The organism is Mycobacterium colombiense, from assembly GCF_001665835.1.
Lineage (GTDB): Bacteria > Actinomycetota > Actinomycetes > Mycobacteriales > Mycobacteriaceae > Mycobacterium > Mycobacterium colombiense_A.
This window is the reverse complement of record NZ_LZSX01000014.1, coordinates 57,672-115,342: the sequence shown is the minus strand read 5'-3', so window position 1 is coordinate 115,342 and position 57,671 is coordinate 57,672. Positions and strand designations below refer to the sequence as shown.

General features: G+C 68.5%; 49 protein-coding genes (2 of these 49 cut by a window edge). 23 read left to right on the top strand and 26 right to left on the bottom strand.

The features are described from left to right. A protein-coding gene (locus A5760_RS03400; protein WP_064877698.1) for a glycoside hydrolase family 3 N-terminal domain-containing protein crosses the window boundary here: on the bottom strand, positions 1-232 show its 5' end (the start). 926 nt of this gene lie to the left of the window's left edge; the window shows 232 of its 1,158 coding nt (coding positions 1-232); it begins with the start codon at positions 230-232; its stop codon lies beyond the left edge, outside the window. A gap of 120 nt (positions 233-352) precedes the next feature. Between A5760_RS03400 and A5760_RS03395 the strand changes: the two genes are divergently transcribed. The 4 genes from A5760_RS03395 (at position 353) to A5760_RS03380 (ending at position 6,599) form a co-directional block, all read left to right on the top strand. Further along, entirely contained in the window at positions 353-556 is a 204-nt protein-coding gene (locus A5760_RS03395; RefSeq protein WP_064877780.1) for a DUF2613 family protein, read from the top strand. A gap of 86 nt (positions 557-642) precedes the next feature. Beyond that, positions 643-816: a DUF2613 domain-containing protein gene (locus A5760_RS03390; protein WP_007769006.1), complete on the top strand. Its 174-nt coding sequence runs from the start codon at positions 643-645 to the stop codon at positions 814-816. Between the two features lie 52 nt (positions 817-868). After that, a complete protein-coding gene (locus A5760_RS03385) occupies positions 869-5,059 on the top strand; it encodes a DUF3367 domain-containing protein (protein ID WP_064877697.1) in 4,191 nt (1,396 codons plus the stop codon). A gap of 88 nt (positions 5,060-5,147) precedes the next feature. Beyond that, positions 5,148-6,599 (top strand): lipase maturation factor family protein, encoded by a 1,452-nt coding sequence (locus tag A5760_RS03380; protein WP_064877696.1) that lies wholly within the window; start codon positions 5,148-5,150, stop codon positions 6,597-6,599. 15 nt (positions 6,600-6,614) lie between these two features. Here A5760_RS03380 and A5760_RS03375 read toward each other — a convergent pair whose 3' ends face one another. From A5760_RS03375 to A5760_RS03365, 3 genes are all read right to left on the bottom strand, one after another. Next, complete coding sequence (locus tag A5760_RS03375) at positions 6,615-7,769, bottom strand: NAD-dependent formate dehydrogenase (RefSeq protein WP_064877695.1); 1,155 nt, start codon at positions 7,767-7,769, stop codon at positions 6,615-6,617. Between the two features lie 104 nt (positions 7,770-7,873). Further along, complete coding sequence (locus A5760_RS03370) at positions 7,874-8,785, bottom strand: LysR family transcriptional regulator (protein ID WP_064877778.1); 912 nt, start codon at positions 8,783-8,785, stop codon at positions 7,874-7,876. Between the two features lie 75 nt (positions 8,786-8,860). Then, positions 8,861-9,334, bottom strand: coding sequence for a DUF309 domain-containing protein (locus A5760_RS03365; RefSeq protein ID WP_064877694.1), 474 nt, complete (start codon positions 9,332-9,334; stop codon positions 8,861-8,863). A gap of 222 nt (positions 9,335-9,556) precedes the next feature. Here A5760_RS03365 and A5760_RS03360 point away from each other — a divergent pair, with 222 nt between their 5' ends. Next, positions 9,557-9,784, top strand: a complete 228-nt coding sequence (locus A5760_RS03360; RefSeq protein WP_064877693.1) for a hypothetical protein — start codon at positions 9,557-9,559, stop codon at positions 9,782-9,784. Positions 9,785-9,793: 9 nt separating this feature from the next. Here A5760_RS03360 and A5760_RS03355 read toward each other — a convergent pair whose 3' ends face one another. Then, on the bottom strand, positions 9,794-11,440 hold the full coding sequence (locus tag A5760_RS03355; protein WP_064877692.1) for an acetolactate synthase large subunit: 1,647 nt from the start codon (positions 11,438-11,440) through the stop codon (positions 9,794-9,796). A gap of 91 nt (positions 11,441-11,531) precedes the next feature. Here A5760_RS03355 and A5760_RS03350 point away from each other — a divergent pair, with 91 nt between their 5' ends. After that, positions 11,532-12,950, top strand: a complete 1,419-nt coding sequence (locus tag A5760_RS03350; protein WP_064877691.1) for an NADP-dependent succinic semialdehyde dehydrogenase — start codon at positions 11,532-11,534, stop codon at positions 12,948-12,950. A 7-nt stretch (positions 12,951-12,957) separates the two neighbouring features. Here the strand turns inward: A5760_RS03350 and A5760_RS03345 are convergent, their stop codons facing one another. Continuing rightward, a complete protein-coding gene (locus tag A5760_RS03345; protein WP_064877690.1) occupies positions 12,958-13,899 on the bottom strand; it encodes a R2-like ligand-binding oxidase in 942 nt (313 codons plus the stop codon). Beyond that, a complete protein-coding gene (locus tag A5760_RS03340) occupies positions 13,896-14,591 on the bottom strand; it encodes a TetR/AcrR family transcriptional regulator (protein ID WP_064877689.1) in 696 nt (231 codons plus the stop codon). The genes A5760_RS03345 and A5760_RS03340 overlap by 4 nt, the downstream gene beginning before the upstream one ends. Positions 14,592-14,766: 175 nt before the next feature. On the opposite strand from A5760_RS03340, the gene A5760_RS03335 reads away from it, so the two are divergent. The 4 genes from A5760_RS03335 (at position 14,767) to A5760_RS27525 (ending at position 21,202) form a co-directional block, all read left to right on the top strand. Further along, a complete protein-coding gene (locus A5760_RS03335) occupies positions 14,767-15,717 on the top strand; it encodes a DUF5996 family protein (RefSeq protein WP_082279320.1) in 951 nt (316 codons plus the stop codon). Positions 15,718-15,778: 61 nt separating this feature from the next. Further along, the gene (locus tag A5760_RS27530) at positions 15,779-18,382 is read left to right on the top strand and encodes a helix-turn-helix transcriptional regulator (RefSeq protein ID WP_064877687.1); all 2,604 of its coding nucleotides are present in this window, start codon (positions 15,779-15,781) and stop codon (positions 18,380-18,382) included. 152 nt (positions 18,383-18,534) lie between these two features. After that, on the top strand, positions 18,535-19,740 hold the full coding sequence (locus tag A5760_RS27640; protein ID WP_064877686.1) for a PPE family protein: 1,206 nt from the start codon (positions 18,535-18,537) through the stop codon (positions 19,738-19,740). Between the two features lie 265 nt (positions 19,741-20,005). Then, positions 20,006-21,202, top strand: a complete 1,197-nt coding sequence (locus A5760_RS27525; RefSeq protein WP_064877685.1) for a PPE family protein — start codon at positions 20,006-20,008, stop codon at positions 21,200-21,202. Positions 21,203-21,227: 25 nt separating this feature from the next. On the opposite strand, the gene A5760_RS03315 is transcribed toward A5760_RS27525, so the two are convergent. Continuing rightward, positions 21,228-22,925: an acyl-CoA dehydrogenase family protein gene (locus A5760_RS03315; protein ID WP_064877684.1), complete on the bottom strand. Its 1,698-nt coding sequence runs from the start codon at positions 22,923-22,925 to the stop codon at positions 21,228-21,230. Between the two features lie 124 nt (positions 22,926-23,049). Between A5760_RS03315 and A5760_RS03310 the strand changes: the two genes are divergently transcribed. From A5760_RS03310 to A5760_RS03300, 3 genes are all read left to right on the top strand, one after another. Continuing rightward, positions 23,050-24,030, top strand: a complete 981-nt coding sequence (locus A5760_RS03310; protein WP_064877683.1) for a phosphotriesterase — start codon at positions 23,050-23,052, stop codon at positions 24,028-24,030. Next, positions 24,023-25,495, top strand: a complete 1,473-nt coding sequence (locus A5760_RS03305; protein ID WP_064877682.1) for an AMP-binding protein — start codon at positions 24,023-24,025, stop codon at positions 25,493-25,495. Before A5760_RS03310 ends, A5760_RS03305 begins: the two co-directional genes overlap by 8 nt. A gap of 88 nt (positions 25,496-25,583) precedes the next feature. After that, a complete protein-coding gene (locus tag A5760_RS03300) occupies positions 25,584-26,060 on the top strand; it encodes a YbjN domain-containing protein (RefSeq protein ID WP_064877681.1) in 477 nt (158 codons plus the stop codon). On the opposite strand, the gene A5760_RS03295 is transcribed toward A5760_RS03300, so the two are convergent. Further along, positions 26,057-27,229, bottom strand: a complete 1,173-nt coding sequence (locus tag A5760_RS03295) for an acyltransferase family protein (RefSeq protein WP_064877680.1) — start codon at positions 27,227-27,229, stop codon at positions 26,057-26,059. The two genes, A5760_RS03300 and A5760_RS03295, sit on opposite strands and share 4 nt — an antisense overlap. 181 nt (positions 27,230-27,410) lie before the next feature. On the opposite strand from A5760_RS03295, the gene A5760_RS03290 reads away from it, so the two are divergent. Both A5760_RS03290 and A5760_RS03285 read left to right on the top strand, forming a co-directional pair. Next, positions 27,411-28,703, top strand: a complete 1,293-nt coding sequence (locus A5760_RS03290; protein WP_196771970.1) for a DUF3068 domain-containing protein — start codon at positions 27,411-27,413, stop codon at positions 28,701-28,703. A 21-nt stretch (positions 28,704-28,724) separates the two neighbouring features. Further along, entirely contained in the window at positions 28,725-30,443 is a 1,719-nt protein-coding gene (locus A5760_RS03285; protein ID WP_064877678.1) for a hypothetical protein, read from the top strand. Here A5760_RS03285 and A5760_RS03280 read toward each other — a convergent pair. After that, positions 30,423-31,589 carry a glycosyltransferase family 4 protein gene (locus tag A5760_RS03280; protein WP_064877677.1) on the bottom strand — a complete coding sequence of 389 codons (1,167 nt, stop codon included), beginning with the start codon at positions 31,587-31,589 and terminating at the stop codon, positions 30,423-30,425. The genes A5760_RS03285 and A5760_RS03280 overlap by 21 nt on opposite strands. A gap of 65 nt (positions 31,590-31,654) precedes the next feature. Between A5760_RS03280 and A5760_RS03275 the strand changes: the two genes are divergently transcribed. Beyond that, positions 31,655-32,422, top strand: coding sequence for a class I SAM-dependent methyltransferase (locus A5760_RS03275; RefSeq protein ID WP_064877776.1), 768 nt, complete (start codon positions 31,655-31,657; stop codon positions 32,420-32,422). Positions 32,423-32,517: 95 nt separating this feature from the next. Beyond that, complete coding sequence (locus A5760_RS03270; RefSeq protein ID WP_064877676.1) at positions 32,518-33,987, top strand: aldehyde dehydrogenase; 1,470 nt, start codon at positions 32,518-32,520, stop codon at positions 33,985-33,987. A gap of 47 nt (positions 33,988-34,034) precedes the next feature. Here the strand turns inward: A5760_RS03270 and A5760_RS03265 are convergent, their stop codons facing one another. Next, on the bottom strand, positions 34,035-34,856 hold the full coding sequence (locus A5760_RS03265) for a crotonase/enoyl-CoA hydratase family protein (RefSeq protein ID WP_064877675.1): 822 nt from the start codon (positions 34,854-34,856) through the stop codon (positions 34,035-34,037). A gap of 343 nt (positions 34,857-35,199) precedes the next feature. On the opposite strand from A5760_RS03265, the gene A5760_RS03260 reads away from it, so the two are divergent. After that, positions 35,200-35,868 carry a TetR/AcrR family transcriptional regulator gene (locus A5760_RS03260; protein ID WP_196771969.1) on the top strand — a complete coding sequence of 223 codons (669 nt, stop codon included), beginning with the start codon at positions 35,200-35,202 and terminating at the stop codon, positions 35,866-35,868. Positions 35,869-35,873: 5 nt separating this feature from the next. Here A5760_RS03260 and A5760_RS03255 read toward each other — a convergent pair whose 3' ends face one another. Beyond that, complete coding sequence (locus A5760_RS03255) at positions 35,874-36,170, bottom strand: hypothetical protein (protein ID WP_064877673.1); 297 nt, start codon at positions 36,168-36,170, stop codon at positions 35,874-35,876. 20 nt (positions 36,171-36,190) lie between these two features. Further along, positions 36,191-37,717 carry a class I adenylate-forming enzyme family protein gene (locus A5760_RS03250; RefSeq protein WP_064877672.1) on the bottom strand — a complete coding sequence of 509 codons (1,527 nt, stop codon included), beginning with the start codon at positions 37,715-37,717 and terminating at the stop codon, positions 36,191-36,193. 289 nt (positions 37,718-38,006) lie between these two features. Here A5760_RS03250 and A5760_RS03245 point away from each other — a divergent pair, with 289 nt between their 5' ends. Next, positions 38,007-38,972 carry an MIP/aquaporin family protein gene (locus tag A5760_RS03245; protein WP_082279319.1) on the top strand — a complete coding sequence of 322 codons (966 nt, stop codon included), beginning with the start codon at positions 38,007-38,009 and terminating at the stop codon, positions 38,970-38,972. A 41-nt stretch (positions 38,973-39,013) separates the two neighbouring features. Here A5760_RS03245 and A5760_RS03240 read toward each other — a convergent pair whose 3' ends face one another. Beyond that, on the bottom strand, positions 39,014-39,514 hold the full coding sequence (locus tag A5760_RS03240; protein WP_231122530.1) for a methyltransferase family protein: 501 nt from the start codon (positions 39,512-39,514) through the stop codon (positions 39,014-39,016). Between the two features lie 141 nt (positions 39,515-39,655). On the opposite strand from A5760_RS03240, the gene A5760_RS03235 reads away from it, so the two are divergent. Continuing rightward, complete coding sequence (locus A5760_RS03235; RefSeq protein ID WP_064877669.1) at positions 39,656-40,246, top strand: TetR family transcriptional regulator; 591 nt, start codon at positions 39,656-39,658, stop codon at positions 40,244-40,246. Here A5760_RS03235 and A5760_RS03230 read toward each other — a convergent pair. The 8 genes from A5760_RS03230 to A5760_RS03195 form a co-directional block, all read right to left on the bottom strand. Next, entirely contained in the window at positions 40,243-41,037 is a 795-nt protein-coding gene (locus A5760_RS03230; RefSeq protein WP_419538213.1) for a crotonase/enoyl-CoA hydratase family protein, read from the bottom strand. The genes A5760_RS03235 and A5760_RS03230 overlap by 4 nt on opposite strands. Before the next feature lie 130 nt (positions 41,038-41,167). Then, entirely contained in the window at positions 41,168-42,577 is a 1,410-nt protein-coding gene (locus A5760_RS03225; RefSeq protein ID WP_064877667.1) for a WS/DGAT/MGAT family O-acyltransferase, read from the bottom strand. Between the two features lie 44 nt (positions 42,578-42,621). Next, positions 42,622-43,827, bottom strand: coding sequence for an alpha/beta hydrolase (locus tag A5760_RS03220; RefSeq protein WP_064877666.1), 1,206 nt, complete (start codon positions 43,825-43,827; stop codon positions 42,622-42,624). 168 nt (positions 43,828-43,995) lie between these two features. Next, the gene (locus tag A5760_RS03215; protein WP_064877665.1) at positions 43,996-44,655 is read right to left on the bottom strand and encodes a hypothetical protein; all 660 of its coding nucleotides are present in this window, start codon (positions 44,653-44,655) and stop codon (positions 43,996-43,998) included. Between the two features lie 173 nt (positions 44,656-44,828). Further along, entirely contained in the window at positions 44,829-45,155 is a 327-nt protein-coding gene (locus A5760_RS03210) for a Rieske (2Fe-2S) protein (RefSeq protein ID WP_064877664.1), read from the bottom strand. Further along, positions 45,152-47,671 (bottom strand): nitrite reductase large subunit NirB, encoded by a 2,520-nt coding sequence (nirB, locus tag A5760_RS03205; protein WP_064877663.1) that lies wholly within the window; start codon positions 47,669-47,671, stop codon positions 45,152-45,154. Before nirB ends, A5760_RS03210 begins: the two co-directional genes overlap by 4 nt. A 17-nt stretch (positions 47,672-47,688) precedes the next feature. Then, positions 47,689-48,042, bottom strand: a complete 354-nt coding sequence (locus tag A5760_RS26905; RefSeq protein WP_064877662.1) for a hypothetical protein — start codon at positions 48,040-48,042, stop codon at positions 47,689-47,691. Continuing rightward, positions 48,035-50,158, bottom strand: coding sequence for a molybdopterin oxidoreductase family protein (locus A5760_RS03195; RefSeq protein ID WP_064877661.1), 2,124 nt, complete (start codon positions 50,156-50,158; stop codon positions 48,035-48,037). The genes A5760_RS26905 and A5760_RS03195 overlap by 8 nt, the downstream gene beginning before the upstream one ends. Positions 50,159-50,398: 240 nt before the next feature. Here A5760_RS03195 and A5760_RS03190 point away from each other — a divergent pair, with 240 nt between their 5' ends. Beyond that, positions 50,399-51,298, top strand: coding sequence for an alpha/beta hydrolase (locus A5760_RS03190; RefSeq protein ID WP_064877660.1), 900 nt, complete (start codon positions 50,399-50,401; stop codon positions 51,296-51,298). Between the two features lie 6 nt (positions 51,299-51,304). Here the strand turns inward: A5760_RS03190 and A5760_RS03185 are convergent, their stop codons facing one another. The 3 genes from A5760_RS03185 to A5760_RS03175 are packed head-to-tail and all read right to left on the bottom strand — an operon-like array spanning position 51,305 to position 54,887. Then, positions 51,305-52,618, bottom strand: coding sequence for an amidohydrolase family protein (locus A5760_RS03185; RefSeq protein ID WP_064877659.1), 1,314 nt, complete (start codon positions 52,616-52,618; stop codon positions 51,305-51,307). Next, the gene (locus A5760_RS03180; protein WP_064877658.1) at positions 52,612-53,817 is read right to left on the bottom strand and encodes a CoA transferase; all 1,206 of its coding nucleotides are present in this window, start codon (positions 53,815-53,817) and stop codon (positions 52,612-52,614) included. The genes A5760_RS03185 and A5760_RS03180 overlap by 7 nt, the downstream gene beginning before the upstream one ends. Positions 53,818-53,870: 53 nt before the next feature. Next, entirely contained in the window at positions 53,871-54,887 is a 1,017-nt protein-coding gene (locus tag A5760_RS03175) for a MaoC family dehydratase (RefSeq protein WP_064877657.1), read from the bottom strand. A 179-nt stretch (positions 54,888-55,066) separates the two neighbouring features. On the opposite strand from A5760_RS03175, the gene A5760_RS03170 reads away from it, so the two are divergent. Both A5760_RS03170 and A5760_RS03165 read left to right on the top strand, forming a co-directional pair. Further along, positions 55,067-56,218, top strand: a complete 1,152-nt coding sequence (locus tag A5760_RS03170) for an acyl-CoA dehydrogenase family protein (RefSeq protein WP_196771968.1) — start codon at positions 55,067-55,069, stop codon at positions 56,216-56,218. 128 nt (positions 56,219-56,346) lie between these two features. Then, positions 56,347-56,817 carry a CD225/dispanin family protein gene (locus A5760_RS03165; protein WP_064877656.1) on the top strand — a complete coding sequence of 157 codons (471 nt, stop codon included), beginning with the start codon at positions 56,347-56,349 and terminating at the stop codon, positions 56,815-56,817. On the opposite strand, the gene A5760_RS03160 is transcribed toward A5760_RS03165, so the two are convergent. Next, on the bottom strand, positions 56,802-57,671 hold the 3' portion of the coding sequence (locus A5760_RS03160; protein ID WP_064877655.1) for an enoyl-CoA hydratase/isomerase family protein. It continues 90 nt past the right edge of the window; the window shows 870 of its 960 coding nt (coding positions 91-960); the start codon falls outside the window, past its right edge; the stop codon is at positions 56,802-56,804. The genes A5760_RS03165 and A5760_RS03160 overlap by 16 nt on opposite strands.

Below are 57,671 nucleotides of genomic sequence, written 5' to 3'. Positions count from 1 at the left end.
GGGCGTCGTCGGCGTTCTTCACGCCCACCATCAGCAGTTGCGCGAGCTTGTCGCGGATTCCCAACGTCGCCGGAACCGCCGACGGGTCGGCACACACCGGCGGCGCCGGAGCGGCCACCGGCTTGCTCGACGTCTTCGTCGACGTGCCGGGTGGGTGCGCGGCGTGGTGGCCGCAACCGGCCACCAGCGCCGAGGCGGCTGCAAGCACGGCCAAGGTGCGCGAAAATGCCATCGGGCCATGCTTTCACGGCGGGCGTTTCGTGCCTGGCTCCAGGGGGCATCAACGGTACGTTGCTGATCAGGGGGCTGGGGCTTCTCGGGGCGCCCATTGACTGGCAGGGAGGAGCCAGCGATTAACGGTTTCTCGTTGGCCGCCGCGGTCAGCGTCGCGGTCGGGTTGTCCGTCGGGGTGGCGACGACCGTCGGGATCACGCTCGCCGTGGCCGACCACAGCCTGATGCAGGTGCCGAGCATGCAGCGCCCTGCGCTGCCGGCCGGTCCCTATCAGGTGGAATACGGTGACCGCTGTTTTCACGGGCACTGTCTGCACTGGTGACGAGCGCTCCCGGTGGCCGGGCGCCCTTCTGCTAGGTTGGCGCTAGGTCGAAAGTCACGACCGCAAGCCGACACTCAGGAGCTTCGATGAACCGGATCGTTGCGCCCGCCGCAGCGAGCGTTGTGGTTGGCCTGTTGCTCGGCGCGGCCGCGATCTTCGGGATCACCCTGATGGTCCAGCAAGACACGAAGCCGCCACTCCCCGGGGGCGATCCGCAGTCGTCAGTGCTCAACCGGGTCGAGTACGGCAACCGTAGCTAGCCAGTCGCGGACGGGGACCGGAGCGTCGGTCTCGTGCTCGACGGCTGGGCCGGTGTCGCGCCGATGGTTGTGGTTGGTCGGCGCGATCGCGCTGGCCCTCACGTTCGCCCAGTCCCCCGGACGGATCTCCCCGGACACCAAGCTTGACCTGACCGCGAACCCGCTGCGCTTCCTGGCCCGGGCGACCAATCTGTGGAACAGCGAGCTGCCGTTCGGGCAGGCGCAGAACCAGGCCTACGGATACCTGTTTCCGCACGGCACCTTCTTTCTGATCGGCCACGCGCTGGGCGTGCCCGGCTGGATCACCCAGCGGCTGTGGTGGGCGCTGCTGCTCACGGTCGGCTTCTGGGGCCTGTTGCGCGTCGCCGAGGCGCTGCGGATCGGCAGCCCCGCGTCGCGGGTGATCGCCGCGGCCGCGTTCGCGCTGTCGCCGCGGGTGCTGACCACCCTCGGCTCGATCTCGTCGGAAACATTGCCAATGATGTTGGCGCCGTGGGTGTTGCTGCCCACGATCCTCGCCCTGCGGGCCAGCGGCGGCCGATCCGTGCGAGCGCTGGCCGGGCAGGCGGGCCTGGCCATCGCGCTGATGGGCGCGGTGAACGCCATCGCGACCGCGGCCGGCTGCCTGCCGGCGGTGATCTGGTGGGCGTGCCACCGGCCGAACCGGTTGTGGTGGCGCTACGCCGGGTGGTGGCTGGTGGCGCTGGTGCTGGCCACGCTGTGGTGGGTGGTCGCGCTGGTGATGCTGCGTGCCATCAGCCCCCCGTTCCTGGATTTCATCGAATCGTCCGGCGTGACGACACAATGGTCGTCACTGGTCGAGATGTTGCGCGGCACCGACAGCTGGACCCCGTACGTGGCGCCGACCGCCACCGCGGGCGCTCCGCTGGTGACCGGGCCGGCGGCCGTGCTGGGCACCTGCCTGGTCGCGGCGGCCGGGCTCGCGGGGCTGGCCGGCCCGGCCATGCCGGCGCGCGGGCGGCTGGTGACGATGCTGTTGGTCGGGGTGGTGCTGATGGCCGCCGGATACAGCGGCGGGCTGGGGTCGCCGGTGGCGCACGCGGTACAGGCCTACCTGGACGCCGGCGGCGCCCCGCTGCGCAACGTGCACAAGCTGGGATCGGTGATCAGGATCCCGGTGGTGCTGGGCATCGCGCAGCTGCTGGGCCGGATACCGCTGCCGGGCAGCGCGCCAATGTTGGCGTGGCTGCGTGCCTTCGCGCACCCCGAGCGTGACAAACGGATCGCCACGGCGATCGTGGTCGTGACGGCGCTGATGGTCAGCACGTCACTGGCGTGGACCGGTCGGCTGGCCCCACCGGGAACCTTCACCGCGATCCCGCCCTACTGGCACGAGGCCGCCGACTGGCTCACCGAGCACAACACCGGGACACCGGCCGCCGGGCGGGTGCTCGTGGTCCCGGGGGCGCCGTTCGCCACCCAGGTGTGGGGCACCAGCCACGACGAGCCGCTGCAGGTGCTGGGCGCCAGCCCGTGGGGGGTGCGCGATTCCATCCCGCTGACCCCGCCGCAGACCATCCGGGCGCTCGATTCGGTGCAGCGTTTGTTCGCCGCCGGCCGCCCCTCGACCGGATTAGCCGATACCCTTGCCCGCCAAGGCATTTCCTATGTGGCGCTACGCAACGACCTGGACCCCGACACGTCGCGGTCGGCGCGCCCGATCCTGGTGCACCGCGCCATCGACGGGTCACCCGGACTGCGCAAGGTCGCACAGTTCGGCGCGCCGGTGGGGCCCGGCACGCTCGCGGGTTTCGTCGCGGACAGCGGACTGCGGCCGCGATATCCGGCGGTCGAGATTTATCGGGTCGGCGACGACAGTGACCCCGCCACACCGTATTTCGTCGACACCGACCGACTGACCCGGGTCGACGGCGGGCCCGAGGCGCTGCTGCGTCTTGACGAGCGGCGTCGGCTGCTGGGCCAGCCGCCGCTGGGCCCGGCGCTGCTGACCGCCGACGCGCACCGCGCCGGGCTGCCGGTGGGCGCCGGGGTGACCATCACCGATACCCCGGTGGCCCGTGAGACGGATTACGGCCGGGTGGACCAACATTCGTCGGCAATCCGGGCGCCCGGCGACGCGCGGCACACTTACAACCGGGTGCCCGACTACCCTGTCCCCGGCGCCGACCCGGTGACCGGCGCCTGGACCGGCGGCCGGATCACGGTATCGAGCTCGTCGTCGGATTCCACCGCGATGCCCGACGTCGCACCGGCGAACTCGCCGGCCGCCGCGATCGACGGCGACTCCGCGACCGCCTGGGTGTCCAACTCACTGCAGGCCGCCGTCGGTCAATGGATGCGGATCGATTTCGACCATCCGGTGACCAACGCGGCGATCACGTTGACGCCCAGTGCCACCGCCGTCGGCGCCCAGGTGCGCCGCATCCTGATCGAAACCGCCACCGGCAGCACCACTTTGCGATTCGACGAGCCGGGCAAGCCGCTTGCCGCGGCGCTCCCCTACGGCGAGACCCCGTGGGTGCGGATCACCGCCGCGGGCACCGACGACGGATCCGCCGGCGTGCAGTTCGGCATCACCGACCTGTCGATCACCCAGTACGACGCCTCCGGATTCGCCCACCAGGTCGACCTGCGGCACACCGTGCGGGTGCCGGGGCCGCCGCCGGGCACGCCGATCGCGGGGTGGGACCTGGGATCTGAGCTGCTGGGCAGGCCGGGTTGCGCCGCGGCGCCCGACGGCATGCGCTGCGCGCCGTCGATGGCACTGGCCCCGGAAGAACCGGTCAATTTCAGCCGGACCCTGACCGTGCCTGCTCCGATGTCGGTGACCCCGACCGTGTGGGTGCGCCCGCGCCAGGGCCCCAAGCTGGCCGACCTGATCACCGAGCCGAATACTACTGTCGCCCATGGTGATTCGGACGCTGTCGACGTGTTGGGCTCCGCGTTCGCGGTCGCCGACGGCGACCCGGCCACGGCGTGGACGGCGCCGCAACGGGTGGTGCAGCACAAGACCCCGCCGACCCTGACGCTCACGCTGCCCCACCCCACCGAGGTCACCGGGGTGCGGCTGGCTCCGAGCCGGTCGACGCTGCCCGCGCACCCGACGATGGTGGCCGTCAACCTGGGCGATGGCCCGCAAACCGCCGCGATGAAACCCGACGGCGCGCAGACCGTGCCGCTGAGACCCCGGGTGACCGACACCGTGACCATCAGCCTGCTGAATTGGCAGGACATCATCGACCGCAACGCTTTGGGTTTCGACCAACTCAAGCCGCCCGGGCTGGCCGAGGTCGTGGCGCTGGGCGCCGACGGCAACCCGATCGCCCCCGCCGACGCGGCCCGCAACCGCACCCGGGAGATCAGCGTCGGCTGCGACCGCGGACCCGTCGTCGCGGTCGCGGGCCGGTTCGTGCACACCGCGATCCGCACCACCGTGGGGGCGATCCTGGATGGCGCCCCGGTCGCCGCGGTGCCCTGCGAACGCGACCCGATCGCGATGCCCGCCGGCCAACAGGAGCTGTTGATCAGCCCCGGCGCACAATTCGTCGTGGACGGAGCCGAACTGGCCGCCCCGACCGCCACCGAAGTCGCACGGCCGCTGCGTGTTTCGACTTGGCGGACCTGGGGTCCGGATCGTCGCGAAGTGCAGGCGCCCGCCTCGTCGACCTCCCGGGTGCTGGTCATCCCGGAAAGCATCAACCCGGGCTGGGTGGCGCACACCAGCACCGGCGCCCGCTTGACGCCGATCGCCGTCAACGGATGGCAGCAGGGCTGGCTGGTGCCCGCGGGCGACCCCGGCACCATCACGCTGACGTTCGCCTCCAACTCGCTCTACCGCGCCGGCCTGGCGGTGGGCCTGGCGCTGCTGCCGCTGCTGGCGATGCTCGCGCTCTGGCGCACCCGAAGAAAGGACGACGGCGACGCGCCCGCGCGGCCATGGCAGCCCGGCGCGTGGGCGGCCGTCCCGGCGCTGGCCGCCGCTGGGGTGATCGCCGGCCTGGGCGGCGTCGCGGTGATGGGGACCGCGCTGGGTCTGCGGTATGCGCTGCGCCGGGAGCGTTGGGAGCGCCTCAGCGTGGTGGGCGGCGCCGGCGGTCTGATCCTGGCCGGCGCGGTGCTGTCACGGCAGCCGTGGCGGTCGGCCGACGGATACGCCGGCCATTCCGCCGGTGTCCAACTGCTGGCGCTGATTTCGCTTGCGGCGCTTGCGGCTTCGGTGATTGCGGTCCCCGAACGAGCGCAGGGACCGCGCGACGAATAGTTGGCCGGGCTATTGGCTACCCGTTTACCGGCTGATTGACTGGATATGCGGGTTGGCGTAACCGTTCACCAACCGAGGAGTTAGCGCCATGGACTGGTTTTCCGCACCCCAATACTGGGTGGGCAGACTGGTGCTCGAGCGCGGCGCCGCGGCGATTTACCTGCTCGGCTTCGTCGCCGCCGCGGTACAGTTCCGCGCGCTCATCGGCGAGCGCGGCATCCTGCCCATCCCGCAGTTCTTGGCGAGACAATCCTTTTGGCGGACGCCGAGCCTTTTTCACCTGCGTTTTTCCGATCGGCTGTTTGCGGCCGTCTCCTGGTTCGGTGCCGCGCTGTCGGCGGCGATCGTCGCCGGGGCCGCCGACGCGGTGCCGTTGTGGGCCGCGATGGCGATGTGGCTGGTGCTGTGGGTGCTCTACCTGTCGATCGTCAACGTCGGGCAGACGTGGTACTCGTTCGGCTGGGAGTCGCTGCTGCTCGAGACCGGGTTCCTGATGATCTTCCTCGGCAATCACGACGTAGCCCCGCCGGTGCTGACGCTGTGGATGCTCCGCCTGCTGTTGTTCCGGGTCGAGTTCGGTGCGGGACTGATCAAGATGCGCGGCGACCCGTGCTGGCGCGACCTGACGTGTTTGTACTACCACCATGAGACGCAACCCATGCCGGGCCCGTTGAGCTGGTTCTTCCACCATCTGCCGAAACCCCTGCACCGGGTTGAGGTGGCCGGCAACCATTTCGCGCAGCTGATCGTGCCGTTCGGATTGTTCGCGCCGCAGCCGGTGGCCAGCGTGGCCGCCGCGATCATCGTCATCACCCAGTTGTGGTTGGTCGCCTCGGGCAATTTCGCGTGGCTGAATTGGGTGACAATCGTGTTGGCGTTCAGCGCCATCGACGACGCGTCGTTCGCGGCGCTGCTGCCCAACGGCCTCGTCCCGGCACATGCGGGTCTGGCGGCGACACCGCTGTGGTACGTCGGCCTGGTGGCCGCCGTCACGGCCGCGGTGCTGTTCATGAGTTACTGGCCGATACGCAACATGTTGTCGTCGCGGCAACGAATGAACATGTCGTTCAACTCATTTCATTTAGTGAACACCTACGGCGCCTTCGGCAGCATCGGACGCATTCGCCGGGAGGTGGTGATCGAGGGCACCGACGAGGCCGTCATCAACACCCAAACCGTCTGGAAGGAATACGAATTCAAGGGCAAGCCGGGGACACCGCGTCGGCTGCCGCGACAGTGGGCGCCCTATCATCTGCGCCTGGACTGGCTGATGTGGTTCGCCGCGATCTCGCCGGGCTACGCGCAGCCGTGGCTGAGGCCGTTCTTGCAACGGCTGCTGGAGAATGATCGATCAACCCTGCGGTTGTTGCGCCACAACCCGTTTCCCGACTCGCCACCCCGCTTCGTGCGGGCACAGCTCTACCAGTACCGCTTCACCACACCGACCGAGCTGCGCCGCGATCGGGCGTGGTGGCATCGCGCACTGATCGGCGGTTACGTGCCACCGATGGCCCTGTCGACGGCGACCAGCGCCAACTGAGTGTCGGGCGGGCGGCTACCTCTGGTAGGACAGCGCCCCGGTGCCCGCGAGCTTGCCGCCCTCGACGATCAGGTACTCGGGGCGGATGGGCTTGCCGGCGAACCAGCTCTCCAGGATTTCCCGGGTGCCGGCCGCATAACGCGCCTGGGCGGACAGCGTCGTGCCCGAAACATGCGGCGTCATAGCGTTATTCGGCATCGTCCGCCACGGATGGTCGGGCGGCGGCGGCTGCGGATACCAGACGTCCCCGGCGTAGCCCGCCAGCTGACCGGACTTCAGGGCGGCCGCGATGGCCTCCGGCACGGTCTCCTCGGCGCGGGCCGTGTTGACAATGTAGGAGCCCCGGCGCATGGTCGCGATCAGCCGCTCGTTGAACATCCGGCGGGTGTCGTCGTACAGCGGCGAGTGGATGGACACCACGTCGACCGCTTGCACCAGCGACTCGACCGTGGGGTGAAACGTGACGTTGAGTTGTTTCTCGGCTTCCGGCGCCAGCCGGCGGGTGTCGGTGTAGTGCAGGTTGACGTCGAATGGCGCCAGCCGGCGCAGCACGGCACGTCCGATCCGGCCGGCCGCGATCAACCCGACGTCCATCCCCTCCAGGTCGTAGGCGCGTTCGACGCAGTCGGCGATGTTCCAGCCACCTTCGGCCGCCCACCGGTGTGACGGCACGAAATTGCGTACCAGCGCCAGGATCTGCATCACCGTGTGCTCGGCGACGCTGATGCTGTTGCTGTATGTCACCTCGGCCACGGTGATCCCGCGCTCTTGAGCCGCGTCCAGATCCACGTGATCCGAGCCGATGCCGGCGGTCAGCGCCAGCTTGAGCCTGGGCGCTCGAGCGATCCGTTCCGCGGTCAGGTAGGCCGGCCAAAACGGCTGCGAGATCACGATTTCCGCGTCAGCCAGCTCACGCTCGAACTCCGAGTCGGGGCCGTCCTTGTCCGACGTCACCACCAATTCGTGGCCGGCCTCTTCGAAGAACCGGCGCAGCCCCAGGGCGCCCGAGACACAGCCGAGCAGCTCGCCGGGGGTGAAGTCGATTCTCGACGGGGTCGGCACGGTGCTGCCGTCGGGGTATCCCCGGATGGTCGGGATGCTGTCGCGCGCGTAGTTCGGCGGGTACCCGTTGACGGGATCGGGGTAGAGCACCATCACACACTTGGCCATCGAATTCTCCTTAAACCGGCGATCACGCCCAGTCTCGGGGCGCGCCCGCCGCGGTGTCCAAGACACGATTCCGACCGGGTGATAGGCGGCGCCGATCAGCCCGGCTAGGACAGCTCGCTGAGCGTCGCGCCGATGCGGGCCTCGCGTGCGGTCCGTCGCAGCGCCCGCGCCAACAGCGAGCCCGGCTCGGCCCGGTTGGTCACCAGCGCTATCAACGCGGTGACCGACGGGCGCCGCAGCCGCAGCACGCTCACCCCGGCCGGCACGCCCAGGGTGTGGATCCACGGTTGCGGCACGATGCTCGCCCACCGGCCGGTGCGAACATGCGCGAACAGCGCGGCCACGGAATCGGATTCCAGCTGCGGGGTGACCTGCAGACCGTGGGTGGCCAACGCGTCGTCGATGACCCGGCGGCCCCGCATGCCCTGCGTCAGCAGGCACAGCGGCAACTGCACGGCGTCCGACCACGCCATCGTTTTCGCCTCGCCGCCAAGCAGCTCCGCGGCGGCGATGAGCACCGGCTGCTCGTGATACAGCGGGGTGACCAGGAGATCGGCCGTGTCCTGTTGGTCCGGATACAGGATCCCCGCGTCCAATTCGAACTTGCGGACCCGCTCGACGATCCCGGCCGAGCGCAGGTTGACCTCGAGCTGGACACGCACCAAGGGATGTGCCGCGCAGAACGGATCCGTAAGCAGCGCAACGGTGGTCGAGGCGGCCGGCACCACGCCGAGCCGCAGTTCGCCGGTCAGGCCGGCGCGCAGCGCGGTGACCTCCTGTTTGAGGGCGTCGCGGTCGGCCAGAATGCGCCGCGCCCACGGCACCAGCCGCTCGCCCTCCGGGGTGAGGCCCTCGAACTTCTGACCGCGCCGCACCAGCGGGACGTTGAGTTCGGATTCGAGCTTGCGGATGGCTTCCGATAGCGCGGGCTGCGACACGTAACAGGCCCTCGCGGCGCGCGCGAAGTGGCGCTCTTGAGCGAGCGCGACGAAGTACTCCAGCTGACGGAACAGCATGTGCCATTCGATCATGTCGCCGTGATCGACGAGCGCAGGCACGTAACCTGTCCGGCCGAGGCCGGCAAGGACACATCAGACCACGAGACGGGGCAGTAGCCGCGACGCGGTGACATGAACCCCGGCAGCAAGATCGTCGATCAGCGCGTTGACGTACTCCACCAACCCTGCGACGTCGACAGCATGCGGTGCGGGTAACTCGGCGTGGGCAAGATGGTCGGAGGCGCGGCGAAGCAACGTGGTTGCGCCCTTGGGGTTGCCCCGCTGGATGTGGGTGATCCCCACCGCGAGCTGCGTCAGGCCTTGCCACAGCGCCTGCTCGTTGGCTGGACCGTTCTTCCACGCCGACTCCAAAACCTCATGAGCGTTGAATGCGAGGCCTCGGTTCAGCAGATCCTGGGCATACGCGAGGGTTTCGGCCGGTTCCAGCACCAGGTCATCCGGAACGCGTGGCACGCCCGCGCTGCCGGGCGGAAGTGGTCGGCCCAGAGCGTCGCGCGGTCGGGCATTTCGCGGCCGACCCGATTCGTCGCGATCACGCTTCGCCATCTATCCATCATCACCCGTCACGCGGTCGCGATCACAACCTCGACGAATACCGCACTGTGGCGCCCTCATTCACTCGCCGGCACGACACCCGGTCGCAGGTCTCTACCACTGTGGGGCCGCGGTGCTGACCCGCTTGGCGCGACAACGCCGTCGGGCCAGACCTTCAACACCTCCTGGACGGTCAACTCCTGCGGCGACGGATGCGTCTACATCGAGGCCGGGGTGGGTGGCAGCCAGGCGCGGCTGGTCGACGATCAATGGGTCCTGGACACGATGAACAACGTCACCTGCTCCGACGGCGCCTACATCCTCTACGCCACCAGCTCGCACCTGACGTGGGACCCGAATACCCTTGCGGGCACGGCACAACACACCTATCTCATCCCGGTCTGCGGGCACCCGGCGGGCTATTCCTACACCGACCAGATTCAGATCAAGCAGTCGTCCTGAGCACGGCCGCTACAGCGTTTCGTCCAGCTCGCCGAGGCGGTCGGTCAACCGCAGATTCTCGGAATAGTCGACCGGGCAACTGATCAGGGAGACGCCGTCGTCGTCGAGCGCGGTCCGCAGCGTCGGCAGCAGCTCGTCGGCGCTGTTGATCCGATATCCCTTGGCGCCGAAGCTTTCCGCGTACTTCACCACGTCGGGGTTGTTGAATTTCACGTAGTAGTGCGCCCCCAGCTCGAGGTCCATCTTCCATTCGATGAGGCCGTAACCGCCGTCCTCCCAGATCAGCACCACCAGCGGGATGCGCTCACGCACGGCGGTCTCGATCTCCTGCGAGTTCATCAGGAATGCACCGTCGCCGACGAGCGCCAGCACCTTGGCCTCTGGTTGCGCGAGCTTGACGCCCAGCGCCCCAGGCAGCGCAAAACTCATGGTGGACAACCCGTTTGAGATCAGGCAGGTGTTCCGCTCGTACGTCGGGTAGAGCCGGGCCATCCACATCTTGGTGGCGCCGGTGTCGACCAGGACGATGTCGCTGCGGCCCAGGGCCGCGCGGGTGTCGGCGACCACCCGCGCCGGCGCCAGCGGGTAGCGCGAATCCTGTTGACCCCGCGCGAATTCCTCGGCCAACAGGCCGGAGCCGGGCACCTCGGCGGCGTGGGCGAAGGTGTGTCCGGACAGCGCGTCGGTCAGGGCGTTCAGCGAATCGCTGATGTCGCCGATGATCCCCACGTCCACCGAGTAATGCGCGTCGACCTCGGCCGGGAACCGGTGGATGTGGATGATCTTCTTGTCGGCCTGCGGGTTGATCCGCACCGGGTCGAATTCCTGCAACTCGTAGCCGACGGCGATGACGGCGTCGGCGTTGTCGAACCCGAAGTTGACGTAGTCGTGCCGCATGAAGCCCAGCGTGCCGATGCTGTTGGGGTGGTCGTCGGGCATGACGCCCTTCCCGTGGAACGTGTTGGCCACCTGGATGCCGAATGCCTCGGAGAAGCGCACCAAGGCTTTGGTGGCGTCGGCGCGCGCGGCGCCGTGCCCGGCCAGCACCACCGGGCACTTGGCGTTGCGCAGCACGTCGACGGCGCGGGCCACCTGACGGGGCGCCGGGGCGTCGGCGCGGACGACGTTGCGGGGCAACGGTCCCAGGTCGTAGTCGGTCTCGTCGGCGTCGATGTGCTCGGGCACCGCAAGGTAGACCGCGGCCGGGCGTTCGGCCTCGGAGACTTTGAACGCCTTGCGGACCATCTCGGGGATGGCGCGCGCGGTCGGGATGTCCGCCGCCCACCGGGTGATCGGGGCGAACATCGACACCAGGTCGACGTACTGGTGTGACTCCTTGAACTCCCGGTCGTGACCCACCTGCGCGGAGATGGCGACCAGTGGCGTGCTGTTGGTGGTGGCGTCGGCCACCCCGAGCTGCATGTTGATCGCGCCGGGCCCCAGCGTGGCCGACACCACCGCGGCCCGCCCGGTGACCCTGCCGTACATCTCGGCCATGAACGCGGCGGCCTGCTCGTGCCTGGTCAGCACGTAGCGGATGCTCGAGGACGCCAGCGCCTGCACGAACCGGATGTTCTCCTCGCCGGGCACCCCGAACACCACGGAAACACCCTCGTTTTCCAGGCACTTGACGATCAGCTCAGCCGCTTTGCTCATCCGACACCTCCCTTAGGGGAACGATAGTGGCAGGCTAGGTGTTGGACTTTTCAGCCGCTGAGCAACACCAACCCGATGAAGGAGGGCCGACGTGCCCATCGCCACCATTAACCCGGCTACCGGCGAGACAGTGAAGACCTTCACCCCGGCCACCGACCAAGAAGTCGACGCTGCGATTGCCCGTGCCTACGAACGATTCCTCGACTACCGCCACAACACCACGTTTGCCCAGCGCGCCCAGTGGGCAAACGCGACCGCCGACCTGCTGGAGGCGGAGGCCGACGACGTCGCCGCCATGATGACGCTGGAGATGGGCAAGACGCTGAAGTCGGCCAAGGCGGAAGCGCTCAAGTGCGCCAAGGGTTTTCGTTACTACGCCGAAAACGCCGAGCAGCTGCTGGCCGACGAGCCGGCTGACGCCGAGGCGGTGGGCGCGAAGAAGGCCTACACCCGGTATCAACCGCTCGGGGTGGTGCTGGCCGTGATGCCGTGGAACTTCCCGCTCTGGCAGGCCGTGCGGTTCGCCGCGCCGGCGCTGATGGCCGGCAACGTCGGCATCCTCAAGCACGCGTCCAACGTTCCCCAGAGCGCGCTCTACCTGGCCGACGTCATCGCCCGCGGCGGCTTCCCCGAGGGGTGTTTCCAAACCCTGCTCGTCTCGTCCAGCGCGGTCGAGCGCATCCTGCGCGATCCCCGCGTCGCGGCGGCCACCCTGACCGGCAGCGAACCGGCCGGCCAATCGGTGGCGGCCATCGCCGGTGACGAGATCAAGCCGACTGTGCTCGAGCTCGGCGGCAGCGACCCGTTCATCGTGATGCCCTCGGCGAACCTGGACGAGGCCGCCAAGACCGCGGTCACCGCCCGGGTGCAGAACAACGGCCAGTCCTGCATCGCCGCAAAGCGGTTCATCGTGCACACCGACATCTACGACGCGTTCGTCGACAAGTTCACCAAGCAGATGGAGGCGCTGACCGTCGGCGACCCGACCGACCCGGACACCGACGTGGGCCCGCTGGCCACCGAGTCGGGCCGCGACGAGATCGCCAAGCAGGTCGACGACGCCGCTGCGGCGGGCGCCACGATCCGGCTCGGCGGCAAGCCCATCGACCGGCCGGGGTGGTACTACCCGCCGACGGTGGTCACCGACATCACCAGGGACATGGCCCTCTACACCGAGGAGGTGTTCGGGCCGGTCGCGTCGATGTACCGGGCGGCCGACATCGACGAGGCCATCGACATCGCCAACGCCACCACGTTCGGCCTGGGCTCCAACGCCTGGACCAACGACGAGGCCGAGCAGCAGCGCTTCATCGACGACATCGAGGCCGGCCAGGTCTTCATCAACGGGATGACGGTGTCCTATCCCGAACTCGGGTTCGGCGGCGTCAAGCGGTCCGGGTACGGACGCGAGCTCGCGGGCCTGGGCATCCGCGCGTTCGTCAACGCCAAGACCGTGTGGGTCGGGGAAACCGAGACCGGCTCCTCGGCCGGCGACGACAAGGTCGAGTGACCGCCCGCTAGGCGGAGGCCCCGGCCAGTACCTTCTCGTCCTCCTCGGCGAAGGTGTCCTCGAGTTGCACCGGCGAGTAGTCGAGATCGATCTCGGCGACGGGTCGGCCCCGCGCGCTGGAGATGGTGCCGAACCGTCGCATGCCCTTGTCGGAGGCGTACTGCATGAACTCGTCCGCCGACAGGCCGAACGGCATCGGATCGTAGAGGGCGAAGCCTTCCTCGATCAGGCGCAGGCCCAGCGGCATCAGCTCGTTCATCCGGGTTTCGAACACGCCCCAGTTGGCGTCGTCGGCGGCGACGTGGCGCCGGCAGGTGAAGGTGCCCCACGCCATGTGCCGTCGCTCGTCGTCGCCGATGCGACGTACCAGCTCCTGCATGCCGGGCAGGATGCCGCGTTCCACGCAGATCTTGTGCCAGCCGAAGTAACCGGTCAGCGCGAGCATGCCCTCGACCATGTGGTTGTAGGTCACCGACGCCCGCACCTGGGCGGCCGGCGACGGATCGACCGTCAGCGCGTTCAGGCAGTCCGGCAGCTCCTCGTAGAAGATCGTGCGATAGGTCGGGACATCGTCGAGGAAGTTGTGCAGGTCCTCGGTGATGCCGACGGCGTCGAGCCACATGCGGAACACCTGGACGTGCTTGGCCTCCTCGAACGCGAACTGCGTCAGATACATCTCGTCGCCGAGCCGACCTTCGGCCCGCATCGCGGCCATGAACGGCTGGATGTCCTGGGTCACCGACTCCTCGCCGGCGATGAACTCGGCGCACAGCCGGGTGGCGTAGCTGCGTTCGTCGTCGGTGAGCCTTTCCCAGTCCTCGCGGTCGCGGGAGAAGTCGATGTCGGCCGGATTCCAGAACTTCGCGTTGCCGCCGGCAAACAGCTTGAGCGGCAAGCTGTCCCAATTGAGGCCGCCTTCGGCCATCGAAGCTGTACGGGTACGATTCATGTGACCTCCTCAGATCGTTTGGGGGCTGAGCCGATTGGCGGGGTTTTCGGCGCAGCCGCGAACGCGGCCGCCAGCACCGCCACGAGCCTGCGCACGGCCAGCGCCGGCTGCTCCGGGGTGGGCTCGTCGAGCCCGAGGACCGGATCCAGGCCGCGCATGTAGGGCGCCAGCGCCAGGTGCGGAAAGATCAACAGCAGCAACGACAGCAGCGCGTCGGTATCGGAATCCGCGCGCAGGTCGCCGCGCAGGTGTGCGTCGCGCACGAGGGGACGCATCACTTCCAGGTAGTGGCGGTGGATGACGTTCTGCACGCTGACGCGGGCCTCGGTGTCGACTTCCAGGGTCGCCGCGGCGTGCAGCGCGCGTTCATGCGGATGGTCGGCGAAGTAGGCCACCCACGCGTCGAGCCAGTCGGTGAGGAAGTCGAAGAAGGGCCGGCTCGGGTCGAGTTCGCGGATGCGGTCCTCCATGTAGGCGCGCACCCGCTGGCTGCCGATGTCGGCGATGAACGCGTACAGGTCACGCTTGTCCGCGAAGTACTGGAACAGGCTGCCCTTGGCGACCCCGGCGCGGCGGGCGATGACGTTCAGGCTGCCACGGGAGAACCCGTGGGCCCCGAACTCCGACTCCGCGGCCTCGATGATCGCGGCGCGACGAGCGGGATCGACGCGTGCCCAGGTGACCGTTGGCAATGCCCCTCCTATGGTGAATGACCAGTGGTCATTCTACTGTGAGGCAGCTCACAGTCAAGGGGTTCGGCAGATCGCCTCCTCGCCGGGCCACCGCAGCGAGAAACTCGGCTGGCGAGCACTATCGGTGATACCGACCCGGTGAAAGCCGGACGCCGACCAGAGCCGAGGAGTGATCGTGACGACGTACCACGACGACAGCATTGCGTGGCCGAGCCTACGGGTAGACGACTGGGCTCCGACGAGGCAGACACTGCACATGTGGGCTCAGATTGTCGGCAAGGTCCGGCTGGCCCATTCGCCGTTGGTCAACCACTGGTGGCAGGTCACCTCGTATGTGACCCCGCGCGGTTTGACGACGTCGGCGATCCCGTACGGGGCAGCGGTCTTCGATATGGAGTTCGATTTCATCGACCACGTGCTGGTGATCCGCAGCAGCACCGGCGCGACCCGCAGTGTGCGCCTGGAACCGAAATCGGTGGCCGAGTTCTACTCGCAGACGATGCGGGCACTCGACGAGCTGGGTTTCTCCACGCGCATCCAAGCGCACCCCAACGAGGTAGATCCGGCGCTGCCGTTCGCCGAAGATGTCGAACATGCGTCATACGACCCCGATGCGGCAAACCTGTTCTGGCGCCAGCTGCTTGCGGCGAACCGCGTGCTCGGCCAGTTTCGGTCCCGGTTCATGGGTAAGGTGAGTCCCGTCCATTTCTTCTGGGGCGCAATGGATCTCGCATGCACCAGATTTTCCGGGCGCGGCGCGCCCCGCCACCCGGGCGGCGCACCCAATTGCGGAGACTGGGTGATGATCGAGGGCTACTCGCGAGAACTGAGCAGCTGCGGATTCTTTCCCGGCGGGGGTGACGAGGGCGCTTTCTACGCCTACGCCTATCCCGAACCCGACGGCTTCGCCGACTACCCGGTCGGTCCCGAGGAGGCGGGCTACGACAAGGATCTCGGTGAATACCTGTTGTCATACGAGGCGGTGCGGCGGGCAGCCGACCCCGACCAGACGCTCCTCGGGTTCTTGCAGGACACCTACGAAGCGGCCGCGGTGCATGCCGGCTGGGACCGCGCCGCGCTCGAAGACGACCCCGATCGCTGGAAGGCCCATCAAACTCGCGCATGAGCGCGGGCGCATCCACGCCGAATGCCAGGCGAAGATCGCAGTTGCTGGCTAATATCTGCTGGTGCTCGAGCACTGGCCCATTGTCGGCAGAACCAGAGAGATCGACGAGGTCAGCCGCCTGTTCGTCACCACCGATGGGCCGCGAGGTGTCGCGCTGGCGGGCAAAGCCGGGGTGGGCAAGTCGCGGTTGGCCCGCGAGACCGTGCTGGCGGCCGCCGATGCCGGGTGGGCCGTCCGCAGCACCGCCGCCACCGTGACCAGCCGCCCGATTCCGCTGGGCGCCTTCGCAGCATGGACCGACGATGTGGAGAGCGCGCCCTACGCATTGGCGCGCAGGGTGGTTGATGCACTGACCGCCGGTACGCAGCCGGACCGCCTCGTGGTCTTCGTCGACGACGCGCATCTGCTCGATGATCTGTCGGCCCTGGTCCTGCATCAACTCGCGCAGTCGCGGGCCGCGACCGTGATCGTCACGATTCGGACGGGCGAGCCGGCGCCGGCCGCGGTGACCGCGCTATGGAAAGACGGGCTGCTGCCGCGGCGCGAGGTCGACCCGTTGACCCGCGGCCAGACCGACGACCTGTTGTCGGCGGTGACGGGGTGCGCGCCGGATCAACCGTGCGGGGACGAGCTGTGGCGTCTGACGCGCGGAAATGTGTTGTTCCTGCGGCAGTTGCTCGAACAGGAGTTCCGGGCGGGACGCATGGTGAGCGACGGTGGCGTGCTGCGCTGGCAGGGAAACCTCAGCCCGTCGGGGTCGCTGGCTGAGCTGGTGGACGCACAGATCGGCGCCATCCCGGACGACGTGCGCGACGTCGTCGATCTCGTGGCCGTCTCCGAACCCGTCGACTGGAAGTGCTTGACACTGATCGCCGGGCAGGACGCCATCGAGGATGCCGAGCAGCGCGAATTGATCCGGTTGTCCGCCGACGAGGTGTACATCGGCCATCCCATGTTCGCGGAGGTGCGCCTGAATCGCTGTGGCTCCTCGCGGTTGCGACGCCTTCGTGGCCAGGTCGCGACCGCGATGAAGGACGGCGGGGCCGCCGCGAAGGTGATGAAGCGCGGACTGCTCTGGTTGGAGTCGGACCTGCCGCCTGAGCCGGACGTGCTGCTGTCGGCTGCCACGGCGGCGAGTTCATTGCTGGACTTTGAAACCGCGGAGCGGCTCTTTCGCGCCGCCGCCGACACCGGCATCGGCGCGCAGGCGCGAATCCCTCTCGCCTACTCCCTGTTCATGATGGAAAAGGGCGAGCTCGCCTTGGAGGTCCTCGACGGCGTCGAAGTTGACGAAGAGAGACAGAACGCATTCATCAACGACGTGGTGATGCGTGCGTCAAACCTGTTGTGGGGCATGCGATCACCGGAACGGTCCTGGCGTCTCATCGACGATGCGCTCAAGGCCTCGCACGGACCGAGGCGGCAACAACTGCTGGTGTTTCGCGCCAATCAGCAAGCGCTGGCGGCGCAGCCGATTGAGGTCCTCGCGACTATGGCCGAGGTCGAATATCAGGACCTCGACCAGTACGGTGCGACGATGGCTTACAGCGCCGAGAGCATGGCCTATGGCGAACTCGGACAACCCACTCAGGCGGCGGCCAAGGCGCGCGCGGCCGACGACGCCCTCATGTTGAGCGAGCAGGGCAAATTCCTTCGCCAGACGTTTACCGAATTTCACACGTTCGCCCTGGCGGCGGCGGGGCATATCACTGAGGCGCTCGACGTGGCTGAACGCAACCGCCGCAGCCAGCGCACGGAACCGGCTGCCGCACAAGCGATGGCGTCGGAGATCCTCGGCATGGTGGCATTGGCCGCTGGTGATCTCGGCACAGCGCTGCGCGATCTGCCGGAAGAGGTAGATGCCGAGATGACGAGCAGCTTCCATGTGGTGAACAGCTTCCACAGGTTCCACTTGCTGCGGGCGCAGGCGCTGGCCCGGTGCGGGGACGCGGATGCGGCAGATCGTGCGCTGCAAACCGCACGAGCACATCGGCATCCGGCGTACGTGTACGCCACGTCCACCGAACTGCTGGCCGAAGCCTGGCTGGCGGCGGCGCATTCGCGGTCCTCCGAGGCGCGTCGATTGGCCCGCGGGGCAGCTGATTTCGCGTGCGAACACGATCAACTCGCCCGCGAGGTGTTGTGTTTACAGACCGCGGTGCAATTCGACGACACCGATGCGGCCGGGCGACTCGCGGATCTTGCGACGCGCGTCGAAGGTCCGCGTGTTGCGATCGCGGCGCGCTACGCGGCGGCGGTGCAAGCCGACGACGCCGGCGAACTCGACCGGGTATCAGCCGAATTCGAGGCGATAGGCGATCTGCTGGCCGCCGCCGACGCCGCGGGGCAAGCCGCCACCTCGCACCGGCGCGCGGGCCGCTCAGGGAGCGCGATGACCGCGGCGGAACGCGCGCGCCGCCTGGCGAGAACGTGTAACGGCGCGACCAGCCCGGCTATCGAGGCAGCTTCTTTCGCACCGCCCTTCACCAACCGAGAACGCGAAATCGCGGTGTTGGTCGCCCAGGGCCTGTCGAACCGTGAGATCGCCGAGGCGGCGTCGCTGTCCGTGCGCACCGTCGAGAGCCACATCTATCGCGCGTGCGGCAAGGCCGGCGTGGCCGGACGCGCCGGCCTTGCCGGCGTCATTGGCGGTGCAACCGGATGACGCCGCATCTCGGCCCGATCGGTGAATGCAGTAGTCCCTCGCCGATGCGCGCGAAAAATGCAGTAGTCCCTCCCGGTTTGAACCGTCGTCGCTTCGGCACACGATGGTCGGCGAAACACGCTGGCTGCCTGTCGTGACGAAAGCAAGATGCCATGGATTTCGGGGTGCTGCCCCCAGAGGTCAACTCGGGGTTGATGTATGCCGGCCCGGGATCGGGGCCGCTGCTGGCCTCCGCGGCGGCCTGGGATGAGGTGGCCGCGGAGCTGGAATCCGCTGCCGCGGGCTACTCCTCGCAAATCTCCGGCCTGACCGGACTGGCCTGGTTCGGGCCGTCGTCGATCGCGATGTCCGGCGCGGCCGCACCGTACGTGGCGTGGTTGCAGGAGGCGGCGGCCCAGGCCGGGCAGACCGGCGCCCAGGCCTACGCGGCGGCCGCGGCCTACGAGGCGGCTTTCATGATGACGGTGCCACCGCCGGTGATCGCGGCCAACCGAGCACAGCTGCTGGCGTTGATCGCCACCAATTTCTTCGGGCAGAACGGCCCAGCGATCGCCGCCACCGAAGCCCAGTACATGCAGATGTGGGCCCAAGACGCCGCCGCCATGTACGCCTACGCCGCCGATTCGGCGACCGCGAGCACCATGACCCCGTTTGACGGACCGCCGCAGACCACCAACCAGTCAGGCCAGGACGCCCAAGCGCGCTCGGTGGCCCAAACCGCCGCCGACACCACCAGCGCCCGCACCCAATCCCTGACGCAGATGACCCAAAGCCTCACCACGCAGCAGGCCAACCTCGTCGACCCGCCCCTGCCCGCCGGCAGCACCACCAACATCGCACCCGGTGGCGCCACTATCGACGTCGGCGTGACCGTTACGGCCGGCAACGGCTACCCAATCAACGGCGGTCTCGGACAGGTCACCATTCACGCCGTCACCCAGACCACCTTTGCGTTCGCGGACGGCATCTCCCCCGACAAAATCATTCCTGCTGGATCTAGCTACTCCACTATCGCGTTCGGCAGCTTCACAAGCGGCACATTCCAACTCACCGGAAACCCTATCGGCGTCGTCGGCCTCAATATCCCGAGCGGCGCCATCACCGGCGGCGCCGGCGGGGCCGAGGTCACCATCAACACCAACACCGGCCTCGTCACCGCCATCAACAGCGGCGCCATCATCACCGGCCCCACTATCACCCCCGTCGCCCCCGTCGTCTCCAGCTCGTCCGGCGCTTTGGGCGCGGCGCCCGCAGCGGGCGTCGTCGGCAGCGCACCGGGGCTGGCGGGAACCGCCGCAATCCAACCCCAGCTCAACGTCGACGCACTCATGGACGCACTCTCAGCCGCCGGCGAATAGCAGTCCCGCTGCCCAGCGCCGCCGGGTTTCACGCTGACCGTCAATGACGGCATCACGGTCGACAGGTCCGCCGAGATCGCGCGTCGCAGCGTGTCGGTCCCGTGGTGATCGCGACGCCGCATCTCCGCCCGAACGGTGCAATGCAGTAGTCCGTGGCTGACGCCTACAAAAATGCAGTAGTCGGTCCCGGATTAGACCGTCGTCGTTTCGGCACACGATGGTCGGCGAACACGCTGGCTGCCTGTCGTGACGAAAGCAAATCGCAATGGATTTCGGGGTGCTGCCCCCAGAGGTCAACTCGGGGTTGATGTATGCCGGCCCGGGATCGGGGCCGCTGCTGGCCTCCGCAGCGGCCTGGGATGAGGTGGCCGCGGAGCTGGAATCCGCTGCCGCGGGCTACTCCTCGCAAATCTCCGGCCTGACCGGACTGACCTGGTTCGGGCCGTCGTCGATCGCGATGTCCGGCGCGGCCGCACCGTACGTGGCGTGGTTGCAGGAGGCGGCGGCCCAGGCCGGGCAGACCGGCGCCCAGGCCTACGCGGCGGCCGCAGCCTACGAGGCGGCTTTCATGATGACGGTGCCACCGCCGGTGATCGCGGCCAACCGAGCACAGCTGCTGGCGTTGATCGCCACCAATTTCTTCGGGCAGAACGGCCCAGCGATCGCCGCCACCGAAGCCCAGTACATGCAGATGTGGGCCCAAGACGCCGCCGCCATGTACGCCTACGCCGCCGATTCGGCGACCGCGAGCACCATGACCCCGTTTGACGGACCGCCGCAGACCACCAACCAGTCAGGCCAGGACGCCCAAGCGCGCTCGGTGGCCCAAACCGCCGCCGACACCACCAGCGCCCGCACCCAATCCCTGACGCAGATGACCCAAAGCCTCACCACCCAGCAGGCCAATCTCGTCGACCCGCCCCTGCCCCAAGGCAGCAGCGCCAACATCGCACCCGGCGGCGCCACTATCGACGTCGGCGTGACCTTCACCGTCACCCCCGGCAACCCCGTCACCGCCAGTTTTGGTGCCGGGTACACAGCCGACACCAACGTCACATGGTTGTTGCCCAACGGACAACTCGGCGGCGCCCTAGCTGGGTACAGCGCCTACTTCACTGGCGTCACGGTCCAGAGCGGCACCCTTACCGTGAACGCTCCCTTCTCAGGAACCGGTGGCGCGTTCACCATCCCAAGCGGCGCCATCACCGGCGGCGCCGGCGGGGCCGAGGTCACCATCAACGCCAACACCGGCCTCGTCACCGCCATCAACAGCGGCGCCATCATCACCGGCCCCACTATCACCCCCGCCGCCCCCGTCGTCGCCAGCTCGTCTAGCGCGTTGGGCGCGGCACCCGCGGCAGGCGTCGTAGGCAGCGCGCCGGGCCTGGCGGGAACCGCCGGAATCCAACCCCAGCTCAACGTCGACGCACTTATGGATGCGTTATCGGCCGCTGCCAAATAGCGGTCCACGCTGACCGACTGCCCGGCTACGGCCGCATCTGATAGGCGCCGCTGAGCGGCAGCACTTGGTCCTTCCAAATCTGGTCATAGCGCGCGGGATCGTGGGCGGGCCGGCGGATCATCCGCAGCGCGAAGCGGGCCTGTTCGTCCGCCGTCGCCGGCTTGTCGGACAGCTCCACGGCGTAGGCGTTGAAGTCGCGGACCAGCACGGCGAAGATCTCGTCGAGCAATCCCTCGTCGACGCCCGAGAGCCCGGCCTCCTCCAGGATGAGTTGGGCGTAGGGCACGGTGGCGAACAACTGCCCGACGGCGAAGGCGAAGTCGATGTCCTTCTGCTGCGCGGCATCCGGGGTGGCGCCGGCCAGCATGTCGGCGAGCACGTCGATCTGCGAGCGCAGCAGGGCGACGTTGGCCAGGTGCCCGAAGCTGTCGAACGGCGCGCGCCAGTCTCCGAAGCGCACCTTGCCCAGGCCGCCGGTCGGCCCCTGTGCGAACAGGAAGATGTCGTCGGCCGCGTCGTCGCGGCGGCCGATCAACGGCAGGGCGCTGTTGGGCGCGAACAGGAAGTTGGGCATGAACTTGCCCAGCAGCCCGATGTTGATGTGGACGGTGCCCTCCAGCCTTGGCAGCAGGCCGATTTCGCGGGTCATCGCCTCGAAGATGGTGTCCTTCTCCACGCCCTTGGCGGCGATGACGTCCCACAGCGCGGTGATGACGCGTTCGCCTTCGCTGGTGATCTTCGCCTTGGTGAGCGGGCTGTACAGCAGGTAGCGGCGGTCCTCGGCCGACGCGCTGCGCATGTAGTCGCACGCCCGGGTGGCGACCAGCCGCATCGCGACCAACCGCGCGTAGGCGTCGGTGAGCAGCCGCCGCACGTGGGTGAAGTCGGTGACGACGGTCCCGTACAGGATGCGGTTGGACGCGTGGGTGACCGCCTCGTACATCGCGTGGGTACACATGCCGACCGCACCCCAGCCCAGGTTGTATTTGCAGACGTTGACGGTGTTGAGCGCGGCGTGGAAGGCCTCGGGGCCGCGGTGCAGGATGTCGGCCTCGGTGACCGGGTAGTCGCGCAGCGCGTAGTTGGCGACGAAGTTCTGCGAGTTCACCACGTTCTTGATCAGGTGGTAGCGCTCATGCTGCGAGTCGGCGGCGAAGAACACGTATTCGTCGGTGCCGTCGAACTTGCCGAAGGTGGAGACCATCCGGGCGACGTTGGCGTTGCCGATGTAGTACTTCTCCCCGGTGGCGGTCCAGCCCCCGTCGTTCGGCGTCAGGTTCATGTCGGTCTGGTAGACGTCCGCGCCGTGCGTCTGCTCCGACAGGCCGAAGGCGAACACCTCGCCGGCCTCGAGCAGCGCGGCGGCCTTGCGCTTGGCGTCCTCGTTGGCGCTCATCCAGATCGGGCCCAGGCCCAGGGCGGTGACCTGGAAGGGATACCAGTAGTTCAGCCCGTAGAAGCCGACGATCTCCGCGAACGCACTGATCCGGTAGGTGTCCCAGCGGCAATCGTCGGCGCCGTAGGCGCTCGGTGTCAGCAACGAGGCGAAGATGCGCTCCCGGCCGATGTGGTCCAAAAACTCCGAATACCACACCCGTTCGTGGTCGTCGGCCTTCAGCCGAGCCTTGCCCCGGGACTCGAAGAAGTCGACCGTCGAGGCCATGATTTCCCCCGAGCGGCGGTCTGGGTACTGGCGTTGCAAGTGGTTGGGATTGAGCAACATGACGTGACTCCCAGCGGGTTCTCGACGAAGACGAGGGTGACGGTACTGCAATAGCGCGGCCGTCGGGGCGACCGGAACAAAACGACCCTGTTGGTCAGGTGCCCGTCGCCCTAGCATCAGTCACGTGTCAGAACTCAATACCGCGCGCGGCCCCATCGATACCGCCGATCTCGGCGTGACGCTCATGCACGAGCACGTGTTCATCATGACCACCGAGATCGCCCAGAACTATCCGGAAGCCTGGGGCGACGAAGAGAAACGGGTGGCCGATGCCATCGCCCGGCTCAACGAACTGAAGGCCCGCGGCGTGGACACCATCGTCGACCTCACCGTGATCGGCCTGGGCCGCTACATCCCGCGGATCGCCCGGGTCGCTGCCGAGACCGAGTTGAATATCGTTGTGGCGACTGGGCTTTACACCTACAACGACGTGCCGATGTACTTCCACTACCTCGGCCCGGGCGGCGAGCTCGGCGGCCCGGAGATCATGACCGACATGTTCGTCCGCGACATCGAGCAGGGCATCGCCGACACCGGCATCAAGGCCGGGATCCTCAAATGCGCGACCGACACACCGGGCGTCACCCCCGGCGTCGAGCGGGTGCTGCGCGCGGTGGCCCAGGCGCACAAGCGCACCGGGGTGCCGATCTCCACGCACACCCACGCGGGGCTGCGGCGCGGCCTCGAACAGCAAAAGATTTTCGAGCAGGAGGGCGTCGACCTGAGCCGGGTGATCATCGGGCATTCGGGCGACAGCACCGACATCGGCTACCTCGAGGAGCTCATCGCCGCCGGCTCCTACCTCGGGATGGACCGCTTCGGCATCGACGCGTTCCTGCCCTTCGAGGACCGGGTGAACATCGTGGCGCAGATGTGCGAGCGCGGGCACGCCGACAAGATGGTGCTCTCGCACGACGCCAACTGTTACTTCGACGCGCTGCCCGACGAGCTGGTGTCGCAGGTGATGCCGAACTGGCACTACCTGCACATCCACAACGACGTGATCCCGGCGCTCAAGGAACGCGGCGTGACCGACGAACAGCTGCACACCATGCTGGTGGACAACCCGCGCCGCATCTTCGAGCGACAGGGCGCGTATGAGTGAGCCGATCCCGCCGATCGGCACGCAGATTTCGGCGCTGGCCGAACTCGCCCCCGACGAGCCGGCGGTCACCTGCGACGGCATTACCCTCACCCGCGCCCAACTCGACCGCTCGACGAACCGGCTGGCCCGCGCCTACGCCGAGCGCGGCGTGGGTGTCGGCGACTACGTGACCATGGTGCTGCCCAACTCGGTCGAGTGGATCCAGGCCGCGGTGGCGTGCTGGAAGCTGGGTGCGGTGCCGCAGCCGTTGTCCGCACGGTTGCCGGACGCCGAGCTGCAGGGCTTGCTGGGCCTGCGGCCACCCGCCCTGTTGGTGGGTCGGGAGCATCCTGAACTTCCCAGTGTGCCAATGTGTTTCACGCCCGACCCAGGTCTTTCGGACGGCACGCTGCCGGAGGCGGTATCACCGGTGTGGAAGGCAATGGGATCCGGCGGCAGCACCGGCAGGCCCAAGCTGATCGACTCCGGCGGCGACAGCCGGATACCGTCGGCGATCGGTTATCCACTGGGCGCCCAGGAGGGCGACACCACCTTGGTGCCGATTCCGCTCTCCCACAACACCGGCTTCACGACGGCGACGATCGCCTTGCTGATGCGTCACCACCTGGTGCTGATGAGCCGGTTCGACCCCGAGCGCTTTCTCCGGCTGATCGCCGACCATCGCGTCCAGTTCCTGACGACAGTGCCGACGATCATGCAGCGGGTGTTGCCGGTCTACCACGCAGACCCGGGCTCCTACGACCTCTCGTCGGTTCGGCGGTTCTGGCACATGGGGGCGCCGTGTCCGCCCGCCGTCAAGCAGGCCTGGATCGACCTGCTCGGCCCCGAGAAAGTCTGGGAACTCTACGGCGGCACCGAATTACAGGCGCTGACGTTCATCTCCGGGGACCAGTGGCTGACGCACCGGGGGTCGGTCGGCGTGGTGGTCGCCGGGGAGATGAAGGTGCTCGACGACGACGGCAACCCCTGCCCGCCCGGCGTGGTCGGCGAGATCTACCTGCGGCCCGGCCCGGACAGCGCGCCCACCTACCGCTACGTCGGCGCCACCGCGAAGAGCCGCGACGGCTGGGACTCGCTGGGCGATCTCGGTTTTTTCGACGCCGACGGGTTCCTCTACCTCTCGGACCGGCGGGTCGACATGTTCACCGTCGGCGGCCGCAACGTCTACCCCGCCGAGATCGAGAACGCGCTCTCGGCGCACCCCGACGTGTTGTCCTGTCTGGTCGTCGGCGTCCCGCACGAGGATCTGGGTCAGGTGCCCTACGCCCTCGTGCACCCGATCGACGGTTCGGTGCTGGATTCGGTTGGCGTGCAAGCGTTTCTGCGCGACCACGTGGCGGGATACAAGGTGCCGCACACCGTGGAGTTCGTCGACACCCCGCTGCGCGACGACGCCGGCAAGGCCCGCCGCTCGGCGGTCCGCGCCCAGATCATGGAGCGCCTGGCGACCGCGGAAGCCGGCTGACCCGCGGGCCGTCGCAGCCCGCCAAGGATCCTCCAAGGACGCGACCCCAATATGGGCCGGTCGATGACCGGTGACCGAAAGAGGGGCCATGCAGATCGAGCCGTTGAGTACCGAGCTGATCGAACGTTGCCTGCAATCGCGACAGCTGCGGTTCTTCCGCAGCGACGACGGCGAGGAATTCCTGGTGCTGTCCAACTACGAGCGCGGCAAGCTGCACCTCACCGTGCGGGTCGACGGGCTACGGCGCGACCTGCTGGAGATCTCCATCAGCCCGGCCGTCTACTACCCGGCCGGCGAACGCCCACGCCTGATGGAACTGGTGAACGACTGGAATCGCGACACCCATTGGCCTAAGGCGTTCGTGCGCGAAACCGCCCGACCAAGCCATGTCAGCGTCGTCGGTGAGAACGCCTACCTACTCAGCGAGGGCATCCACATCGAGGCGCTGGGCAGCCTGATCAAATCGGCGGTCGAGTACGGCGGAGACCTGTTCTCCAAGATCGAGCGGACCGTCTGCCTGCCGTCCGCGGACGCGCTGGAAGAGTGGATGGACCGCACCGGCTAAGGCGCGATCGCGTCAGCCTCGGCGTCGACGGCCTGAGCCGTTTCGCCGGTCTTCTCGCGTTTCTCCCAGCGGCGCAACGCTTCTCGGCACGGCGACTCGACCAGCGCATAGCTGACCGCGGCGATCGCGAAACCGAAGACCAACGTCAACACCAGCACCGTGGGCATGCGGCCGGTGAACGGGAACGTCCCGAGCACCGGGAACACCATGGCCAGCGCCGCCAGGTGCCACACGAACAGCCCGTAGGACCAGCGCCCCAGGGTCACCATCGCGGTGGTCCCCAAGATGCGGTGCGGCGTGTCCACCCGGTCCAGCACCAGCGGGGCAACCAGCGCGAAGGCCACCAGCGAGCCCATCGCGGTCTTCACCGCGAACTGGGCCGGGCTGCCGGGCACCAGGCCCTCGGGACCGGCCAGCGGGGACGCCGCGATCAGGTAGGCGACCACCGCGACGGCGGCCATCACCACTCGCCGGCGAGCGATGCGCGCCGGCCACCCGATCCCGCTGTGCACCCACTCGGCCAGCAGCATGCCCGCGGCGAACCAGGAGAAGAACGCCGGCGGCCAGTTCAGCGGGTTGATGCCGGACTCGCCGCCTAGCGGCACCCAGCCCCACGCCCAGCTGAGGGCGCCCAGGGCGGCGATCGCGGGCACGCGGGCCCGCACCGGCAGGCGGCGGGCCAGCAGCGCGAGGATCGGCAGCGCCAGGTAGAAGCTGACCTCGACGGACAGGCTCCACATCTGGGTCAGCCCGCCGGTCAGTGTCAGCGGCACGTAAATCTGGGTGAGCGTCAGGTTGGCCAGCCACACCGTCAGGCTGGCGTGGTCGGCGTCGGGCAACAGGGTCAGGATCACGACGACGGCCACCACATAAGCGGGCATGATGCGGACCACCCGCGACCGCAGGTAGTGGCCGGTGCGCGGGCGCGGTCCCAGATCCCTTGCCGCCGCGGCATGTCCGCGCCACAGCAGGAAACCCGACAGCGTGAAGAACACCGCGACCGCGAGATCGAAGCGGCCGAACAGCCTGCCGGTGGCGCCGCTGGAGTGCCCGGTCTGGAACGCGACGTGCGTGACCACCACGCCCATGGCCGCGCAGGCGCGCATGCCCTCCACGGCCGGCAGGAAGCTGCGGATCCCGCCCACCCGCTGGTCATCGCTCACCACCACAGTTTGCCTGTGATGCGTGGCCCGGCGAACGGGTACACCCGGTGGACCCGTCCGCGCGACCAACAGGTTCGTAAGTCGCTACCTTACTTTGTGCTGTTAGGGTCAAACGAGTTTGCCCCGGGCTGCTTGCTCGGGTCGGGTCACGGCTGATGAAGCAAGGAATTGAGGAGGGCACAGCGACGTGAACCGAGCAGTCATGTTGAGGTTCGCCGCATGCGGGATCATCGGACTCGGAGCTGCCCTGCTTATCGCCGCGCTGCTATTGACGACGTACACGACGTCCAGGATCACCAAGGTCCCCTTGGACGTGGACGCCACGCTGATCAGTGACGGCACCGGCACCACACTCGACTCCGCGTCGTTGTCCACCGACCACGTCGTCGTCAACCAGAACGTGCCGCTGGTCTCCCAGCAGCAGATCAGCGTCGAGTCGCCCGCCAACGCCGACGTGGTCACGCTTCAGGTCGGAAGTTCGTTGCGGCGCACCGACAAGCAGAAGGACAGCGGGCTGCTGCTGGCGATCGTGGACACCGTCACGCTCAACCGCAAGACCGCACTGGCCGTCTCCGACGACACCCACGCCGGCGGCTCGGTCCAGAAGCCGCGCGCGGTCAACGACGAGAACCCGCCCACCGCGATGCCGCTGCGGCACGACGGGCTGTCCTACCGGTTCCCGTTCCACACCGAGAAGAAGACCTATCCCTACTTCGATCCGATCGCGCAGAAGGCTTTCGACGTCAACTACGACACCCAGGAAGACGTCAACGGGCTGACCACGTACAAGTTCACCCAGAACGTCGGCTTCAACGCCGACGGCAAGCTGGTGGCGCCGGTGGCCTACCAGTCGCTGCTGGCCGGCAACGAAGACGCCAAGCAGACCACGTCGGCGTCGATGTGGGGCATCCAGGGCGGCGATCCGAACGAGCAGATCACCATGACCCGCTACTACGCGGCGCAGCGCACGTTCTGGGTGGACCCGGTGTCGGGCACCATCGTCAAGCAGACCGAGCACGCCGACCACTACTTCGCCCGTGACCCGCTCAAGCCGGAGCTCACGCTGGCCGACTACAAGGTCACCTCGAACGAAGACACCGTCGAATCCCAGATCAACGCGGCCCGCGACGAGCGCGACCGGCTGGCGCTGTGGTCGCGGGTACTGCCGATCACCTTCACCGCGGTCGGCCTGATCGCGCTGATCGGCGGCGGGCTGCTCGCCTCGTTCAGCCTGCGCAGCGAGAGCGCGCTGACCGACCCTGGCCTGGACCGGAGCGACCAGGACTTCTTCGGCCGCAGCGGCCTCGAGGAACCGGTGCCCGGCGCCGAAGCCGAGACCGAGAAGCTGCCCACGCAACGGCCCGAGGAGCGCCAGGAGGCCGGTCCGCCCGGCTCCGGCTCCGCCCCGCCGGGCCCGGATGAGCCCACGGAGGCGGGCCCGACCGAGTCGAATCCGCCCGGCACGCACGACCGGGAATAGCCCGGTCCGGATGCGTTAACCGTGCGCTGGGCCCGACCCGGGTACGCACTGGTCTTGGCGCTGCTGGTGGTCGGGCCGCTCCTGGCGCCCGGATACTTGCTGCTGCGCGACGCGGTGTCGACGCCGCGGTCCTATCTGTCCGACACCGCGCTGGGGCTGACGTCGGCGCCGCGCGCCACCCCCCAAGACTTCGCGGTGGCGCTGGCCTCCCGGCTGATCGACGGCGGGGTGGTGGTGAAGACCCTGCTGGTCCTCGGGTTGTGGCTGGCGGGATGGGGCGCGGCCCGGCTGGTCGCCGTCGCGCTGCCGTGCGCGGGCGCCCCCGGCCAGTTCGTCGCCACCACCGTGGCGATCTGGAATCCCTATGTCGCGGAACGGCTTTTGCAGGGTCATTGGAGCCTGCTGGTCGGCTATGGTTGCCTGCCCTGGGTGGCCGCGGCCATGTTGACACTGCGGACGACGGCGGCGAGCCGGTTCGCGTTTTTCGGGCTGGCGTTCTGGATCGCGCTGGCCGGGCTCACCCCGACCGGGCTGCTGCTGGCCGCGATGGTAGCGCTGGTCTGCGTGGCGGTGCCGGGCACCGGCACCGCGCGCCGGTGGTGCGCCGCGGCCGCGTTGGGGGCCGCGGTGGTGGCGGCGCTGCCGTGGCTGACGGCGTCGGCGATGGGTTCGTCGCTGACCGCCCACACGGCGGCCAACCGGTTGGGGGTCGAGGCGTTCGCGCCCCGCGCCGAGCCCGGGCTGGGCACGCTGGCCAGCCTGGCCAGCCTCGGCGGCATCTGGAACGGCGACGCGGTACCCGGTTCGCGCACCACGCTATTCGCGGTGTGCTCGGCCCTGGTGCTGCTGGGTGTGGTGGCGGTGGGCCTGCCGACGGTCGCCCGGCGGCCGGGGGCGGTGCCACTGCTGGTGCTGGCGGCGGTGTCGGTGCTGGTCCCGGCGACGCTGGCGACCGGCCCGGGCCTGCAGCTGCTGAGCAGGGTGGTCGACACCGTGCCCGGCTTCGGGGTGTTGCGCGACGGGCAGAAGTGGGTGGCGCTGGCGATGCCGGGCTACGCGCTGGCGGGGGCCGGTGCGGCGGTGACGCTGCGCCGGTGGCTACGACTTTCCGGGACCGCGGTCCCGGCGCTGGTCTGCTGCCTGGCGCTGCTGCTGGCGCTACCCGACCTGGCCTGGGGCGTATTCGGCAAGGTGGCGCCGGTGCGCTATCCGCGCGGCTGGACCGCCGTCGCCGCGGCGATCAACGCCCGGCCGGCAGCCGTTGCAGTCTTGCCCGCCGGCACCATGCGGCTGTTCTCCTGGTCAGGCCCCACACCGGTACTGGACCCGCTGCCCCGCTGGGTGCACGCCGACGTTCTGAGCACCGGTGACCTGGTGATCTCGGGGACCACCATCGCCGGCGAGGGCTCGCACGCCCGGGCGGTACAGGAGCTCCTGCTGTCCGGGCCCGATCCGGCGACGCTGGCCGCGGCCGGAGTGGGCTGGCTGGTGGTCGAATCCGACAGCGCCGGCGCCCAGGGTGCGGCCGCGCGCACCCTGGGCGCGCTGGCCCCTGCCTATCGGGACCGCGAGATCGCGCTGTATCGGATCGGCGGGCAGACCGCCGGGGTGGCCGCCGAGCGGCGGACGGCGACGACGGTCGCGCATCTGGCGTGGCTGGCGATGCTGATCGGCGGCGGCGCAGGCACGGTGATCGGCGCATGGCGGCGCCGCGCCCGCTCAGCCCCGCCCGGTGACTAGCCCGCTGACCGTGCGGCCGGCTTGCACCGCTTCCAGCACACCGCACATCGCGTCGGCGCTCTGCGCCCAGGAGAATTCCCCGCTGCGGGTGTGCGCCTTGGCGCCGAGTTGCTCGCGCAGCACCGGATCACCGAGCAGTTCTTCGAGCCGATCCACCAGCTCGGCGTGGCTGTCCACCAGGATCCCGGTCACCTCGTCGACGATCGAGTCCGACAGGCCACCCGAGGACCGGTAGCCGATGGTCGGCACCCGGTGCTGGGCGGCCTCGACGACGGCCAGGCCCCAGCCCTCCTTACGCGACGGCAGCAGATGCACCCAGGCCCCTTGCAGGACATGGTGTTTGGTCACGTCGTCGACGTGACCGTGAAACGTCACCGCCGAACCGATGCCGAGCCGCTGCACGTGCTCGACGAGCCGCTCGCGCCACCAGCCGTCGCCGACGATGTCCAGGTGCAGACCCGGTGTCCGCGGCAGCAGCCGCGCGACCGCCTCCAGGGCGTCCTCGATCTGCTTGTGCGGTACCAGCCGCGACAGCACCACCACCCGCGGCGCGGCCGAGCGCGGGCCCGACAGCGACTGCGCCGGCGCCCGGTCGAGGCCGTTGCGCACCACCGCGATCTGGGCGCCGTCGACGCCCAGGGTGACCAGGTCGCGCGCGGACGGCAGCGACACCGTGACGTACTGGTTGTGCCGGTTCACCCGCGGCGACAGCGTCGACTCGACGAACCAGCCGAGGCGACCGAGCACCGGCCCGGCCACCGGCCACTGCTCGCGGTGGCAGTGGTGCACCAGCACCACCGCCCGGCGGCCGTAGATCAGCCGGGCCAGGAAGGGCAGGCCGTTCTGGGTGTCGATGACGACGTCGGGCCGCACTTTCCGCAGCGGCCCGACCCCGAACCGGGCCGCGGCCATCGCCAGCAGCGCGAAGATGTACACCGTGTAGCGGCCCCCGGCCCGGGTGATCCGCACGCCGTCGACGACCTCGCGGCGCGGTGCGGCGGGATAGCGGGCGGTGCGCAGCGTGACGGCGATTCCCGATGCGGCCAGGTGCGCTCCGATGCGCTGCAGATAGGCTTCGCTGCCGCCGCCCTGCGGGTGCCCGGTATCGCGCCAGCAAAGCAGCAGCACGGAGCGCAAGGAAGACATCGATCGTCAGCCTAACCGGCGACGATGTGCTCCGGGCAGCGCCGCACATCCGTAGGGTGTGGCCGGTGGCGGCCACCGAGATCTTCGCGCGCCGGGCGACGCTGGCCCGCTCGGTGCGGCTGCTGTCGGAATTTCGCTACGAGCAGGCGGATCCGGCCCGCTTCTACGGCGCCCTGGCGGCCGACACCGCGGCCATGGTGAGCGACCTGTGGCGGGCCACCCGCGGCGAGCCCCTTTCCGGCCGCACGCTTCTCGATGTCGGCGGGGGGCCGGGTTACTTCGCGGCGGCCTTCACCGATGCCGGCGTCCGCTACGTCGGGGTCGAACCCGACCCCGGCGAGATGCACGCCGCCGGCCCCACCGTTGCCGGCGGAGCCGGCACCTTCGTGCGCGCCTCGGGGATGGCGCTGCCGTTCGCCGACGACTCCGTTGACATCTGCCTGTCCTCCAACGTCGCCGAGCACGTGCCGCGGCCCTGGCAGCTCGGCGCCGAGATGTTGCGGGTGACCAAGCCGGGCGGGCTGGCCGTGCTGTCCTACACCGTCTGGCTGGGGCCGTTCGGCGGCCACGAGATGGGCCTGACCCACTACCTCGGCGGCGCCCGCGCCGCAGCCCGCTATGTCCGCAAGCATGGCCATCCGCCCAAAAACCACTACGGGTCGTCGTTGTTCGAGGTGTCGGCGGCCGCGGGCCTGAACTGGGCCGAGAACACCGGGGTGCTGGCGGCCGCATTTCCCCGCTACCACCCGCGATGGGCGTGGTGGCTGACCGGCGTTCCGGTGCTGCGCGAGTTCCTGGTGAGCAATCTGGTGCTGGTCCTGCAACCCCAATAGTGAAACGTGTTCTCGTTTTGCGTCGGCTTGGGTAGGGTGGCGCGCATGCCCGCCCGCGACGACGCGGGGCGGAGCGATGAGGAGGAGCGCGGAAGATGACCGACATCAAGACCGAATACGACAAGCTTTTCATCGGCGGCAAGTGGACGGAGCCGTCGACCTCTGAAGTCCTCGAGGTGCGTTGTCCGGCCACCGGCGAATACTTCGGCAAAGCACCGGCGGCGGCAGCGGCGGATGTCGACGCGGCTGTCGCCGCGGCACGCGCCGCGTTCGACAGCGGCCCGTGGCCCTCGACGCCGCCGAAGGAACGCGCGGCCGTCATCGCCAACGCGGTCAAGCTGATGGAGGAGCGCAAGGAACTGCTGAGCGCGCTGCTCGCCGGCGAGACCGGCCAGCCGCCGACCACCATCGAGACCATGCACTGGATGGGCTCGATGGGCGCGATGAACTTCTTCGCCGGCCCGGCCGTCGACCAGGTCAAGTGGCGCGAGATCCGCAACGGCTCCTACGGCCAGACCATCGTGCACCGCGAGCCGATCGGCGTGGTCGGCGCGATCGTCGCCTGGAACGTGCCGCTGTTCCTGGCGGTCAACAAGCTGGGCCCGGCGCTACTGGCCGGCTGCACCGTGGTGCTCAAGCCCGCCGCCGAAACCCCCTTGACCACAAACGCTTTGGCGGACATCTTCGCCGAGGCCGGCCTGCCCGAGGGCGTGCTGTCGGTGGTGCCCGGCGGCATCGAGACCGGCCAGGCGCTGACCTCCAACCCGGACGTCGACCTGTTCACGTTCACCGGCAGCTCCGGCGTCGGCAAGGAGATCGGCCGTCGCGCCGCGGAAATGCTCAAGCCGTGCACGCTGGAGCTCGGCGGTAAGTCGGCGGCCATCCTCCTTGAGGACGTCGACCTGGCCTCGGCGATCCCGATGCTGGTGTTCTCGGGGATCATGAACACCGGGCAGGCCTGCGTGGGCCAGACCCGCATCCTGGCGCCCCGCTCGCGGTACGACGAAATCGTCAACGCGATAAGCGAATTCGTGCAGGCGCTGCCGGTCGGACCGCCGTCGGACCCCGCCGCCCAGATTGGCTCGCTGATCTCGGAGAAGCAGCGCGCCCGCGTCGAGGGCTACATCGCCAAGGGCATCGAGGAAGGCGCCCGGCTGGTGTGCGGCGGCGGCCGCCCCGAGGGCCTGGACAACGGGTTCTTCGTCCAGCCCACGGTTTTCGCCGACGTCGACAACAAGATGACGATCGCCCAGGAAGAAATCTTCGGGCCGGTGCTGAGCATCATCCCGTTCGACACCGAGGAGGACGCGATCAAGATCGCCAACGACTCGGCGTACGGGTTGGCCGGCAGCGTGTGGACCACCGACATCCCCAAGGGCATCGAGATCTCGGAGAAGATCCGCACCGGCACCTACGCCATCAACTGGTACGCCTTCGACCCGTGCTGCCCGTTCGGCGGCTACAAGAACTCCGGCATCGGTCGCGAGAACGGGCCGGAGGGCGTCGAGCACTTCACGCAGCAGAAGAGCGTGCTGATGCCGATGGGCTACACCGTCGACGCCTGATCCCGTGCCGCGAGCGTGAAACCAGTTGCACGCTCGGCGCTTTGCGGCTAGCGCCCGACAAAGCGGGCCGGCCGGCGTTCGACGAACGACTGCACACCCTCGGCGGCGTCCCGGCTGGCGAAAAGTTCGCTGACGGCGGGGCGCAGCCGCTCGACGGCGGCCGCGTCCCCGCGCTCGACCGCCAGGTGGGCCGAGGCCAGCGTCGCCCGCACGCCCAGCGGTGCCGCGCGATCGGCGATGGTGTGCGCGATGTCGCGAGCCCGGGCCAGACCCGCCGCCGCGTCGTCGGCCACCTCCTGGACCAGCCCGATGCGGTGCGCCTCGGCGGCGTCGAACTCGTCGCCGGTGAGCAGCCAGCGCATGGCGTTGCCCCAACCGGCTGCCCTGGGCAGGCGGATCGTCGCACCGCCGAACGGATAGATCCCGCGCTGCACCTCCAGCTGAGTGAACCGGGTGCCGGTCGCGGCGATGCGGATGTCGGCGGCCAGCAGCAATTCGATGCCCAGAGTCATGCACCAGCCGTGCGCGACGGCGACCAGCGGCGTGGTCCAGGCGCCGTCGAGACGCCAGGGATCTCTGCCGTCGTCCGGGAATGACAGCTCCCCGGCGGCGATGCCGGGGCCGACGTCGACGAGGTCCAGACCGGCGGTGAAGTGGTCGCCCTGCGCGAACAGCACCCCGGCCCGCACCGAGGGATCGGACTCCAGCACGCCGTAGGCGCGGGACAGGTCGGCCAGCATCGCGCGGTCGAACGCGTTGCGCTTGCGCGGCCGGTTCAGGCCGATGAGCAGGACATGGCCGTCACGCTGCAACGACACGGTGTCCAGATTCGGCAGGGCGGACGGCGAGGGCTCGGGGCTGTTGACCATCCGCCCAGTGAAGTCGAGTTGTAGAGATTATGCAATAGAGCATAATTCCGCTGTACTTTCGCGGCCGTAAGTGCGGATCCCCACCGGTCGGCCATCGCTTTATGCGGCGTACATCACATGCCACCTGCGGAATTGCTTAATTTACGGATGTCTTATATGGTTCATAGCATAATCAAGGGCCGTACACAGGCCGGGAGAACAGCATGTGGATCATCGAGCTCAACGTCGCCGGCTATCAATTCACCCGCGAGATGCCAGACTTGCGGCGCCGCACATTCCGCTTCAGCCCACGTCATATGCACTGGCCGGCGCTGCGGCACTCACACGCTGCATGAGTCCGGCCATGGGAAGCACGCCCACCCCGACTATCGGTGAGGCAGCGCCGGAGCAGCCCCCGGCGAAACGCGGGGGCACCCGGACGAAGATGCTGGCCAGCGCCGCCGAGGTGATGCGCGAACGCGGGGCGGCGGGCGTCACCATCGACGCGGTGCTTGCCCGCAGCGGCGCCCCACGCGGCTCGGTGTACTACCACTTTCCCGACGGACGCAACCAGATCCTGACCGAAGCTCTGCGCTACTCCGGCGACTCCATCACCGCCATGATCGACGACGCCGCCGGGCGGGGAGCCCGGGTGTTGCTGCAGGAGTTCGTCGGATTCTGGGAGCGGCTGCTCACCGACGGCGGATTCACCGCAGGCTGTCCGGTCGTGGCGGCGGCGATCGGCTGTTCGGACGACGATGGTCCCAAGCTGTCCGCCGAGGCCGGCGCCATCCTGGGCCGCTGGTGCACCGCGCTCACCCGCGCGTTCGTCAACGACGGCTTCGACCACGCCGACGCCGCGTCGCTGGCCGTGATGTCGATCTCCGCGCTGGAGGGCGCCGTTGTGCTCTCCCGCTCCACCCGCAACGCGGGCCCGCTACACCAGGTGGGCGAACAGCTCGAATTCCTGATCAAGGCAAAGGAATTCGTGGCCCGGAACAAGATCCCGGGAAAGCAGGACGCCGCGCAGTGACCCGCTCAGTCGCTGGCCGGTAACGGCTTGACCTCTTTGAGCTGCAGGGCGGTCTGCCCGATGCTCAGGCTGCCCGCGCCAGGCTTGGTCACCAGCACCTCGGCACCGGCGTCGTCGACGTAGCGCTTGCCCATGACCGTGCCGTCGGCGAATGCCGGGTCCAGTTCGCCCGACCGCTCGCCGCCGACCGGCACCATCGGCGCACCCCCACACCGCAGGTCGTCCAGGCTGTCGGCACTCCTGACGACGATCACCTGCGTGTCACAGACCTGGCTGGCGAGACGAGTTCCGTTCTTGACCATTGATTTCCGTCCTTGATCGCTTACTTCTGGGCCGGTGCGGCGCGCAATCCCGTGAGGGTCTGGATGATCTCCCGCCGCAAGACCTTGCCGGTAGCGGTGGTGGGCAGCTCGTCGCGAAACACTACCTCGTCGGGGGTGCGCGAACCGCGCAAACTCTTGCGGACGAATTCCCGCAATTCTTCGGGGTCGGGGTCCACGCCCGCCGCCGGCACCACGACCGCGACGATCGCCTGGCCCCACTGCGGGTCCTCGACACCGACCACGGCGACGTCACGCACGTGGGGATGCTCGACCAGGACCTCTTCCAACTCGGCGGGTGCGATGTTCTCGCCGCCGCGGATGATGGTGTCGTCGCTGCGCCCGCCGATGAACAGGTAGCCCTCGTCGTCGAGCATGGCGATGTCCTTGGTGGGGAACCAACCGTTTTCGTCGAGCACCGAACCGATCCCGGTGTAGCGGCCCGACACCTGCTCGCCCCGCACGAACAGCTCGCCGGTCTCGCCCGGCGGCAACACATTGCCCGCCTCGTCGCGGATCTGCAGCTCGACGCCCGCCACCGCCTGGCCGACGGAGCCGAGGCGGCGCGCGCCGTCGGGGCCTTCCGCCGCCTGCGCGACGCGATGGTCGTCGGGCGTCAGCACCGCGATCGTCGAGCTGGTCTCGGTCAGGCCGTAGGCGTTGACGAAGCCCACGTTGGGCAGCAGCTCGAGTGCCCGGCGGACCAGCGGCAGCCCCACCTTCGAGCCGCCGTAGGCCAGGTTGCGCAGCGACGGCAGCTCGATGGCCGGCCCGTCGCCGTTCTCCAGCACGGTGATGATGCGGTCCAGCATGGTCGGCACCACCGTCGCGGTGGTGACATTCTCGGTGTTGATCAGCCGAACCCATTCCTGCGCATCGAAATTCGGCAGGTACACCATCTTGCGGCCGGCATACAGATTCGAGAGCGCGGCGCTGACCCCGGCGATGTGGTACGGCGGCACGCAGATCAGGGCGGCGTCGGTGTCGGAGGCCGCTCCGAATTCGACGGTCCCGGTGACGTAACTGGTCAGGTTGTTGTGCGAGAGTTCGACGGCCTTGGGCTGCGACGTGGTGCCCGAGGTGAACAGCACGATCGCGACGGAGTCCGGGTCGGGGAACGCGAGACCTTCAGTGGCCGGCTCGGCGGTGCGCGCGGCCGCCAAAAAGTCGTCGGAGTCCATCACCCGGTCCGACACGTCGCCGACCGCGTCGCGGTAGCGGCGGTCGACGATCACCAACGGTTCGGGCAGCCGCTCGATCAGTGCCTGGATGCCCTCGGCGGAGAGCCGGTAATTGATCGGCGTGAAGGCCACCCCGGCGCGCGCCGCGGCGAAGATCAGCACCGGCAGCATCGCGCCGCCGGTGCCCACGTACGCGACGTGCTTGGCATTCGACCCGGCGATCACCCCCGCGCCGCCGTCGGCGAGATCGCTGAGCTGTTGCGTTGTCAGCCGCAGGTCGCCCGACACCACCGCGGTGCGCTCGGCGTCGCCCGACGCGGCCATCTCGAGCAGCAGCGAAATGCTCATCCTCGATCTTTCTCCGGTATCCACGCGTTACAAAGCTGACCAAAAGTGTCATGCCCGACTGTAGTTTAGATCACGCAACTATCTTGCGACCCAGCACCGTCAGCCGATCGCATCGCCCGAGCATGCCGGCGAGGTTTACCCGCAGCTGACGGTGGGTTAACCCCACCCGAAGCTCCGCCCGGGCCGTCGCTGCAGGCGCCCGACGGCGTAGACCGCCGACCTAGTTGGGAACCACGTGGAATCGACATCGACAAGGCTGGAAGAACAGACCCGGGCAACCGTCACCACGATGACCAGACTGCGCGCCGGGCTGCCCGGCGCCATGCTCGCCGAGTTCTTCGGCACCTTCATCCTGCTGCTGCTCGGACTCGGCACCTGCGCGCTCAACGTCGTCGGGTTGCCCGGGTCGGGCCGGCAGACCGTGCCGTTCGGCCCGGCGAACTGGCTGATCATCGTGTTCGGCTGGGCGTTCGCGGTGATGCTCGCGGCCTACGTCGCCGGCGGTATCAGCGGTGCGCACCTGAACCCCGCGGTCACGCTGGCCTTCGCCGTGGCGCGAAAGTTCGACTGGCGCAACGTCATTCCGTACTGGATCGCCCAGCTGCTCGGGGCGTTCAGCGCCGCCGCGGCGGTATACGCCGTCTACGGCTCGGCCATCGACGACTACAACGCGGCCAACCAGCTGAGCAGGCCGGAGTCACAGGACACCTACTCGATCTTCGCGACGTTTCCCGCCCAGTACTTCCACGGCGGCTACCTGGGACCGCTGGTGGACCAGCTGGTCGGGACCGCCATCCTGGTGGTCCTGATCGCCGCGCTGATCGACCACCGCAACCAGGCGCCGGCGGGCAACATGGCGCCGCTGATCATCGGCTTCGTCGTCGCGGTGATCGGGTGCTCGTACGGCACCAACGCTGGCTACGCGCTCAACCCCGCCCGCGACCTGGGTCCGCGCGTGTTCACCTACTTCATGGGCTGGGGGAAGCTGGCATTCTCCGGTGATTACGGCGGCACCACGCAGTACTGGTGGATCCCGATCGTCGGCCCCCTGGTCGGCGCCGTGATCGGGATCTTCCTCTACGACTTCTTCATCGGCCACGTGCTGGACGCGCGCGCGACCATGCTGCTGACCCCGGAGCCGGGTCTGGCCCCGCTGCCGACCACCGACGCCGCATCGAGGGTGGCCGGCCCCGTCACCGCCGAGGACAGCGCGGACGCGGAAAGCTCAGCGGCAGAAGAGGATCAGGCCGCCTAGATCAGGTGCCCGTCCACTTGGGTGGGCGCTTTTCCACCGCCTCAGCGACGACCGGGCGGATCCCAGGCCGAGATGCGCGGGACCCAGCGCGGCACGTTACCCCGGTAGTCGACGTATTCATCGCCATAGCGCTCGGTGAGATGGGGCTCCTCCCAGAACCGAATGGCGATCGCCTGGAACGTGAAAAAGATTGCGAACCAAAGCAATAGCGCGCCCGACGCGGTGATGGCCGCCTCACCGAGCAGGATGCACAGCACGCCGGTGATCATCGGGTTGCGCACGTGCCGGTATGGGCCACGTACGACCAGATGGACCGGCTCCCCCATGACATCGCCCAGCCCAAGCGTCCCCTCGCCCACTCGGTCAAACAGCACGTTCGTCCAGATCATCAGGCCCAAGCCGGCGCCGATCAGCAAGCAGCCGGCCGTGATCAGCCCGACCGTCAGCGCGGTATCGAGCTGCGACACTCGCACGCCCGCCGGGATGACGATCAGGGCTGGGACGACGAGCGTGACCGTCACCGGGAACAGCAGGACAGACATCAGGTGTCGCCACCAAAGGGGTCGTCGCGTGCTTGTCACCATGGCAAACCTCCTTCGTCGAATACTCCAACGTCCGTTCAACAACCAAACGTACGCCGCAGGGGGGCATACGCCAACGCCTGTTGAAGTATTCTGTCGGGCATGCCGGAACCGCGGCGCGCCGGCCGGTGGCGCACCGGTCAACTGAACAGACAGCGCATCATCGATGCGGCGCGCGAACGCTTCATGCGCGACGGATACGAGCGGGCCACCGTCCGCGCGATCGCGGCCGACGCTGGTGTGGACGTCGCGATGGTCTACTACTTTTTCGGCAACAAGGAAGGCCTGTTCACCGCGTCCACGCTGACCGGTCCCGAGCACCCGTTGCACCAGCTGGCCGCGCTCCTGGACGAGGGGACCGAACGGATCGGCCCGAAGCTGGTGCGCCGCTTCCTCGAGCACTGGGACGAAGGCGCAGTCTACGAGCCGTTCCTGACGCTGTGGCGTTCGGCGGCGATTCACCCCCAGGCCCGAAAGGTGTTGCACGACAGCCTTGCCGGCCCCATCGCGAAGCGGATCGCGACGGAATTCGGGGTCGCCGACGCTGAGCTGCGGGTCGAGCTGGTGGCCAGCCATCTCGCGGGACTGGCGTTCGCGCGCTACCAGCTGAGGATCGAGCCGCTCGCGTCCACATCGATCGAAGACTTGGTCGGTTGGCTAGGGCCGACCGTGCAGCGCTACCTCGTCGGTTAGGTGCCCGTCCACTTGGGTGGGCGCTTCTCCGCGAAGGCGATCGCGCCTTCCTTGGCGTCGTTGGAGGAGAATACCGGAGTCAGCAGCTTGTTCTGCTCGGCGAACATCTCCTCGGGGCTCCAGCCGCGGGACTCCACGATGATCCGCTTGGTGGCGGCCACCGCGAGCGGCCCGTTGGCCGCGATCTTTTCGGCCAGCTCGATCGCGGCGTCCAGCGCGCTGCCCGGGTCGGCCAGCACGTTGACCATGCCCAGCGCGTGCGCCCGCTCGGCGCTCAGGTTTTCACCGGTCAGTGCCAGTTCCATGGCGATCGCGGATGGAATGCGCTGCGGTAACCGCAGCAGCCCGCCGCCGCCGGCGACCAGGCCACGCTTGACCTCCGGGATGCCGAACGCCGAGTCCTTCGAGGCCACGATCAAATCGGTGGCCAGTGCCAGCTCGGTGCCGCCGGCCAGCGCGTAGCCCTCGACCGCCGCGATGAGCGGCTTGACCGGCGGACGCTCGGTGAAGCCCATGCCGCGGCCCTCGACGATGGGCAGTTCGCCGCGGGCGAAGGCCTTGAGATCCATGCCCGCGCAGAACGAGCCGCCCGCCCCGGTGAGGATGCCCACCGAAAGGCCGGTCTCGTTGTCGAGCCGATCGACGGCGGCGGCCAGGCCGTTGGCGACCGCGGAGTTGACCGCGTTCTTGGCCTTCGGCCGGTTGATCGTGATGATGAGGATTCGATCCCGTTGTTCGACCAGAACTTCGGGTTCGTTGGCGTCGTCGTTCCCAGTGCTCACGTGCCGCACAGCTCCTTCAGGGATGGGTGGCTTTCAGATAGCTCCTGTCGGACCGATGGTAACCGCCGGCGGAAATGGCGTTAACGTCCCCCGAGATCCCAATTACCGGCGCAGGCGATTATCTACCGACCCGGGCCGATCACGCCGGAGCCATCGCGGCCTCGATGACCGTCAGCTTCTCGGAAATCCCTGCCGCCCTGCGGATTTCGATGAAGTCGGCGACCATGGCCTCGGAGACCTCGTGCGGGTCCTCGAGCGTGGACCCGTCGGAGAGCACCGAGATGTTGAGCTGATCGACATAACTCCACACGGTGATGTTCAGGCCGCTGCCGGCGGTCAGCGGGCCCACCGAATAGATCTCGGTGACCAGCGCGCCGCCCACCCGGCCGCGTTCCCGGGGACCGGGCACATTCGAGATGTTCAGGTTGAGGATCTTGTTGTGCCCGTCGCGCCCGGACGCCCACCGGAAGAAGGCCTGCGTGGGCGCGGGTGGCATGTAGGCCGCCCACCGGCTGACCAGCTCCGGCCCGATCAGCTGGTTGCTTTCCTTGGCGGCGATGGCGTTCTCGTGGCTGCACCGCACCCGCTCCAACGGATCGTCGGAATCGGTCGGCAGGCCCACCAGCACACCGGTGAAACGATTGCCGGAAATCCGTTCGGGCGAGAAGTCGAAACTCATCGGCACCGATGCCAGCAGCGGCACGGCCTTGCCGTCGTACCGCAACAGCAGGGTGCGCAGCGCGCCGGACGCGATGGCCAGCACCATGTCGTTGATCGTCGCCCCGAGTCGCTTGCCGGTCTCCTTGACGTCGGCCAGTGCCAGCGTGGCGGTGGCGAACCGCCGTTCCGCGGTGATCTTGTGATTCATGAAGGTCGGCGGCGGCTCGAAGGGCCGCGTCAGCTCCGGCGAGAATTTGCGTGCGCTGCGACGCACCCGGCCCAACCCCTGGGCGGTGTAGCGGATGGTGTGCGGCAGCCTCCCGACATGGCGTAGGTGGTCGGCGAACGCCGACGCCATCAGCTGCCGCGTGGTGGGAGCCGGGTCGCACATATACGTCTGGCCTTCCGGCCCCGGCTGCAGGTCCATGCCGCGTGCCAGCAGGTTCGCCGAGGCGACACCGTCGGCCAGGGCGTGGTGAATTTTGCCGACGACCGCAATCCGGTTGTTGGCCAAGCCATCCACGAAGTACATCTCCCATAGCGGGCGGCTGCGATCGAGCGGCGTGCTGGCGATTTGCCCGATGGCCACGTCCAGTTCGCGACGGCCGCCCGGCGGCGACACCCGCCAGGGGCGGATGTGATAGTCCAGATCGAGTTCGCAGTTCTCCCGCCACATCGGGTGATGGAAGCTGAACGGCACTTCGACGAGCTGGTAGCAGAACGGATCGAGCTTGTTCAGCCGCCCGGCGATGACTTCGCGAAACGCGTTGACGTCCAGCGATCGGCGGTCGGCGTCGAGTTCGATGACAGCCGCTTTGATGGTGTGCATGTGCACGTTCGGCGCTTCGCTGTACAGCAGTACAGAGTCCCACCCGCTAAGCCTCTTCACCGCTGCCCCTTACCCATAGAGGGACCATACTCAGCGGTGGCGGTTCAGATAACCTCTTTTGCCCCGACGCGTGTCTTGGTGCGGTAGATCTCGTTGAGGAACAGCGAGGTGACGTGCGCGGCCGCGCCGGCGCGCTCGCCGTCGACGAGGTCATACCCGTGGCCGGCCCCGGGGAATTCGAGGTAGCCGACCATCGAATGCGACACGGCCCGCAGCCGCTCGACGAAGCTGCGCGCCTGCTCGACGGGGATGACGGTGTCCTTGCTGCCGTGGATGACCAGGAAGGGTGGCGCATTGCGGTGCACCCGCGCGATCGGGGACGCGTCGCGGAAGATCTCGGGGCGACGGGCGATCGACTTCTTCACCACGACCCGCTCCAGGAATTCGACGAACCGTTCGCGCTCCGGCGTCGAGCGGTCCTCCCAGTCGTAGCGGCCGTAGATCCCGACGACGGCGTCCACCGAGGTGTCCGCGCCCTCGGGCAACTTCGCCTGGAACTGTGGGTCGTCGGGCGTCAGCCCGGCCAGCGCGCACAGGTGGCCCCCGGCCGAACATCCTGCTATCGCAACGAAATTGCGGTCGCCGCCGAACTTGTCGACGTTGGCACGGGCCCACGCGATGGCGGTCTTGACGTCGATGATGTGGCGCGGCCAGCGGTGGTGCGGCGCGACGCGGTAGTTGACCGCCAGGCAAACCCATCCCTGTTCGGCGAGCCGGGACATCAGCGCCGACCCCTGGCCCATGCACTTGCCGTGCACCCAGGCGCCGCCCGGCAGGAAGATCAAGACCGGCGCGGGCTGCGCGGGCAGGTCTTTGCGCCGCCAGACGTCGAGCACCTGATCGGGGTGGTCGCCGTAGTGGACGGCGCGGCGGTAGAGGTAGCGGCGCTGGCGCAGCCCTTCCCAGATCGGCGGTGTCTTCTCCGCGACCGGCCAGTCCATCTCGAGGTCCGCGGCCGACACGACCCCGCGCAACGCGGCGAGGGAAACCTGCTGGGTGCTCTCCCGGTCGCGACGCCGGACGTCGTTGATTCCGGGCGTGAACCAGTCCTTGGTCGCCGCGGAGATCGCCTCCGGTGCGTGGCGGGCGCCCCAGACACCCATGGCGGTCAAACCGCCCAGCGGCTCAAGGTGCTTACCGACCACGGGCAGCGAAGCCCCCGCCACACTCAACGCCAGTGCATAGTCACCGGGGCGGGCCCGCAGCAACCATTTCACGCAATCGGTAATGCCCGGTCCGCTCACCGTCATGCTGGGGACTGTACCCCTCACCGCGATTCGCAAACTGACCTTTCCGTAGAACGGGCGAACGTGGCGAGAACGCTTTGCCCGGCGCGCTCGCTGAGTTCGGTATTTACGCTGTTTGAGCCGTTTTTGGCGGTTCGCTGAGGTCGGTGAATGTTGCTGTGAACGACACGCTTACCTGGCCGTCAGGTCGGCGATCACCCGGCCGCCGACAAGGCTGACGCCGGTCAGCGTCAGCCCCACCTGCGCGGCCAGCGCGGCGGCGCTGTCCACCCCGACGGATGCCCACCGAAACCAGGGCCCGACCTCGCCCGCCGCCTCCAGCCGCACCCACCGCGAACAGATTCCGATGGCCTCGGCCTCGAATTCGGCGACGCAACGGCCACCGCGGGCCAGCAATTCGAAGGCGCGCCCGAGAATTCGGCGCGGGTCCCCGCCGAGCCCGACGTTGCCGTCGACCAGCAGCACCGTCTGCCACAGGCCCGTTCCCGGCAGCGGCTCGAACACGTCGCCCAGCAGGGCCGGCGCGCCACCCCGGCCCGCAAGCTGGATCGCGGTCGCGGACCGGTCGATGCCGAGGGCGGGGATGCCACGCTGAATCAGCCTGGCCACCAACCGGCCCGGCCCGCAGCCCAGCTCGATTGTCGGCCCGGTGCACATCTGCGTGACGGCTTCGTCGAAGACTTCGTCGAAGACGAAGGCGTCGCCAGATCCATCACCGGGACGTCGCACACCCAACCATCGGTGCGCCGGCAGTGGCCGCAGTTCGCCGTCCTCATGACGGATCCAACATCGCTCCCCACCCAGTGCCCGATCGTAAAGTTGCCCAAGCATTTCACGTCCTCGCGTCCTGGCCGATCGGGCGGCGCGGCGGCGCTCGGTCCCGTGCGGGACGTTGCGGCGACGCACCGGCAACCCCAACAAGCTGACGGCAAGCACGTGCGCCAGCACTGCTCCGATACCCCGAACGTGGCTGCGCTAATCCATGGCCCCCGGCCGGCGTGGGGTCAGGCATGCACCTTGTCGTCAACGCACAGCAAGATGGTTCCGCTGTCGTCGGCGTGAACGGCGTACGCGATGACCGGTGCGCCGCCGTTGCCAACCTCGCACCCGGTGGACAGGTCGTAGACATAGTTGTGCAGCGGGCAGATGACGACGCGGCTGTCGGCGAGACCGTCGGCCAGCGGACCACCCCGATGCGGGCAGACGGCGTCGAGCGCCCGCAACGAGCCGTCGCGCAGCCGAAAAACCGCCACCTGCCGGTCACCGACGACAAAGACGCGGGCCTGCCCCACGGGAATCTGCTCCACCGGTCCCAACGAGACGGCGGTCATCGCGCCGGCACCTGCGGCAGCGGAATGAGCGGTAGCGACGGGCGAAATTGATTGGGTTCGACCGGATTTCGGCTCTCGCTCCACGGGTCACGATAGGAATCAATCGATTTCTGCATGCGCGCGTCCAGCTCGGCCGCTAGACCGACACTGTCGTCGACCACGATCGACCGGATGTGGTCGATGCCGACCCGCGGCACGAAATCGTAGGTCCGTTCCAGCCAGTTGGCGTTCTCCCGGTAGTACTGCAAGAACCGGCCCGTCAGCGCGATCACCTGGTCCGGCGTGTCCACGGTCGCCAGCAGGTCGCCCTTGCGCACGTGTGCGCCCGCCGCTCCGCCGACGTAGAGCTGCCATTGCCCACCCTCGATCGCGACGACGCCGACGTCCTTGCACAGCGCTTCGGCGCAGTTGCGTGGGCACCCGGTTACCGCCAACTTCATTTTGCCGGGACTGGGGATGCCTTGAAACCGCTCTTCGATCGCGATGCCCAGCGCCGTCGAATCGCCCACGCCGTAGCGGCAGAAGTCGCTGCCCACACACGTTTTCACGGTGCGGAAGCTCTTGCCGTACGCGTAGCCCGACGGCATGCCGAGGTCGGCCCACACCGACGGTAAGTCTTCCTTGCGCACGCCCAGCAGATCGATGCGTTGACCGCCGGTGAGTTTGATCATCGGGATGCGGTATTTGTCGGCGACATCGGCGATCGTGCGCAGTTGGTGCGCGCTCGTCACGCCGCCCTTCAGCTGCGGCACCACCGAAAAGGTGCCGTCGCGCTGGATGTTGGCGTGCACACGGTCGTTGATGAACCGCCCGTCGCGTTCGTCGACGAATTCGTCGCCCCACATCATGTGCAGCAACGAGGCCAGCGCCATTTTAGAGCCGGCATCCTCGCGACCCTCGGGCGCCAGCGCGGCGAAAACCGATGACACCGAATGCAGTTCGAGCTCCCGGATCTTGCTCATCAAATCAGGCTTCTCGTACGGCAGGCTCGGGACGTACCACTTCGATGTGGCGTCTTCGGAGACCGCGCCGTCCGCCGCCCATTCGACGACCTGGGCCACCAGGCCCTTGCAGGACCCGCATCCCTTGCCGGCCCGGGTCGCCGACATCACGCCCTCGACCGAGGTCTGGCCACCTTTGACGCAGCCGACGAGGGTGGCCTTGCTGACCCCGTTGCAGTTGCAGACCTGCGCGTCGTCAGCCAATTCGGCGGCGCCGGTGGCGTTGTCCGGTGCGCCACCGATGTCGAACATCAGCGACACCCGTTCGGGTGGCAGCGGAAGTCCGCGGTCGAACGCCTGCATCAGGAAGGCAACCTTGCTCACGTCGCCGACCAGCGTGGCGCCGACCAGCTTGTCGTCGCGCACCACCACCGTCTTGTAGACACCGCGCTTGGGTTCGGAGAACTGCACGAACTCGTCATCGTCGCGCTCGGGGGACTTCAGCCCCATCGCCGCCACGTCGACACCTGCGACCTTCAGCTTGGTGGCGGTGCGCGAACCATGATATGCCGCATGGGGATTCGCGCCCGTCAAGTGCTCGGCCAGCACGGTTGCCTGATCCCACAACGGCGCCACCAGCCCGTAGACCTGACCGCGGTGCTGCGCACACTCCCCCACCACGTAGATGTCGTCGTTGTCGATGGAACGCATGCGGTCGTCGACCACGATGGCGCGTTCCACCGCCAAACCGGCGCGGACGGCCAGCCCGACATTGGGCCTGATGCCGGCCGCCATCACCACCATGTCGCACGGCAGCACGCTGGCGTCGGCGAATTCGATGCCCGATGGGCGACCGTCCTTGGTGAGCAGCCTGGTGGTGCTCCTGCCGGTGTGCACCTTGATGCCCAGTTGCTCGACCAGCCGGCGCAGGATGGCGCTGCCATGGTCGTCGAGCTGGGCGTTCATCAGCGACGGGCCACCCTGCACGACCCCGACCCGCAAGCCCCGGCTCTGCAGTCCCCGCGCGGCCTCCAAGCCCAATAATCCACCCCCGATGACCAGAGCTTGGGAGCCCGGTTGCGCCTCGGCGAACTCGATCATGGCCTGGCAGTCATCGAGGGTACGGAACCCGAAAACGCCTGGGGCCAGGGTCCTGTCGTCCTGCCAGATGCCGTCGACCGGTGGGAAGAACGACCTGCTGCCGGTGGCCAGGATCAGCTTGTCGTAACGCAGCGTGGTTCCGTCGTCGGCGTACACCCGGTGCGCGAACGGATCGATGCGCACCACGCGCACCCCGGCGCGCAGGTCGATGTCGTTGTCGGCGTACCAATCCAGCGGATTGAGGTAGATCTCGCGTGCGTCGTCGGATCCGGCCAGCACGTTCGACAGCAGGATCCGGTTGTAGTTGCCGTAGGGTTCGTCGCCGAACACCGTGATGGCGAACCGCTCCCGGCCGCCTCGCGTGAGAATCTCTTCCAGCGCCCGTGCGCCCGCCATGCCGTTGCCGACCACCACCAGTTTGGCCAGGGCAACGGGATCGGGCGCGGTGGCTTCGGGTTGGGTGACTGCGGTCATCGGATGCCCCCGCCGGCTCAGACTTCGACCAGGCCGATGTCGATGAACAGGGTGCCGCTCAGCCCGTCCGGTGCGGCGACGAACACCTCGATGACAGTGTCGGCGAGCAGGTCTTCGACGACGCGAAGCGGGACGTGCACAGCGTCTTTGGCCCCCAGGGGGAAATATCGCATCGGGGCACCGTCGCGCATCATCACGACCGTGACCAGCTCATCAGAGCTGTTACCCCCCCGAAAATACAGCGGTTGGGTGATCACCCCGGCCGGCACGACGTAGCGCAGTGAGGCGTCGAGAAGTACCGGGGAATCGTAGCCCTTGCCGTGAAACGTGAAGGCTCCCTGCAGGAACCGAGGCGTGCTGTCATCACCCATCCGCGAAATCTCCTTTCATAGGTTCATTGTCGTCGGCCCTGCACACGGAGACCGCGCAAACCTTGAACGACGGCATCCGTGAATGCGGGTCCAAAACCGGGTTGGTCAGCCGGTTGATACTGCTCGCACCGCCCCAGTGAAATGGCGCGAACACGGTGTCCGGCCGAATACCGCTGTCTACCCGAACCGTCATCACCACCGCACCCCGGCGGGTTTTCAACCAAACCTTGTCGCCGTCGGTGACCGCCACGCGCTGCGCCAGGGTCGGATGCAGCTCGGCTACCGGCTCCGCTGCCCCCTCGAGGAGCTGGGCTACGCGGCGAGTTTGGGTTCCGGATTGGTACTGCCGCAACAGCCTTCCGGTTGTGAGGTAATAGGGGTAGTCGTCGTCCGGAAGCTCGGCAGCGCCCCGGTGCTCGACGGCGTGAAAATGGGCCCGGCGGCCGGGCGTCGGGAAATCCTCAATGAAGAGCCGAGGGGTGTCGGGATACAACGGGGACGGACAGGGCCAGAACACGCCGTTCTCGGCAGTGATCCGCTCGTAGCTGATGCCGCGATAGTCGGCCTTGCCGCCCTGGCTAGCAAGGGTGAGCTCCTCGAACACCTCTTGCGGATCGGCCGAAAACCCCTGCACACCCAGTCTTTTAGCCAGGTCGGCCATCACGTCGAGGTCGCTGCGCACCTCCTCTGGCGGCTCCACCGCCGCGCACCGCAGAACAACCCGGCCTTCCAAGTTTGTCATCGTCCCGGATTCTTCGGCCCATTGCGTGGCGGGTAGCACCACGTCGGCGAGGGCGGCGGTCTCGGACAGGAAGATGTCGGAGACGACCAGAAAGTCCAATTTGCTGATCTTTTCGGCGACATGCTGCGAGTTGGGCGCCGACACAACGATATTGGACGCCATCACCCACAGCGCCCGTACGCCACCGGGAGTCCCGATGCCGTCGAGCATCTCGTATGCCGACAGGCCGGACGAGGGCAGCTCGGCGGGATCGACCCCCCAGACCTGCGCGACGTGGGAGCGTGCGATCGGGTCGTCGAGTTTGCGGTAGCCGGGCAACTGATCGCACTTTTGCCCGTGTTCACGGCCGCCTTGGCCATTGCCCTGGCCCGTGATGGTGGCGAAGCCGCTGTATGGGCGACCCGGCAAGCCCAGCGCCAGCGCGAGATTGATGAAGGCCTGCGCCGTGTCGGTACCCGAGCTGTGCTGTTCAGCGCCCCGGGCGGTCAGGATCATCGCACGTTTGGGCCGTCCTTTTCGGCCGGTCAGCATCCGCGCCGCGGCGACGATGTCCCGTTCGGGCACCCCGGTGATGCGTTCCACCCGGTCGGGCCAGTACAGGCGCACGGCGCGACGCACCGCCTCGAATCCCGTCGTTCGTCCGTCGATGTATGCGGTGTCGAGAAGTCCTTCGCGGGCAAGGACATTCAGCATTCCATTGGCCAAGGCGAGGTCGGTTCCGGGCACCGGCTGCAAATGAAGGTCAGCGCGCGCGGCGGTGACCGTGCGCCGCGGATCCACCACGATGTGCTTGGCACCTCGGGAACGGCCGTGGTCGAAATACTGCATGGCAGGAGGCAAGGTCTCGGCGGGATTGGCGCCGACCAGGAGAACGACGTCGGCCTGTGCGATGTCAGCCAGCGGGAAGGGCAAGCCTCGGTCGATACCGAACGAGCGATTGCTGGCCGCGGCGGCCGACGACATGCAGAACCGGCCGTTGTAATCGATCGCGGCCGTGCGCAGAGCGACGCGGGCGAACTTGCCGATTTGATAGGCTTTTTCGTTGGTCAGGCCGCCACCGCCGAAGCAGCCCACGGAGTTTCGGCCGTGGGCTGCTTGCATCTGCTTGAAGGCTGAGACCACGCGTTCCAGCGCCTCGTTCCAGGTTGCCGGACGCAGGTCCGAGCCGCGTTCGTCGCGAATCAACGGAGCGGTCAACCGTTCCGGATGCCCCAGGAGGTCGGCAGCGGTCCAGCCTTTCGCGCACAGCGCACCGCGGTTGGTCGGAAAGTCCTTCTGTGGTGCCAGCTCGATCGATTCGCCCGACTCCTCAAGCGTGATGCCGCACTGCAACGAGCAGTACGGGCAGTGAGTTTTCGTCGGCACCGACGCCATCGGCGATCACCGCTTAGCTGACGAGCCGGCACGCATTCGGCCGGCCCCGCAGAGTAAACCTCGCATGTCGCCTCCCGATCGGCCCTTCAGTTCCCGAAGCTACGTTGGGCGTGTTTCGCGGGCATTTCCTGCGATTGTCCGGCCGACTACCGTGGGCTCACGGTGCACAGGATCAGCCGAATCGCACGGCAGATCCACATCGCCGTCCCTTTGATTTTTCGCGTCGGTGATACTTGTCCGGTGACGAACAACGATGTTCATCCTGACCTGCAGCGATTTGCCCGCTTCGCCCCGCGCCGGCTCGTGGGCCCCCGGACCCTGCCGCTCATGCGGGCGGCGCTCGCGTGGCGGGAGCGCCTCGGCAAGCCGGTCGCCGACGTCGAGGCGATCACGCTCGCTTCGGGGACCGGCGTCCGGCTGTTCCGGCCCGCGGGGACCACCGAGGCCACGCCCGCGCTGCTGTGGATCCACGGCGGCGGATACGTGATCGGCACCGCCCAGCAGGACGACCAGCTCTGCGGCGGGTTCAGCAGGCGGCTGGGCATCACCGTCGCGTCGGTGGAATACCGCCTGGCGCCCGAACATCCGTATCCCACACCGCTGGAGGACTGCTATGCGGCGCTGACGTGGCTGGCCGGGCTGCCATCGGTGGACCGCTACCGCATCGCGATCGGCGGCGCCAGCGCCGGCGGCGGCCTGGGGGCGGCCCTGGCCCTGCTGGCCCGCGACCGCGCCGAGGTGAGCCCGGCATTCCAGCTGCTGACCTATCCCATGCTGGACGACCGCAGTTCGGCCACCGCGCCGAGCTCGAATTACCGGCTGTGGGACAACCGCAGCAACAGGTTCGGCTGGGCGGCGTATCTCGGCAACGCCGACCCGCAGATCGCCGTCCCCGGGCGCCGCGACGACCTCAGCGGGTTACCACCGGCCTGGATCGGTGTGGGCACGCACGACCTGTTTCACGACGAAGACCTGGCCTACGCCGAACGCCTGCGCGCCGCCGGGGTGCCGTGCCAGGTCGAAACCATTCCGGGCGCCTTCCACGGCTTCGACGTGGTGTTGCCGAAAGCCCAAGTGTCCCGGCGGTTTTTCGACAGCCAATGCGACAGCCTGCGCGCGGCGCTGGCCCCCACCGCTTGATACGTCTCACATCGCGAAGTACACCAGCTCGCCGCCGATGACGGTGGCCGCGACCAGCCCCGCGTCCAGGGCGGCCAGTGCAATCGTGGGTGGCTCGTTGAGCACACACAAGTCCCCCGGCTGCCCGATTTCCACGCTGCGCGGCCGGCCGGGCTGATCCGGCCGGCCCAGAAACATCGTCAAAGCCTCTCGCGCGGACACACATTCGTGCGGGCCCAGCACGGCGCCCTGCGGCGTGGTGCGGTGCACCGCGGCGCGCATCGCCGTCCAGGGGTCGCCGTGGCCGAACGGCATGTCGGTGGACAGCGCGACGGGCACCGTGGCGTCACGCAGGCAGGCGACGCGCCACAGCTGATCGTGCTCGGCGGCGGGCACCTCGGCGAGGTACTGATCGCCGCGTTCGGCGACGAAGTTGGGCTGCGTCACCACCGTGATGCCCAGCTCGGCGAGGTCGGCCAGGTTGTCGTCGGGCACCACGGCGGCGTGTTCGATGCGGTCTCGCGGATGGCCGCCGGCCGCGCGCAGGGCCGCGATGGTCACCACCAGCTGGGCCGCGGTCACGCAGTGCACGGCGATCGGTTGGCCGCTGTCGTGTTGCCGCACAATCCATTCCGTGAGGGCATCGAGGTCGAGGCGATCGTCGTGCAGGATTTTCTTGCCCGGCGACAGGAAACTGAGCCGCGGCCGGAACTCGCCGCGCTCGTGCGCCGTCCTCAGCGACTCCATGTCGTCGGCATCGAGATCGGGGGTTGCGTCGGTGACCCCGGTGACGCCGGTGGCGGTGATCCGTCGGCTCAGTTCGGCCAGGTCGGTTTCGCGTCGCTGCAGTGCCAGCGACCAGCCGCGGTCGGCGCTGCGCAGCCGCCCGTCGGGATGTTCGGCGAGGCCGACGCGGCCCAGCGCCTCGGAATTCAGGATCCACAGTGCCCCACTGCGGTGCTGGATGCGCACCGGAATGTGCGGAACGATGGCGTCGAGGGCACCCCGATCGAGTTCTCCGGCAACCGAATCGTGGTAGCCCACAGCGCGAATCCAGCCGTCGGGCCCCGGTGTGGCGTTCGCCAGCAATTGGGTGAGCTGCGACTCGGTGCTGACCCCGGGCGGCCCGACGAGAAACGAATCCAGCGCCGAGGCCGCCGAGCGCAGGTGCACATGGTGGTCGTGCAGCCCGGGTAGGACGGCGCCGCCGCCCGCGTACAGCACGCCCTCGCCCGCCCGCGGCACCAGACCCTCGCCCGGCGGCGCCATCTCCTCGATCAGCGCACCCACCCGGATGTCCGTCGTGGTGCCGTCCAGCAAGGTCGCCCGCTGAATCAGCATGACAGTACCTGTCTTTGGGCGACCAGATGGCGCACCGCCTCGTTGTCGGCGCCCGGTTTGGACGCGGGATGCGGTGCGGTCGGGGCCGCCGGTGTCGACACCGGCGCCGACGACGCCGACGGCTCGACCGGCAGCGCCGCGTAGGCCGCGGCGACCCCGGCCATGGATACGCGGATCAGCTCGCCGCCGCCGCGGCCCAGCGATTCGCCCACCGCCAGGGCGGCTTCCAGTCCGCTCAGTGGATCGGCGATGGCGTCACCGCAGAATACCGGCCCCTGGGCGCTGGTGCCGGCCAGGCCACCGGCCACCGCGGTGTCGTCGCCGAATCCCGGCCGCAAGCCGTCATAGCCGGTGATCTGCAACCAGATTCGGCCCGCGCGCGGCGCGATGTCGTCGGGGCTGAGCCCTCGGCGCGCCAGCGCCGCCGGGCGGGAGCCTTCGATGACGACGTCGCTGACCGCGAGCAGTTCCCGCAATTCTTCGGCTTGGCCGTCGAAATCGAGCTCATAGCTGAGCTTTTCGCCGTTGACCCAGTCGAAGAACGCCCGATGTCCGCCCCGGGTGCCGTCCGGGCGGCGTGGGCTTTCGACTTTGACGACGGTCGCGCCGGCGTGGGCGAGCAGCCGCCCGCACAGCGGGCCCGCCCACATCGAGGACAGGTCGGCCACCAGCAGATCCCGCGGTGTCCGCGGCGCAGCCCGCGATCCTTTCGTGCGTATCCGTGCCGGCGTGGGCGGGGCCTCGCCCAGGCCCGCCGCCGGAATGTCCAGCAGCCCGGCCCGGTCGACGATCTCGGCCACCGGGCGGGCGGCGGCCCAGCGTTGCAGCTCCGGCCACGGGTCGGCGGCTATCCCATCGGCCTGCAGCAGCGCCGGCACGGCGTCGAGGTCGTCGGCGCGCGACAGGGTGAGCGCCCAGTAGCCATCGCGGGCGGCGAGCAGGCGGGTGGCGCCCCCCGGCGACACTTGCCCGCCGCGGGTCAGCCCCAGCATCGCGGCCCGCCCCGTCAACAGGCTCGCCGCGTCGACGTCGATGCCCAGCCGGTCACCCGTGGCCGCGGCGACGTCGCACGCGCGGGTCAGCACGTTGGCGCGGGAGAAGTCGGCGGGACCGTCGGGCAGGCCGGTCAAGTAGGCCAGCCCGCTGCTCCCCCACTCCTTGACCTGCCGGGACTCTCCCTCTGACGAAACCGAACTCACGCCCCCATTGTGCGCGCGGCCCGCGCCGCCGCGGCGCGCGGCAAACCCGGGGCTCAGAACTGCAACGCGTGAAACCGCCAGTCCAGCACCGGACGGTCCGGCTCACCGGCGGTGTCGCCGACCGCATACACCAGCGACCGCAGTCCCAGCACGCCGCCGTGATCGGTCGGCTCGGCGGATTCGATGTGCAGCTCGCTGTACAGGGTGTCGCCCTCGTGCACGGGCCCGGTGTGATCGCAGGATTGCCAGTTCAGGACGGTCACCAGATTGGGCAGCAGCCTGCTCGCCTGCGCGAGCGCCAGCCCGATGGTGTGCCCGCCGTACACCAGCCGGCGGCCGCCGACCCTCGAATCATGATGCGTGGCAGCAATATTCAAGGTCAACCGGGCGAGCTCGGGAGCGCTGCTGACCACGTCGGCGGTGCTGCGCAGCACCGAACCGGCCAGGCCGGCGTCGAAGTGTGGACCGGGCACCTTGTCGCGGAACACCGCGCCGTCCCACTGCGCGGTCGGATCGTGGGCCGGGCCGGGCACGTCGACGCCGATGGCGGACAGATCATCGTGCGGCGCTCTGTCGGGCTGCCAATCCGGGCCGGCGGGCAGCATGCCGCACCGGTAGAAGTCGAGCACCAGCTGATCGGCCTGGTCTATCGTGATCATCCGCAGCGCCGCCAGCCCGGTCGGCGCCCGGCCCGGCTTGGGCGAATTCGCCCGCAGGCCAACCACTTCGGTGCGGGTGTAGAGCGAATCGCCGATGACAGGGAACCGGTGGAACACCAGGCCGCGATAGAACAGGTTGGCCTTGACCCGCTGGGTCACCAACGTCGACTGCCCGATCGCCACGTCGCACACCAGCCCCGGATGCGCCAGCGTCGCGGGCAGGCCCGTCACCGCCCCACACAGATCGGCGTCCAGTGCCAGACGCAGCCGGTCCCCCACGATCGCCTGGTGCGCGCCTGCCAGCCCGGACGACAACGTCATCGAGGGCGCCCAGTCGAACACCTGGCCCACCGCGAGGTCGTCGAAGTACGGCCCGCCCTCGCGAATCCCCGCATACCCGTCACTAGTCACAACGCCCCATGCTGGCAGGCTGTGGAATCAAGGGTGGAATCGAGGGTCAACTTCGTGGCGATCGCGAGCGCGGCGAAGCCGGGCGAAGCGGGTCGTCACCATCAACTTCGTGGCGATCGCGAGCGCGGCGAAGCCGGGCGAAGCGGGTCGTCACCATCAGGGCTGGAGGGTGATTACAGGTGAACGACGAAGAAGAGATGCTGGTCGCCACGGTGCGGGCGTTCATCGACCGCGACGTCAAGCCGGGCATTCGCGAGGTCGAGCACGCCAACACCTACCCCGAGGCGTGGATCGAGCAGATGAAGCGGATCGGCATCTACGGTCTGGCCGTTCCGGAGGAGTACGGCGGTTCGCCGGTGTCCATGCCGTGCTACGTGCGGGTCACCGAGGAACTGGCACGCGGCTGGATGAGCCTGGCCGGTGCGATGGGCGGGCACACCGTGGTCGCCAAGCTGCTGACGCTGTTCGGCACCGAGGACCAGAAGCGGGCCTACCTGCCGCGGATGGCCAGCGGCGAGGTGCGCGCCACCATGGCGCTGACCGAGCCCGGCGGCGGCTCGGACCTGCAGAACATGACGACCACCGCGCTGCCCGACCCCGACGATGCCGACGGCCTGGTGATCAACGGGTCCAAGACCTGGATCAGCAACGCGCGCCGTTCCGGGCTGATCGCCCTGTTGTGCAAGACCGACCCGGATGCCAGGCCGCGGCACAAGGGGATCTCGATCGTGCTCGTCGAGCACGGGCCGGGCCTGACGGTGTCGCGGGACCTGCCGAAGTTGGGTTACAAGGGCGTCGAGTCCTGCGAGCTGTCGTTCGACGGCTTCCGGGTGCCCCGCACGGCGTTGCTGGGTGGCGTTGCGGGCGATGGCTTTTCACAGATGATGAAAGGGCTCGAGACGGGACGCATCCAGGTGGCCTCCCGCGCCCTGGGCGTTGCCACCGCCGCGCTTGAAGACGCGCTGGCCTACGCCCAGCAGCGCGAGAGTTTCGGCCGGCCGATCTGGCAGCACCAGTCGATCGGTAACTACCTGGCCGACATGGCGACCAAACTCACCGCGGCCCGCCAGCTCACCCGGTATGCCGCCGAGCGATACGACAGCGGCGAACGCTGCGACATGGAAGCCGGGATGGCCAAATTGTTTGCCTCCGAAATCGCCATGGAGATCGCGCTGAATGCGGTGCGAATCCACGGCGGTTATGGCTATTCCACCGAATACGACGTCGAACGCTACTTCCGGGACGCGCCGCTGATGATCGTCGGTGAAGGCACCAACGAGATCCAGCGCAATGTGATTGCCCGGCAACTGGTGACGCGGGGCGGGATCTGATCCGGCTCACCAATCTCACGGCCCGAGAACAAAGTTTGCTGTATATTTGCCTGACTTCTCCGGCCGGCAATCCGGTATGGAATAAAGCTGTTCGCCGGCCGAGGGAATTACAGGGAAAGGCAGCCGCCATGAGTTATCCCCCCGTGCCGCCCGGAGGTTCGCCAGAATGGCCGGGGCAGCAACCGGAATGGCAAGGCCAGCAACCGGAATGGCAGGGCCAGCACCCGGCCGGGTGGCAGCCTCAGCAGCCGCCGGGGTGGCAGGGCCAGCCGCCACCCGCGGGATGGCCTGCGCCCCAGCCGGGCTGGCAGGAACCCGAGAACTATCTGGTCTGGGCGATCCTGTGCACCGTGCTCTGCTGCCTGCCGTTCGGGATCGTGTCGATCGTCTACTCCAACAAGGTGTCCGGGCTGTGGGCTCAGGGACGCTACGCCGAGGCCCACGAGGCGTCCAACAATGCCAAGAAGTGGGCCATCATCGGCGCCATCGTGGGCGTCGTCGCCGCGGTGATCGGCGTTATCGTCACGTGGTTCGGGTTCATGGCGGCGGTTGTCTCCAACATCCCGTCGACGACCACCACCACCTATCCGGGCTTCTGATCCCGGGTCTCGTCGACCAGCCCCCAGGCCGTCGCGGTCTCCGCGTCGACGGTGCGACCCGTCAACACCAGATACGCTGTGCGCCAACGGCCTATCCGCCGTGTGACGCTGACCGTGCCACCGGCCCCGGGAAGCAGCCCCAACGCCAGCTCGGGTAGCCCGAACAGAGCGTCGTCGCGGGCGCTGACCCACCCGCAGAACGCCGCCATCTCGAGTCCGCTGCCCATCACCCGGCCGTGCACCTCGGCCCGGCACGCGCGGCCGAGCCGGGCGGCCAGCGCATCGAGCGCCAGGGCGGGGCTGTAGCGGGTACGGGCCAGGTGCGCACTCGCCGGGTCGGCGAAGGTGCCGAATTCGGCCAGGTCACCGCCGCTGCAGAACGACGGGCCGTTGCCGCTCAACACGACGCCGGTGACCGAGGGATCCAGCTGCGCCACCGCCAGCGCCTCCAACAGCGCGGCGCGGGCATCGGTGGAGAACGCGTTGTGCCGTTGCGGCCGGTTGAACGCGATTCGCACGACGTCGCCGTCGCGGGTCGCCCGCACCGGGTCGGGGATCTCGGGCATGCGGCCCGGGCCACGCTCGCGCAACCACTGCGCGAACTCCGGGCCGGCCTGCAGGGTCGAGTACGCCAACGACTCCGTCACCACCCCGGACAGCGTCGGGCCGAGCGGATCCACCGCGCGCAAGACGTCGTCGCAGATGGCGCTGGCGTGCGGCCAGCGCCGGCAGCGCGCCCTCAACTCGTCCACCGTCGCCGGCACCGAATCGACGGTGACCACACGCCGGTCGGCGCATTGATCCTCGGTCAGCGTGAAAGTTGCTGCGTCAAGCCAGGATCCGGCTTCAACGAT

Bases quoted from the DNA above. Each gene is read 5' to 3' on its own strand.
- A5760_RS03220 (WP_064877666.1), bottom strand. From the start codon at position 43,827: ATGACGGTGAGCGGACCGGGCATTACCGATTGCGTGAAATGGTTGCTG.
- A5760_RS03235 (WP_064877669.1), top strand. From the start codon at position 39,656: ATGCCGGAACCGCGGCGCGCCGGCCGGTGGCGCACCGGTCAACTGAAC.
- A5760_RS27525 (WP_064877685.1), top strand. From the start codon at position 20,006: ATGGATTTCGGGGTGCTGCCCCCAGAGGTCAACTCGGGGTTGATGTAT.
- A5760_RS03370 (WP_064877778.1), bottom strand. From the start codon at position 8,785: ATGCTGTTCCGTCAGCTGGAGTACTTCGTCGCGCTCGCTCAAGAGCGC.
- A5760_RS03300 (WP_064877681.1), top strand. From the start codon at position 25,584: ATGCAGATCGAGCCGTTGAGTACCGAGCTGATCGAACGTTGCCTGCAA.
- A5760_RS03165 (WP_064877656.1), top strand. From the start codon at position 56,347: ATGAGTTATCCCCCCGTGCCGCCCGGAGGTTCGCCAGAATGGCCGGGG.
- A5760_RS27640 (WP_064877686.1), top strand. From the start codon at position 18,535: ATGGATTTCGGGGTGCTGCCCCCAGAGGTCAACTCGGGGTTGATGTAT.
- A5760_RS03380 (WP_064877696.1), top strand. From the start codon at position 5,148: ATGGACTGGTTTTCCGCACCCCAATACTGGGTGGGCAGACTGGTGCTC.
- A5760_RS03215 (WP_064877665.1), bottom strand. From the start codon at position 44,655: ATGCTTGGGCAACTTTACGATCGGGCACTGGGTGGGGAGCGATGTTGG.
- A5760_RS03195 (WP_064877661.1), bottom strand. From the start codon at position 50,158: ATGGCGTCGGTGCCGACGAAAACTCACTGCCCGTACTGCTCGTTGCAG.
- A5760_RS03280 (WP_064877677.1), bottom strand. From the start codon at position 31,589: ATGTCTTCCTTGCGCTCCGTGCTGCTGCTTTGCTGGCGCGATACCGGG.
- A5760_RS03185 (WP_064877659.1), bottom strand. From the start codon at position 52,618: ATGCTGATTCAGCGGGCGACCTTGCTGGACGGCACCACGACGGACATC.
- A5760_RS03375 (WP_064877695.1), bottom strand. From the start codon at position 7,769: ATGGCCAAGTGTGTGATGGTGCTCTACCCCGATCCCGTCAACGGGTAC.
- A5760_RS03390 (WP_007769006.1), top strand. From the start codon at position 643: ATGAACCGGATCGTTGCGCCCGCCGCAGCGAGCGTTGTGGTTGGCCTG.
- A5760_RS03245 (WP_082279319.1), top strand. From the start codon at position 38,007: ATGACCAGACTGCGCGCCGGGCTGCCCGGCGCCATGCTCGCCGAGTTC.
- A5760_RS26905 (WP_064877662.1), bottom strand. From the start codon at position 48,042: ATGGGTGATGACAGCACGCCTCGGTTCCTGCAGGGAGCCTTCACGTTT.
- A5760_RS03210 (WP_064877664.1), bottom strand. From the start codon at position 45,155: ATGACCGCCGTCTCGTTGGGACCGGTGGAGCAGATTCCCGTGGGGCAG.
- A5760_RS03365 (WP_064877694.1), bottom strand. From the start codon at position 9,334: ATGGCGAAGCGTGATCGCGACGAATCGGGTCGGCCGCGAAATGCCCGA.
- A5760_RS03355 (WP_064877692.1), bottom strand. From the start codon at position 11,440: ATGAGCAAAGCGGCTGAGCTGATCGTCAAGTGCCTGGAAAACGAGGGT.
- A5760_RS03345 (WP_064877690.1), bottom strand. From the start codon at position 13,899: ATGAATCGTACCCGTACAGCTTCGATGGCCGAAGGCGGCCTCAATTGG.
- A5760_RS03265 (WP_064877675.1), bottom strand. From the start codon at position 34,856: ATGGTCAACAGCCCCGAGCCCTCGCCGTCCGCCCTGCCGAATCTGGAC.
- A5760_RS03270 (WP_064877676.1), top strand. From the start codon at position 32,518: ATGACCGACATCAAGACCGAATACGACAAGCTTTTCATCGGCGGCAAG.
- A5760_RS03255 (WP_064877673.1), bottom strand. From the start codon at position 36,170: ATGGTCAAGAACGGAACTCGTCTCGCCAGCCAGGTCTGTGACACGCAG.
- A5760_RS03305 (WP_064877682.1), top strand. From the start codon at position 24,023: ATGAGTGAGCCGATCCCGCCGATCGGCACGCAGATTTCGGCGCTGGCC.
- A5760_RS03315 (WP_064877684.1), bottom strand. From the start codon at position 22,925: ATGTTGCTCAATCCCAACCACTTGCAACGCCAGTACCCAGACCGCCGC.
- nirB (WP_064877663.1), bottom strand. From the start codon at position 47,671: ATGACCGCAGTCACCCAACCCGAAGCCACCGCGCCCGATCCCGTTGCC.
- A5760_RS03260 (WP_196771969.1), top strand. From the start codon at position 35,200: ATGGGAAGCACGCCCACCCCGACTATCGGTGAGGCAGCGCCGGAGCAG.
- A5760_RS03240 (WP_231122530.1), bottom strand. From the start codon at position 39,514: ATGTCTGTCCTGCTGTTCCCGGTGACGGTCACGCTCGTCGTCCCAGCC.
- A5760_RS03250 (WP_064877672.1), bottom strand. From the start codon at position 37,717: ATGAGCATTTCGCTGCTGCTCGAGATGGCCGCGTCGGGCGACGCCGAG.